The sequence below is a fragment of the Pseudoalteromonas ardens genome, assembly GCF_030125445.1.
Lineage (GTDB): Bacteria > Pseudomonadota > Gammaproteobacteria > Enterobacterales > Alteromonadaceae > Pseudoalteromonas > Pseudoalteromonas ardens.
Map to the genome: position 1 here is coordinate 1,009,540 of NZ_JASJUV010000002.1, position 57,671 is coordinate 1,067,210.

Here is a 57,671-nt window from a genome sequence, read left to right on the forward strand (position 1 = left end):
ACAGGTGGTGCGGCTGTTGCAGCCATTGCAGTCATTGCACTGTCGCCCAAGGTGGCTTTTATCAACGAAGCCATGGTCGCACCGGCTGCCTTTCTGGGCGCCCTGACTATCACTACTTTGTTGTATCGTATTGCCAGTCATCATGGCCAGATCCAGATAACGGTATTATTACTTGCCGGAGTAGCGATCAATGCCGTGGCCATGGCACTGATAGGACTGTTCAGCTTTTTTGCCGATGACACCTCTTTGCGCCTGATGACATACTGGCAGATGGGTGCTCTGGCGGGCGCCAGCTGGCCTGCCATGCAATATGGTGCGCCCCTCATTCTCATTTGTGTCGTGATGCTATTCATACGACGCAAGCAGATCAATGCCCTGATGTTGGGAGAGCGCGATGCAAGACACCTTGGCGTTAATGTCCGTCGGTTAAAAAACGAAGTGATTTTTCTGGTTGCACTGGGCGTTGGTGGTGCCGTTGCCATGTCCGGCATGATTGGCTTCATTGGTTTACTGGTACCTCACCTGGCACGCCTGCTGGTCGGTCCGGATCTGCGCCGTATGCTGCCTTTGAGCATGTTACTGGGCTGCGTAGTATTACTCATCGCAGACTGGCTGGCCCGCCTGGTTGTCGCACCTTCAGAGCTGCCAATTGGCGTGATCACCGCCCTGTTCGGCAGTCCATTTTTTGTGTATTTACTGATACAACAAAAGCGAGGTGCCCATGCTTGAATGTCGTAACCTGACTGTTACCCGTGGCGGCAAGCCGATATTGACTGACTTGTCACTGACGCTTGAAACAGGCCAGCTCATTGTGCTGCTGGGAGAAAATGGCGCCGGAAAATCGACTTTGCTCAGTGCAATTTGTGATGATATTTCTTACCAGGGCACGATCTTATGGCACGGCGAACCGCTCAACAGGCGTGATGCACTCACACTGGCCACTGAGCGCGCAGTCTTATTGCAACATAACCGGGTCAATTTTGCTTTTAATACCACCGAGCTTATCGCCATGGGCCGCTACCCTTATCAGGAAAGCACTGCTGAACAGGCTCGGGTCGTTGATGAACTCATCACACAACTGGCACTAGAAAAGCTCGCCGGACGCGATGTTACTCACTTGTCCGGAGGCGAATTTCAGCGCGCCCAGTTTGCCCGCTGTCTGGCCCAGTTGAATGCGCACGACCCGGCCACCCAAAACAAGCTGATGCTGCTGGATGAACCCACTTCCGCACTCGATTTACACCATCAACACCGGGTGCTGAGTACCGCACAACGCTTTGCCCACCAGGGCAATACCGTGATTGCGGTATTGCATGATTTAAACCTGGCTTCGTTGTATGCTGACCGGATACTCTTATTAGATCAAGGCCAGATCCGCAGTGACGGCACACCACAAGATGTACTCAGGCTGGATGTATTACAACCCATTTACCAAACAGGCATGCAGATTAACCTGCATCCCGGATATAATATACCTATGATATTCTCAGAACCGCTAACAGGAGCTCCCAATGCGTGAACAAGCTGTTTTTGAAGCGCGCCAGCTACTAAGACATTCAACTGTCTGTGTGATGTCCACACTTTCTAAAAACCTGGCGGGCTACCCTTTTGGCTCGGTCACGCCATTTATGAGTGACGATCAGGGCAGGCTGATTTTTTACATTGCTGGCATTGCACAGCATTCTCGAAACCTGACAGAAGACAGCCGAGTCTGCGCGACAATTTTTGATGCTGCACAAAGTGGCGATCAAAATGAACATGCCCGTGTCACTATCGTCGGCGACGCAACCCCGGTTCCGGATGAGGAAGCAGCCGAGCTACTGCTGCGCTATGAGCGCCACTTTCCCGAAGCCATCAGCTACCGACAGGCACACGATTTCAAATTGTGGCGCATGGAAATTAAACGCGTGCGTTATATCGCTGGCTTTGGCCAGATATTCTGGCTGGAGGCAGATGAATGGGCACAGCCTGCTGCCAATTGGGATTTGGCCAGCGAAGCGCATATGGTGGCACATATGAATGACGATCATCAGGATGCCAATCAGTTGATCCTCAAGCTGGTGCATAATGTTGATGCCGCAGAAGTGACTATGACGACATTACTCAATGAAGGCTGCTATTTCAGAGCAAATGACAAGTCTTATTACGTCCCCTTCGAAGCGCGCTGTGAAGACGCGACGGCAGTGCGTAAAGCGCTGGTACGCCTTACCAAAGTCGCCCGCGCACAATTTGATGAAGCCGTAGAAAGCTAATACCAATTTGCTTAATTAAGTGGTCTATTTTGAGGCGAGAAAATAGGGTCGATAACAAGGCAAAAATTTTGCTATTTAGTTGTTCTAAATGAGAAATTTTTAACGCTGTTAGCGTCCTATTTGCTTCTTCAAATAGACCAAGTATTAAGTGAAATTGGTATAAGCATTAAAAAAGGACAGAGTGATTTGAATCAGTCTGTCCTTTTCTCAGTTTGGGTCTGAATTAAAACTTCGGACCGCCACCACCGAACATGCCTGGTGGCATCATGCCTTTCATGTTCTTCATCATTTTCATCATGCCGCCTTTACCCTTCATTTTTTTCATCATTTTCTGCATCTGGGTAAACTGCTTAAGCAACTTGTTGATATCCTGAACCTGAGTACCGGAACCGGCCGCAATCCGCTTCTTACGTGAGCCTTTGATCACTTCCGGACGTGCACGCTCGTGTGGTGTCATCGAGTTAATGATGGCTTCCATCTGGTTAAATGTCTTATCGTTCACCTGACCTTTAACAGCATCCGGCAGATTTGACATGCCAGGCAGCTTATCCAGCATCGACATCATGCCACCCATGTTTTTCATCTGGCGCAGTTGCTCAGCAAAATCTTCGAGCGTAAAGCCATCGCCTTTAAAGACTTTCTCAGCGACTTTAGCCGCTTTGTCTTTATCAACCTTAGACTCAACCTCTTCGATCAGTGACAGTACGTCACCCATGCCGAGAATACGTGAAGCCACACGATCCGGATGGAATGGCTCTAGTGCATCCGTACGTTCACCAACACCGATGAACTTAATAGGTTTGCCCGTGATATGACGAATAGACAAAGCCGCACCACCGCGTGCATCACCATCGGTCTTGGTCAGGATCACACCTGTCAGCGGCAAAGCTTCGTCGAATGCCTTTGCTGTATTTGCGGCATCCTGACCTGTCATGGAATCAACAACGAACAGGGTTTCAATCGGAGAGATAGCGGCGTGCAGATCTTTGATCTCGCCCATCATCTCATTGTCGACGTGCAAACGACCGGCAGTATCCACCAGCACCACGTCAATGAATTTTTTCTTCGCATGCGAAATTGCATTCGTCGCGATGTCCACCGGCTTTTGCGAAATGTCACTGGGGAAAAATTCAACGTCCACTTCCTGGGCCAGCGTTTCAAGCTGTTTGATTGCCGCTGGACGATATACGTCAGCACTGACTACCAACACAGATTTTTTCTTACGCTCTTTTAAGAACTTAGCCAGTTTACCCACACTAGTGGTTTTACCCGCCCCTTGCAGGCCGGCCATCATGACAACCGCAGGCGGCTGCGCAGCCAGGTTCAGCTCCTCGTTGGCCTCACCCATGGCTTTTTCGAGCTCTTCACGAACGATCTTGATGAAAACCTGGCCCGGGCTCAGGCTCTTAGTCACTTCAACACCAACCGCACGCTCTTTGACCTGCTTAACAAAGTCTCTGACCACAGGCAAAGCTACGTCTGCTTCGAGCAGTGCCATACGCACTTCACGGAGCGTTTCTTTAATATTATCTTCGGTTAGTCGGCCACGGCCGCTGATGTTTTTAAGCGTTTTTCCTAAGCGTTCTTGGAGGTTCTCAAACATTTATCGCTTCCAGTATGTCGTAATTGCCCAGCATTATACTGATATGCGCGTCACTAATACAGTATTCAAGTCAGTTAAGAATCTTTTTCCCTGCCCCTATGCAAGAACCCGAGCTTAAAATACAATAGCCTACAAAAGGAGCATGTAAGTAGAAAGCCATTCATGTTGATCATCAGTTTATCGTTGTTTGCCAGTCTGTTTTATGTACTTGCCACAGGGCATGTATTGTCGCGCCTATTCCATAAGGAAGGCCCTAGCCAAAAGCTGACCATTATCTTCAGCACAGTGGCGATCCTCAGCCATATGCTGGTGCTGGTAAACTCCGTGTTTACGCAGGATGGACAAGACCTCAGTACCATCAATGTTGCCCTGCTCACCTGCTGGGTCATTGTGGTATCAGTGACGACTGTTTCCTTAAAGTTCCCAGCTACCTTATTACTGCCCGTTGTCTACGGCTTCGCCGCGATACTCCTCGTTGCCAGTTTGTTTGTGCCTCACCACATAGTAATGAAGTCACTGGAAGTGGATATTGGCTTGGTGGTGCATATTTCTCTGTCGTTACTGGCATATTGTGTGCTTATCATCGCCACACTGTACGCTGTCCAGTTTTATTTCATTGACCGTCGTCTGAAAGAAAAAGATCTGGCTATTATGCATAGCCACTTGCCACCTTTAATGCAGGTTGAATCACAACTTTATCAGCTGCTTACTGTAGGCACAGCACTGTTAACCCTGGCACTGTTATCTGGCTTTGTATTCCTTGAAGGCATGTTTGCCAGAGAGTTTTTGCACAAAACCGTACTGTCACTCATTGCCTGGTGTATGTTCAGTGCAGTCACCATTGGCCACCATCAGTTTGGCTGGCGGGGTAAATCCGTCGTATTCGCTGTACTAGGGGCTTCAGGTATCGTTACGTTAGCCTATTTCGGCAGTCGATTTGTTCAAGAAGTGATCTTAGGTAAGTTTTAATCTAAGTTTTAACTTAAGTTCATGCTTTTTGACTTGACTCTGAATTCTGGCTAACGCTTAATACTCCTTCGTAAGCAAAAAAGGGATCCTCTGTTGGACGACATATCAACCAGCGCCTTGTTTATTATTCTTGGCGTGCTTGTTCTGCTCTCGGGTTATTTTTCCAGTTCGGAAACCGGGATCATGTCTATTAACCGCTACCGACTACGCCACTTGGTTAAAGAAAAACACAAGTCGGCACAGCGCGTAGACGAACTTCTGAAGCGACCAGACCGCTTAATTGGTCTGATCCTGATCGGTAATAACCTTGTTAATATCGCCGCTTCTGCGGTTGCCACTGTGTTAGGTATGCGCCTGCTGGGTGATGCCGGTATTGTCGTCGCCACCTTTGCACTGACCCTGGTTATCCTGATCTTCGCAGAAGTCACGCCTAAAACGCTGGCAGCGCTGTACCCAGAGAAAATCGCATTCCCAAGCTCTGTGATCCTGAAAATACTACTCAAAATACTCTTCCCTGTGGTTGTAACGGTCAACTGGATCACCAATGGCATGTTAAAGCTCATTGGCGTATCACCGGAGCAAATAGAAGAACACAGTCTGAGTAAAGAGGAGCTCAAAACGGTATTAAATGAGTCCGGCGCCATGTTACCCACCAATCACCAGGACATGATGACCTCTATTCTGGACTTAGATCACGTTACGGTTGAAGACATTATGATCCCACGCAGTGAGATCAATGCCATCGACATCAATGACGACTGGAAAGACATTTCTAAACAGCTGACCAATGCGCAACACACTCGGGTTCTGCTATATCGGGATCAAATTGATGATGCCGTTGGTTTTATTCACTCACGCGATGCATTGCGCCTGTTGACCAAAGAGCAGTTTGATAAACCATCACTGTTGCGTGCTGTACGAGAGATCTACTACATCCCGGAAAGTACCTCACTGAATACTCAACTTTTGAAATTCCAGCAAAATAAAGAGCGTATCGGTCTGGTGGTTGACGAGTACGGAGATATCCAGGGTCTGGTGACACTGGAAGACATCCTGGAAGAGGTTGTGGGTGACTTTACCACGACTAAAACACCTGCCCCCAGCGATGAGGTCGATGTACAGAACGATGGCTCGGTTGTGGTCGACGGTGGTGCCAACGTACGTGACCTTAATAAAGAAATGCACTGGCATTTGCCAACAGAAGGGCCTAAAACACTCAGCGGCCTGATTGTTGAGCACCTGGAGGATATTCCTCAAACTCAGCTTGGTCTGAAAATCGCAGGCTACCCCATGGAAGTGGTCGAGGTGAAGGAAAACATGATTAAGGTGGTTAAGGTTTACCCACACAAGAAAAGTAAATCTGCCAACGCTGAATAATAAAAAAAGCCGCAATCGCGGCTTTTTTTATGTCCTACTGTTTGGTTACTAAGAAAACAAACGCTCAAACCAGTTCTTATCTAAGTCTGCTTCGCAGCGTTTGAGCTGAGCGCCATAACGCGAAGCCCGATGCTTCACTTTATTCGCTACTTGCATCAGCCACTTTTTCTTTTTATACGTACCACGGCGATAACCGCCCCAGCCTTCGTGATAGTTGAGATACTGTGCATAGGCATCCCACTTTGAAACGCCATTAATTTTATGCGTTTTATAAACAAACCAGCCCATGAAGTCGATGGCGTCCTCAAAGTCGTCACGATCTGCGCCTGAGTTACCGGTTTCACGAATATAGTCACTCCAGGTGAGTGTTTTTGCCTGAGAGTAGCCATAAGCACTGCTGGCTCGACCAATAGGGATCACCCATAAAAAATACTCCATCGGCGGAGCAGCATCATGTCTGAAAGAACTTTCCTGATACATCATACTCATCAACACATGTTTGGGCGAACCCCACTTTTCTTGTGCGTCTTTTGCATCAAAATACCAGTCGTCTTTTTCCTCAAAAATCTTACAAATATCATTCGGCTGCTTCGGAGGTGCCGTCGCACAGCCGGTTAGTGCAGCCAACAAAGGTAATAAAATTATTTTTTTTCTCATTTTTTTATGAACTCGTTGAACTTTTCTAAATTGTGCCGGTCTTACTCTTTGAATGCAGCAGTTTAGCATTGTTTCATCCCTGAAATTTATTTGCGCAGCCTCTCGGCTGCGTTTTTTTATGCCCGGGAAAAATAATCCCGCAGAAACGCATTAAACGACACGCTATCGGCAGCGACTACGTCTTTTTCATCCAAAAATGACTGCGCACTCATGGCATCCAGCTTCTCAGAATCAAAGGTCTGGTAATCATCCGCTGCCTGATTGTGCTTGTAACGCTCTGCCAGCAACAACGCAAGTTCTCCACTGTCCTGATCCTGCTCTACCAGACTCGCTATGATGCGCCCTGACAAGGTCAACTCTGGCTGGGTAACCCAGGTATGTAACTTAGCAATAACCGGGGCGTAGCGTTGTGAACCTTGCGCTTCATCCATCAAAGCAGCCACTGCACTCAATTGCGCAAAAATATCCTCGCCCCAATGTTGTAGTGAGCGTGCCTCACCATTTTGCTGTAACTTAACCTGCGGATTTCGCCCTTCATTAATCACTTGTTGTAAGTTTGCGTCACAGGTTTGCTGTTCGTCCCAACTCAACTCAGGAGAATCTTTGAGTAAGCAGTAGCTGAGGAAGACATCAAGGAATAAAATTTGGTCAAGGTCTATGCCAGTTTCACTGAATGGGTTCACATCCAGCGCTCGGATCTCAACGTATTCAATACCCCCACGACTTAATGCCTGAGTTGGCGTTTCACCGGAGCGTCCGTTACGCTTTGGTCTGATAGGAGAATAGAACTCGTTCTCAATCTGCAGAATATTCTTGTTGAGCTGCTTAGGAGCCTCATGCTGATAATCCGGAATATGGTCATATAAATCTGAACGACACCGGATTGCTTTTTGCAGGCCAATAATATATTCATCCAGACTATTATAAGTGACACGCAGCGAGGACTGAGCACTGTTGGTATAGCCCAAATCGCCGAGTCTCAACGCAGTGCCATGCTCCAGATACAGTGTACCTTGTCCCAACTCCTTGAAGGGTAATTGACTATTTTTACCCTGTAAAAACGAGTTGCATAAGGCTGGGGACGCGCCAAACAAATAGCTGATAAGCCATAGTTCACGCTTGAAGTTACGGATCAGGCCAAGGTATTGGGCCGAGACGAAATCCTGCAAAGGACGTGTATCATGCTCCAACTGTTGCAAACTCTGCCATAAGCTATCCGGGAAAGAAATATTGAAATGCACACCGGCAATGGCCTGCATCATACTTCCGTAACGGTTTTTAAGGCCTTCCCGGTATAAAGTTTTCATTCGGCCAATATTAGACTGGCCAAACTGAGCCAATACGATGTCGTCTTCTTGTTTGATGTAGCATGGCATGCTCATTGGCCAAAGTAACTCATCGCCCATATGACTCAGGGTATACTTTTGCAGATCTTTTAACTGAGCGAGTGTTTCTTCAGGAGATTCACTCACCGGGGTAATGAACTCTAATAAAGACTCAGAAAAATCAGTTGTGATTGCACCATGAGTCAAAGCGTGACCTGCTCCCTTCGGATGGGGCGTTTTTGCGATCTCTCCGGATGGCTTAATTCTCAGCGCTTCCCGTTCAATCCCGCGCTTAATACCACGCAAAGAGTTCAGATGTGCCGGTGTCGCAAGCGCTTTTAACTTGCCTTGTAAATTTAATTTGTTCAAAAACTAATACCTCGAAGCCCGGTGCCCAGTAATACACAATGCTACTGTCAATTGGGGCAAATTACGAATACTCAAGCGGTGATGATCACTTTGCCACAATGAATACCCTGTTCAACGTACTCATGTGCATGCTGAATGTCATGTAATTCAAAGCGCTGATCAACCATAACCTTTATCTGGCCAGCTTGCTCTGCTTCATACAACTGGGTCAGGTGCGCTTGATTTGCCTCAACCAGTAATCCGCGCCCTGAAACCTGTTGCACCCGAGCAGCTTCTAATACCTGATCTTTGGTAACCGTTGGCACTGTGACTAATTCAGAGCCTACCTTCAGATTTTTAGTCATACTCTGGCCGAACTCTCCCCCTACCAAATCTATCAGGATCCCTTCACAGGGCTGTGCCAAATAATCTGTGGGCGTGATGGCATGTATATCCAACTCAGCAAACAGTGCATGATCAATACGTCGGCTCACCGCAATAACTTCAAAGCCGCGTAATCGTGCCACTTGCAGTACAAGATGACCAACACCACCCGTTGCAGCATTGACATACACAGGCCGACTGTCAGGTTCGAAATCAGCCAAAGCCTGCCAAGCAGTCAGCCCTGCCAAACACAGACCGGCTAAACTCGCATCCGCTTTCTGATTGACCTTAATTAACTCATCGGCTTTGGCATAGGTATACGTTGCATAGCAACCTGGGTGTGCAGCGAAACCAACCATACCTATTACCCTATCACCTGGGTGTAAGCCAGTCACATTGTCGCCAACTTGCACGACTTCACCCAGTACATCGTAGCCTAAGGGTAAAAATGCGTCAGCAGGTTTTTCGTCTGCAACATAGCCCAGACCACTTCGGGTTTTGATATCGATAGGATTAACAGACGTTGAAATAACTTTGAGTAGTACCTGCTGATTATCAGGTGATGTCAGCGGCAGCTCCTGAGCACACAGTTCAGTGCTGCCACCAAATTGAAAGATGCCATACTGGCGAAAGTACTTTTCCATGGAAAATGCAGGTTTAGGTGCTGGTAAGGCACTCTAACATATCGCAGGAAAACCCCCAACCTCAGCAAGTTGAAATTAGGAAACGGACGGGCAGCCGACCGCTGCCCGTAGCATCTTCCTTAACGCGTAAACACGATGTCCTCTGCGTTTACATCCACTTTAATCACATCGCCTGCCTCAAAGTCCCCTTGTAATAACTGCTGTGCAAGCGGATTCTCAATATAGTGCTGTACTGCCCGTTTAAGAGGGCGCGCACCATATACGGGATCAAAGCCACTGGCTGCTATTTTATCCAGCGCGGCGTCGGTCAGTTCAAACCCAAACCCTTTTTCATGCAAACGTTGGCGTAATTTCGCCAGCTGAATATCAGCAATTTGCTTGATATGCTCATTGATCAATGGATGGAACACCACCGTTTCATCAATCCGATTTATAAACTCAGGCCTGAACTGAGTAACCAGCACATCCATCACGCGTTGTTTCAGCGTTGCATAATCATTGCTGCCAGCCTGCTCCTGGATCACATCTGAGCCCAGATTAGAGGTCATAATGATCACCGCATTTTTAAAATCAACGGTGCGACCCTGGCCATCCGTCAAACGCCCATCGTCCAGTACCTGAAGCAAAATGTTAAAGACATCCGGGTGCGCCTTTTCCACTTCATCAAGCAAAATCACAGAGTAAGGGCGACGGCGCACTGCTTCAGTCAGATAACCCCCCTCTTCATACCCAACATATCCCGGGGGTGCCCCCACCAGCCTTGCTACAGAATGTTTTTCCATAAACTCAGACATATCAATGCGCACCATGGCATCTTCAGTATCGAACATAAAGCCTGCCAGCGCTTTGGTCAGCTCGGTCTTACCTACTCCAGTAGGGCCCAGGAATAAGAATGACCCTATCGGTCGATTTGGATCGGCCAGCCCCGCACGAGAACGGCGAATGGCATTAGCCACTGCGCTCACGGCTTCATCCTGACCAATAACCTTTTTATGTAGTTCATCTTCCATCTGCAGTAACTTATCGCGCTCGCCCTGGAGCATCTTAGCCACCGGAATACCGGTCCAGCGCGATAAAATTTCTGCAATTTCATCTTCTCCGACTTGATTTTTCAGCAGGCTCATTTCCTGCATTTCGGCCTGAGATGCCAGGTCAAGTTTGCGTTCTAATTCAGGAATACGACCATATTGGAGCTCTGACATTCGTTGTAAATCACTGGCACGACGTGCGACCTCCAGGTCAAGCCGTGCCTGCTCGAGCTCAGCTTTAATCACCTGTGTGCCCTGCAATGATGCTTTTTCCGCATTCCAGACTTCATCCAGCTCACGGTACTCCGTTTCGAGCTGCTGGATCAGCGCCTGCATTTCACTACGGCGTTTCTGACTGGCTTCGTCTTTTTCTTTTGCCAGCGCATTATCCTCAAGCTTGAGCTGGATAATACGACGTTCCAGTTTATCCAGTTGCTCTGGCTTTGAATCAATCTGCAAGCGAATTGACGAGCCTGCTTCATCAATCAAGTCAATGGCTTTGTCTGGCAATTGCCTGTCACTGATGTAACGATGCGACAACTGAGCGGCAGCCACAATCGCGGGATCGGTAATATCCACAGAGTGATGCAGTTCATAGCGCTCTTTTAGGCCACGCAAAATGGCAATGGTGTCTTCCACGCTGGGCTCTGCGACAAACACTTTCTGGAAACGTCGCTCTAGCGCCGCGTCTTTTTCAATATACTGTCGATACTCGTCCAGCGTTGTGGCACCGACACAGTGCAACTCACCCCGTGCCAGAGCAGGTTTAAGCATATTCCCCGCATCCATGGCACCATCCGTTTTACCGGCTCCCACCATGGTGTGAATTTCATCGATAAACAGAATCACCCGGCCTTCTTCTTTGCCCAGCTCATTAAGGACCGACTTAAGGCGCTCTTCAAATTCGCCACGGTACTTAGCGCCGGCGACCAGTGCACCCAGATCCAGAGATAACACGCGCTTATCTTTGAGCCCCTCTGGCACCTCGCCATTGATAATGCGCTGGGCCAGACCTTCAACGATTGCGGTTTTACCCACACCAGGCTCCCCGATCAACACAGGGTTATTTTTCGTGCGGCGCTGCAATACCTGTACCGTGCGACGGATCTCATCATCACGACCAATCACCGGATCAAGCTTCCCCTGCTCCGCACGTTCAGTCAAATCTATGGTGTACTTTTCCAAAGCTTGGCGGGTATCTTCTGCATTGGGATCGTCGACTTTCTGCCCGCCACGAATGGCCTTGATGGCCTTTTCAATTTTTTCCTGGGTGATGTTCAGTGAGCGAAATATTTCACCCAATGGCCCTTTGTCTTCGCATGCAGCAAACACAAATAACTCACTGGAGATGTACTTGTCCTTGCGTTTCTGGGCATATTTATCACATAGGTTAATTAATGAGATGAGGTTATTCGACAGCTGTACGTCACCACCGACCCCCTCTACCTTGAACAATTTCTCAATGGCCTGAGAGAGTTTAGTGTTGAGTTCATCAGCACTCACGCCGGCCTGCGCAAACAGCGCCCGGACACTGGAGCCCGTTTGTTGCAATAAAGCGTACATTAAATGTACGGGTTCAATGAACTGGTGGTCACGACCTAATGCGAGAGACTGCGCATCAGACAGCGCCGCTTGAAATTTACTGGTAAATCTATCAATTCGCATACACGAAATAACCTTATAAATAACTTAGTTATCTATAAAATGGGTATCGGAGGGAGTTTGATCAAGGTGCAGATGACAAAAGAGCGGGATTTATTTGCGCCAAATCAAACTGGCCATGCGGCCACACTGACCATCGCGACGATAAGAAAAGAAATGCGCTGGGTTGGACACAGTACATTGCGCATGTACAGATACAGATTGCACGCCAAGCTGCGTCAACTGCTGTGTTGCCAGGGCATAAATATCAGCCAGATAGCGACCATTTACTTGTGCTTTAAAGGCATTCAGATGCACCTGATGTCGGGCGACAAACTGCTCACGCACTTCTTCGCCCACTTCAAAAGCCTGAGGGCCAATTGCCGGGCCCAGCCAGGCATGTATTCGGGACCTAGGGGCGCTGAAGAGTGCTATTGTCTCGGCAAGAATATCCGCAACCAAAGGACGCCAGCCGCAATGAACCGCGGCGACCTCCTGACCATCGTCGCTGGCCAGCAGCACAGGCAGACAGTCGGCTGTCATAATTGCTAAAGCAATTTGATCAGAGCGGGTATAGATTGCATCTGCCTGCGGTGTATGAGTGATATCGTATTGCTCTCCTGCCAGGATCACGGTATTGCCGTGTACCTGTTCAAGCCATACGATAGGTACCGGGACCTGAGCCTGCAATTGTGCTCTGTTGTGTGCAACAGCTTGCGGATCGTCTCCAACATGACAAGCCAGATTAAAACCATCAAAAGGGGTCGCCGAAACGCCCCCCTCACGCGTTGTCGACAAAGCGCCGACAACCTCCTTTAATGGCCAATCCGGGCGCAGCATATTAGTAATCTATCTGTGGATTAAGCTTAAAGTCTTCACGCAATGCGGCTGTCAGTTGCTGCATATCTTCCGGGATAGGAGCTTCCCAGGTCATGATTTCGCCACTCACCGGGTGTGCTATGCGCAGTTTGACGGCGTGAAGTGCCTGACGCTTAAAGCCACGCAAGGTGTCGAGGAACTCCGGCGAGGCATTGCGCGGTGGGCAAGGACGACCGCCGTAGAGCTGATCACCTATCAGCGGGTGCTTCAGATACGCCATGTGAACACGGATCTGGTGCGTACGGCCCGTTTCAAGACGTAAACGCAATCGGGTGTGTGCGCGGAACTTTTCGGCCACACGATAATGTGTTATCGCAGGTTTGCCCATTTCATGGATAGCCATGTGCGTACGCTTTGTCGCATGACGACCAATGGGCTTCTCTATCATACCACCGGCAGTCATGGTGCCGTTACAGATGGCTTCATATTCACGGGTAAAGTTTTCACGTGCCTGCAGGTTTTTCACCAAGTGGGTTTGTGCCACAATCGTTTTGGCCACCACCATTAACCCTGTGGTGTCTTTATCAAGACGGTGGACGATACCCGCGCGCGGGACATTGATGATCTCCGGGTGGTGATGTAACAACGCATTCAGCACAGTACCATTTGGATTACCCGCTCCGGGGTGCACCACCAGGCCCATCGGTTTATTAATCACCAGGATGTCATCATCCTCATATACGATATCCAACGCGATGTCCTGCGCTTCGTACTCCCGCTCCGCCTCAATTTGTGTTTCCACCGCAACGACTTCACCGCCCAGCAATTTTTCCTTCGGGATCGCCAGCACGTCACCATTGACGGTGACTTTTTCATCCAGGATCCAGGTTTTTATTCGAGAACGTGAAAAATCGGGGAACAATTGCGCCAAAATCTGGTCTAGACGTTTACCGCCCAGTTCCACTGGCACATCGGCTTGTAGAGAAATTTGCTCAGACATGTGTAACTTTACCTAAAATACCAGTGCAAGCCATGCTCGACTGGGTTAGAATCGCATAAATGCATAGTTTACTCGGTTTTGCCGACTTGGCCTAGCCTGATAACGAAGGTAGTAAAATAAAATGATAAAGACGTTGGGAAAACGCGCTTTTGCAATCGTATTGAGCGCATCTGTATTAGGATTAGCCGCTTGCTCATCCGCCCCAGAACAAGAAGAAATAGAACGCGTACCAAATAAATCTGTGCAGGCATTGTACGAAGACGCCAAGCAAACACTCGACTCCGGCCTGTACGCACGTGCCATCGAGCTCTTAAGCGCCATTAATTCCCGTTACCCGTTTGGTCCATACTCCCACCAAGTACAAATGGACCTGGTCTATGCTTTTTATCAAACTGGCAACACCGAGCAGGCACTCGCGACAGTTGACCGCTTTTTGCGCCTGAACCCCAATCATAAGAACCTCGATTACATGTATTACATGCGGGGCTTAATTAATATTAAAGCGGATGAGAATGGCTTTCAGGAATATTTCGGCATCGATCGCGCAGACCGCGACCCAAACCGTACACGTGTTGCGTTTCAGGACTTATCAACCCTGGTTAAAAACTACCCGCAAAGCGCCTATGTGCCGGAAGCTAAGAAGCGTCTGGCCTGGTTGCTCAACAAAATGGCTCGTTACGAGCTGAAAGTGGCCAACTACTACTTTGAACGTGAAGCCTATCTAGCCGCAGCCAACCGAGGTAAATATGTGGTTGAGCATTTCTCACAAAGCAGCTACCTGGTGCCAGCACTTGAAATGATGGAAAAGAGTTACGCTATGTTGGGACTTGATGAACTAAGCGACAACGCGCGCAAAGCAAAAGAGTTAAATCAACAACGCTAACTGCGAAACATTAATACTGAATACAACAACGCCGGATCGCACCAAGCATCCGGCGTTTTTTGTTCTGCGACTCAGCGAGGGAAGATTAGATAGCTTCTTCGTCTTCTTCTCCGGTACGAATACGGACAACCCTCTCCACTTCAGTGACAAAGATTTTACCGTCACCAATCTTACCGGTTTGCGCGGTTTTTAAAATAACGTCGATAGCCCGATCTACGTCTTCTTCAGCAAGCACAATGTCCAGCTTCACTTTTGGCAAAAAGTCGACCATATACTCTGCGCCACGGTATAGCTCGGTGTGCCCTTTTTGTCGGCCAAACCCCTTAACTTCACACACGGTCATGCCGGTAATACCTATGTCGGACAGCGCCTCGCGAACGTCATCCAGCTTAAATGGTTTAATGATGGCTTCTATCTTTTTCATGGTTGATTGTTATCCCTTTGGTAATGCGTCGATTTTAGACAATCACACAAAACAAGGCAAACAAAGCGATTGAATAAATAAACAAAAAGACGCACTATATTAGATAGTAGTTATTCCTGTCTTTGGCTGTATACCATGAAAAAAAATACAGGCTTTACACTGTTTGAGTTAGTTATCACTATTGCTATTTTAGGTGTACTGGCCACGCTGGCCTTTTCGTTCAGCGGCAGCCTGACTACCTCAACCCGCGCTGAGTCCTACCTGAGAGAATTAAAACGCACTGTAACCTTTGCCCGAGCGCAAGCAACGGCGACGGATGAGATCATCATTCTGTGCCCGGCCACCGCAACCCAGGTTGAAACTAACAGTAGCTTTGTCTGTCAGGACAATTGGCAGGCTAACCGCGTTACCGTTTTCCTCGATAGAAACAATAACGGCACCTACAATACAGGTGTCGATGACCTGCTGCGTGTCATGGAACAAGTTCCCAGCAATGATGGTCTGACCTTCCCGGCAGCCAGCTTACGCTTTGACTCAAGTGGCCGTACAGCCATGCTCCAGGCCAGCAGTTTTATTTATTGCCCTGCCGCAACGGACTTTCCTAATCAACAACTCGAGGTGAGCGTTGTTGGTTCTGCACTATATCGGGGTGATACAACCCTGACTTGCGACTAAGCGTGTTTTCCACCCAAAAGTCGCTCTGGCCTGCCCACTATTGCATCAATAGCGTCCGATAATTAAATCTACGGAACCAAAAATGAGTGAGCCTGCGTAAACAGACAGGCTAATGAGGTGATATTTATTCATACACCTTGCTGTCCAAACTATGACGGCTAGGCTAACACTATGACTCATGCACGGATGCATACTCATGACAAGAAGGAAGCTACAAGGGTTTAACCTGTTTGAATTACTCGTTTGCATGGCGCTTTTTAGCGTGCTTTTGCTACTGGCCGCTCCGGCAGTACACTCTATTACCGAAATCGACAGAGCCAAACAAGCACTGGTTGCGCTCGACAGGCATCTCACCTTAACACGGCTGCACGCAGTGACTCATCAGACGCCAGTCACCATTTGCCCCCTGGTCAATAACCGATGTACGCACCTTTGGCATCAAGAGTTAACCGTTTTCACAGACCGTGATGAGCGCGCGGCCTCGGACAAAAAAGATGTGAAACTTATGGTGCTCTCAGGGATCCGTAACAGCGATACCCTGGATTATCCCAGATCGGCTATCACCTTTAAGCACACTGGCACACTGAAAGGATTTGGCAACGGGACCTTTGTGTATTGCACACAACGACTCACTGGTGCACCTATCGGGCTGGCATTGTCGGTCAGTGTGGTTGGGAGAAGTCGACTCAGAGAGACCAAAAAATGTGTCTGAACGACTCTGCTCACACAGGACGCATTAATACGTCCTGAAGGCGCCGGGGTCTAACGGCCCCAGCAACGATCGGCAGCGAAGCTGCCTGTACTGCCGCGAATATTGAGATTATTTATGGTCAATGTAGTGCACTCAGTGTCATCCTCTAACGGTCCACCAGAAGCTGATGCTCTGATAACAAAGGTATTTAAATCATTGCCTAGCTCAATTTCCAGCGAAAAGTAGTCATTTTCCGTAGTTGTTGGTAATCCGAGCGCAGCCAGAGAACTGGCATACTCCCGGTTATCGACAAAATATTGCTCTTGCTTATTAGCAGCATCCAGCAAGGTTGCCGCAGCCTCCGCTCTGGCCGCTCGCCTCACATATTCCGAGTAACTGGGATAAGCGATGCTTGCCAGGATCCCCAGGATCGCTATGGTGATCATCATCTCAACCAGGGTAAACCCCAGCACAGTGTTACTAGTTCTTTTCATCATGCTCTTCTTTTTTGTATATGTACAATAACCGCGTTTGCATTTTGATTTCTACTTCGTTCTCAGCTTTTACGCCCCCGGTAGAGCCATCTGCCTTCTCGTAAGGCGCAGCAGCAGGTGGTTCTTTTAATATCACTTGACCATCAACCACGTCTCCACCAGAACCTCCATCAATAACAATAGGGCTGATCAGCTGCGCTTTAATCGTGGTGCTTCCATCTTCATTGGTGTGTTCACTGTAATGAACTCTCGGTGTATCCGGCACTTCAGCGGTGGTTTGATAGCTGCGCTGATCTAACATCTGCATACCATAATTTAAGTGCAAGACGTACAGCCTGCCCTTACCAGCAGTGATTGAACACTCATTCACCTCCACACTGGCCGGTGTAAAGGTCGTGTAATAGGCTACACCCGCAACAACTGTCGCGGCAGCCATCGACTTCTCTCCGCTACCCAGCTTTAACTTCCAGCCTTTCGCCGCGCCAAGCTCTACCTCTTTTTCAACAAAACTGTCGAAGTCGTCAAGACGAGAGTAAAACGGATCGCTTGTGACATTCAGTAGATCGGACGAGCGAATAACAGCCGGTGCCGTCTCACTATCAAAAGAACGGGTTTTGGTGTTCTCATCCCGAACCATATACAGAAAATCCTGAACAGACGTTGATGTAGGCTTAGCCCGGTTACCACTGCCAATTAACAGGCCCTCGTAGGGAATATCCCGACGTATGGTGATGGTCTGCCCATTCACTGTTTTGGTTGACACCTTAGAAAAGTAGGTACGCGCTACCACGGGACGGTAGAAAAACCGCCGTTTGTTGTTATCCGTGCCGCCACTCAGATTAGCCAGCTGGAAATGCGTCCAAGGATTCTCTCTGTCATTCGGGTTGGTGCCTGGCAGATCAAACCGCCACACACCGCCTCCGGTATCCGTGGCATAAATACGATCCACATACCCATCATAGTCAGAGTCAACCGTGCTCAGATCGGAAGCGATACTGTGTTTACCCTTAAAGCCATTCTCTGCTGTTAAACTCCAAAACGGCTTTCCGGTTTCAATATCAACGATGTATATGCCACGACCTATATTGTCGTTTGAAAATAAAGCATTGTCTTTATTGGTGTCATAACCGGCACCGAATACCAAAACTGGCATATCAGGTTTGGCCTTAATAAAGGTGACCTGAGGCTTAGACCAGCTCTGTGCTAATTGCTCATAAGGTGCCACACCACCGCGAATAGGGCCGCCCCATAGCAACTGGGGGCTATCCGGCGAGGTAATATCGAAACCGTAATACTCGTTGCCGCCACGACGCAAACCCACAATCAGCCAAACGCGCTCTCCACTGCCAACCTTACCGTCATCATCTTTATCCCAAAAATAAACGGTAATGGGGCCATCGACGCCGTAGAGCTTAGTGTCATCCAGTCGATCCATTTGCGGTTTAAGGATATCCAATAAGGACCCGGGCACAAATGCCCAGCTTTCACTCACTGTGTCGCCATTGTCTTTAAACATGTGTAAAAAGCCAGCATTGGTCCCCACAATCACGCGAAGGTCGCCATTGCCATAATCTAGGGTTACAGGTCTGGAGTGCAACGGATCGCCGAAAATGGTTTCACGTCTATCCTGCCTCGAGTTATTGTTATTTTCATCGTTAACATCAATACCTCTGGCCCAGCTAATCACATTAGGTACTACACTCGCATTATCCACAGAAAATAAGGTGCTGAGTTTCGACAAATCCCCACCTGCAGCGATTAGCGCAGTGGCATAGTCAAACGACATTAAGGTGCCTTTGCCATAATCTGAGTAGATTTTGCGAGTTGTCTGTCTGGAAAGCTGATAATTAACACCGCCAACGCCAACCTTAGAGCCGTCTTTTGAGCCAGGCTGAGACCAATACGTCGTCACATTGTCAGCGATGGTGCCTTCTTCGCTGATAGCATGGCTGCTGCTGCCCATACCATGGATCACGGACCCTTTAACTTTGAGTTTTTTCAGATTGCCGCGCCAACGGGTGTGGGTTTCCGGGTAAAACATCGTGTAATAGATTGAATCACCACTGCGGCTCAGATCTGAGCTACTAGTCGATACGGACGGCGACGAAAAGCTGTCGCTTTTCTCGCGGATATTGGTGATTGTGGCTTTCAGCGCCTCTGACAACTGAGAAGCTGTATTTGCATGCTTGTATTCCCCCCCACCATCCAGTGCGGTTTGCTCCAGTAAGGCTTTACCCGCATTCGACATCCCGGTGCCAAACCCAATGGTATAGGTACGGGCAAAATCTTGTTCCTGGGGCGTGTTGGGATACAGGTCAACCTGAGTTTCAGGCGTGCCTCTCATCACCTTAGCCAGTGAATTCAGGTAATTATTAGATACCCGGCTGGGTGCAGAGCCGAATGTAGACACATATTTATTATAGATATCTGTGTTACGTGCAGAGTCACTCGTGGGGTCTCCGTCCGTCATCAAGATAATATTGGTGGAAGTATCGCAGCGTTTAGGAGCAAGCGGGTCCGGCTTAAACGGCGAAATATATACTCCATTACTTTCAATGCTGCGGTCCCGATCACTCTTGTTCTGACCATATAGCACTTTTTTCCCAGTCAGATAGAGGTATGCCTCCCATAAAGTCTCTGACAGAGGTGTATTACCACTGGCAGGCAGGTTGGCAATTTTACTCATCAATGTTGTCTTGCTGGCTCCCAGGCCATTCAGTACATATCCACCTGAGCTGGAATAGAGCCGCATCAGGCCAATATCAAAGTCGTCGTTATCTTCCACTAGCTTGGTAATGGCATCCTGTGCAACTTTTAGTCTGCTATCGCCACAATTTGATTCCCGATACCAGCCATTTCGCACCTTATAACAGCGTTTGCTGGTCTGTGATGAATCAAAGCAGTTGATACTGCGAAACCGGCCACTACGATACTCGTAGCATCGCTGGCCGTCTTTAACATCCCACGCCATGCTGCCCGAGGTATCAAAAACCACTAAAACCCGGGATTTTTCTGAATTCGAAATATCGTGCTTTACAAATAGCTCTATGTCTTCGGCCTGTGTGCTAAATACCAGTAAACTACTCAGGGCCAGTATGATTCTATACCACATTATTGATTCCCCAGGTTACCAATGACTTCCTGCGCAACGCCAATCACAACAGTCACCTGATGTCGGGACTGGTCGCCATACTGGACACTGCTTTCCACTTCGGTGATGACACAGCTAAGCCCCTCGGTAAAATTAAAAACACGGGGACATTCAAGTAATAACTGACCATTGTTGAGGTTTGCCTGCAGACTCTCAAGCTCAAGCTCTTCATCAATATGGATGGTCCTTCGCACCAACTCACCGTTATCGTTTGTGAACTCACCATTGCGTGACTGAAACACACTTTCATTCACGCGCGCCTTCTCCTGAGAGATGATCCGCTGCACTTCCCCCATGAGTAATGCCTCCGCCGCTTCTCGTTCCTGCGCCGCGTTAGTCACCTTTATGTCTATGGTGCTGCTGCTCATTAGTGTCACGGCAACGCTCATTACTGCCACGATCAGTACCATAGAGACGATCAACACCATGCCGCGCTGTTTGTGTGCCATTACCATGTCGAGATCCCCATGTTGTAAAGCTGAATGGTGGTCGAAAACACCGTGCGCCGATAGTTATCATTAAAGGTCAGAGTACGCCTGTCCGGGTCGTTACCAAGGGTATAAGTTTGACTCTTTAACTCCAGACCCGCATCGGCTTCCAGTACCCGAACCAGTGCAATGATTTGCACCGTCAATATCCCTCCTGAGCGTTCCCAATCACCAGCTGTCATATCCTGCGTACTACGATAAGTATCCACGCGACTGTCACCGTTGGTATCTAAGCCAAACAGATAGCGGATATCTTCAACCCCTTCTATTACTGCCTCGGTCGTCATGCCACCGCCCACAGTCAACCGCCTGCGCATTAAAATTGGGGTAGTGATGGTTTGACTATTAATCCTGATTGGTTGCTCTTCGATGTAATAAGCATGGTGACTATAAGGCCACAGAGTCGAGTTATTAGTCGGTTGCCCGCCATAACTATTCCCTGCCACAAACGTGCCCTGCTCCTGCTGGGCGATAAAGTAGTACCGATTATTTTCTACATCGTTATCGTCTGTGATCTGCCGTCCTTCAAGAAACTTAAGTTGTAATACTTCTGTGTTGTTTTTAGCACCTGAGATGCAACTCAAAGCAGCACCACTGGTCCTTTCGGCGTAAATAGAACGAAAATTGGTTTGCACCGCATTCGGGAAACTACCATTGTTCAGACCACCAAAGCAGTCATTGCTTGGGTTTGCTGGGCTCACTGAATTGGCTGTCGTCAGGCCTTTGTCATAAAATGTGCCCCAGAACCCCACCTGCTCAAGATCGCGCCGCAGTAAAGTGAGCGTTAAACGCCCAACTTCCTGAAGCTCGCCAATAGCCATAGTGTCTCGGGTGGTGACTTTCATGCTAACGTACGCCGTGACGACTCCGCCGAGCAACAGCGCGCCAATAAACATGGAGATCAGTAACTCGACTAAGGTGAAACCAGAGCGTATCATTTCAATTCCTCACCAGAATATAGCTATTGATGCTCACTACACGGCGATAATCGTTATTCTCGCCACAATTGATGGCCTGATTCGTCGCATTCATTTCGAAAGCCTGGCGACCAGCCCATGCCACACTCACGGTCACGTTGAAGCCCCGGCCCTGAGTACCTGCAACCGAAGCCGTGGTGATGCATACCGTCGTGTCATCGAGCGAGCCGGTATTTTCTTTGGCCTGGATGGCCATGACCCATTGCTCCAGATCCATAGCCGCAATGTCAGCATTGCTACATATATTACTAAAACAGCTGTTATTACCGTTCACCGTTGCTGTGCTGCTAAACACTTGTTGGTACTGGTCATCCAGATTCAGGGTATCATTACTGCGGATCCGCTGCATGATATCGCCAGCCAGGGCGACTGCTGCTGCGCGTTGCATAGAATCGAAACTGGCTTGCTTGGCTTTTGCCTGAAGTGCCACAGCACCGAGCAGGCCAAAGCTCAGCACCATAAACGCGATGAGCGATTCTAAAAGAGTAAATCCACGATTGGTGTTAATACACACAGTGTTTGCCATCATTTTTCAAAGTCAGTTTGCTCCACTACATAATATAATGAATCACTTCGTCATGAACCTGGTCGTGGGCTCAACGGTCAATCAGTCGGGTTTAATGGTCAGAACAGTGATTTGAAGTTAGCTGCAGCACGTCGGCTGACAGTAATGGGCTCAGCAAAGCCATCCAGCCTGACCCTGTGGGCTCCTTCGACAGACTCCAGGCTAAGTACAGCCTGTTTCTTTACCAGAGTGTTTCTGTGCACCTGCACAAAATGCCGCGGATAAGTGGCCATGAGCTTCTTCAATGGAATATCGATCAGCGCTTCACCATCCTTAAAATAAATGTGTGTGTAGCGATCGTCACTCCTGGCAACCAAAATATCTGATACGGCTACCCAACGAGTGTCATGACCAACCTGATATTGTAAGCGCTGCATCTGATCGCCGTATATATGCTCTAGTAAGGCAACCAAACGTTCTTTATCTATGGGTTTGACCAGGTAACCTTCGGCCAGCAAATCAAATGCCTGCAAAGCATGCTCTGCAAAGGCAGTCACAAACACAATTTTGCATTCAGGCATTTGCTGCCTCAGCACACCAGCAACCTCAAGCCCATCGATACCAGGCATCGCAATATCTAAAAACACCAATTCTGGTGCAGTGCGTTCGCATAGCTCAATTGCCTGTGTACCGTCAGCGGCTTCCGCCACGCAATTGAAATGATCAAACTCCGACATCAAGCGCCGTAATCGCCGTCTGGCGATCGGCTCATCATCCAAAATCAGATAATTCATAAGCTCCGGTGTCAGGTAAAAGGATGGTTGCTACGAATTTATCATTATCTCGCGCAATCCTCAAACTAGCCCGGCGCTGATAATACAGAGACAGTCGTTTATCTATGTTTTTAGTTGCAATCCCATTGCCGTTAGATTGATGTGTAGAGAGAGGCAAAGGATTGGTGACACATAATGATATGGTATCGCCGGTCTGTTCAATTTGGATAGTAATTGTTCCACCCTGGACGCGTTTTTCTATACCATGCAATACCGCATTTTCGACCAGTGGCTGAAGCGTTAATGTTGGGATCGGCACGGCCAATAAAGCATCGTCAATTATCCATTGTGCCTGTAATCTTTGTTCAAAACGAAAACGCTCCAGGTTCAGATAATCTTTTGTCAAAGCCACTTCATCCGCAATGGTGTGCCACTTTTTCTCGGCCAGTGTCACGCGCATCAGACGTGCCAACAACAATGCTGCCTGCTCCGCATCTTGTGGATTCTCGTGTGTCAACTCGGCGAGGGTGTTGAGTGTGTTGTGCAAAAAGTGTGGCCGGATCCTGGCGTGTAATGCGTCGATTTCTGCTCGCGCGGCCAGTTCAAGTGCATTCACATTATCAATATAGATAGACATAAAATACAGCAGGATAACCACAACAAAGCAACAAATTGCGCTATGACTAAACACCGGCCCCCAGTCTACCGGGACGTGAGAAGTGAGAGGAGTAAACTGGATCCCGATACTCAAGCCTATACACACGCTAATGAAAACCACAAAGACAATGCTCAGCTCAAGCACCCCATTGTGCTGCGGTTTAGACACGTTTAACACACTGATAAGGGAGATAATAGCCAAAGACAATAAAGCATTGCTGTGGGTAAATAAACTCACCAAACCCAGGGTCAGCCAGAAGTCATCATAATCAGCGAGGGTATAAATAAAAGAAAGGGACTGCGAGGCGATCAGCATGGCCAATACACCTCGCTCAGACACCATGGCTTTTAACAGTCCCAGGCCTATTGCCTCTGACTTATCCATGGTGAGGAAGTACTACCTAAGCTCAACAGGAACAGCGAAAACCACGTTTTCTTCCTGACCAGGGTTTTCTACAACGGTTTCCCCACCCAATGCTTTAAGCCGATCGATCACTTGCTGCACTAGCACTTCAGGCGCTGATGCGCCAGCAGTCACACCTACTTTACCAACCTCTTCAAACCAACTTGCTTCCAGACACTGGTCATCGTCAATCAAAAAGGCGCGAGTACCCATTTTATCTGCAAGCTCCCGCAAGCGATTTGAATTGGAGCTGTTCTTTGCCCCGACGACAAGCAGCAAATCGACCTTGTTAGCCAAATCTCTGACTGCATCCTGACGATTTTGCGTGGCATAGCAAATATCATCTTTACGGGGGCCGTGGATCTGAGGAAATTTCTCACGCAATGCTTCAATCACGTCTGAAGTATCATCCACTGACAGTGTCGTCTGACTGCAGTAAAACAGGTTACTGGGATCTTTCACTTCAAGCGTTGCGACATCTTCCGGTGTTTCAACCAGATAAATTCCGCCCGCCGAGTTATTGTACTGACCCATAGTGCCTTCAACTTCCGGGTGCCCATGATGTCCGATAAGGATACACTCAGTGCCTTTTCGGCTCGCACGTGTTACTTCCATATGTACCTTGGTCACCAAAGGACACGTGGCATCAAACACTTTCAACTCACGACGCTTGGCTTCCTGGCGCACTTGTTGTGACACGCCATGCGCACTAAAGATCACGATACTGTCATCAGGCACCTGATCCAGCTCTTCGACAAATACCGCCCCACGAGCACGCAATCCGTCAACCACATACTTGTTGTGTACAACTTCATGACGAACATAAATCGGTTTTTCAAAGATATCGAGTGCGCGCTCAACGATACTAATAGCGCGATCAACCCCGGCGCAAAAGCCACGCGGATTGGCGAGTAAGATCTCCATTAGTTTTTTACCTCTAAAATGTCGACTTCAAAGGTCACTTTTTGCCCGGCCAATGGATGGTTAAAGTCAACAGTCACTGAATCACCGGCAACCTCACGTACCAGACCTGGAAGCTCAGTGCCATCAGGTTGAGTAAACGCGATAATACTGCCCACTTCAGCTGGTGTATTAGCACCAAACTTGCTGCGATCAACATAATAAATATTGTCCGGATTTGGCATCCCAAAGGCATCTTGTGGCTCAAGTTCGAATGATTTGCTGTCACCCGCTTGCAGCCCTAATAAACACTTTTCAAAGTTCTCAGTCAGGCTGCCGTCGCCCATAAAGAGCTTTGCGGGCTTGTCGTGCACTTTCGTTGAGTCCGCTGCAGATCCGTCAGCCAGTTTTATCGAAAAATGAAATAAAACTTCAGATTGTGGGCCTATTAGCTGCTCACTCATGCCTTTTTCTCCTGCGTATCCACGTTGTCACCAAAAATGGCGTCAAATAACAATAAACCGGCACCGCCAACAATGGCCATGTCTGCGACATTAAATGCCGGGTAATGCCAGTCCTGATAGTAAAAGTGTAAGAAATCCACCACATAGCCTAGTGTAACCCGATCATACAGGTTCCCTAAGGCACCAGACAGGACAAGCGCATACGCACTACACAACAACCAATTTTTAGCAGGTAACTTCTTCAACCAATAAACTAGTAAGCCACTGATAGCCACGGCAATGGCACTCAAAAACCAACGTTGCCAACCGCCCGCTTCACTTAAAAAGCTAAACGCCGCGCCATAGTTGTGCATATAGGTAAAGTTAAAAAATGGCAGTAATTCAATAGACTCATAGAGCCGCATGTTTTCGACTACCAGTGCTTTCGTGCCGAAGTCTACTGCAAAAAGCAGTAGACTCAGCCACAACCACACCAGACCACTTCTCTCGGTCGATTTGGTCATGTAATACTCCTAGATTAAGCGAACTGACGCTGTTCACCAGCGCCATCAACATTGGTCACACAACGGCCGCACAACTCAGGATGCGCATCATGCTGACCTACATCTTCACAATGGTGCCAACAGCGGTCACACTTAGGTGCCTGTGTTGCTTTCACTGAGATAAACAAGCCGTCAATCTCCGTAGAAACAGCGCCTTCTGGCTTAGCGTTCACCACTTCCACCTGAGCTTTAGATGTCAATAATACAAACCGCAGCTCATCTTTCAGGGTTTGTAGTTTCTCTGCCAGGTCGCCGCCTGTGTACAGCGTCACTTCTGCCTGTAAAGTTGCACCAATGATCTCTTCTTTACGCGCACTTTCCAGCACCTTGTTTACTTCGTCACGCACAGCTAACAGCTCTTGCCAGAAATCATTACTCAGTTGGCCTTCGCTCACTTGTGTCAGTCCATCGTACCAGACATCTGTAAAGACAAACTCACCACGCTCACCTGGCAACACTTCCCAAATTTCTTGCGCAGTAAAGCTCATGATAGGTGCCATCCAGCGTGTCATCGCTTCTGCAATATGATATAGCGCACTTTGACATGAACGACGCGCATGGCTGTCACTCTTAGCGGTGTACTGACGGTCTTTAATAACGTCAAGATAGAACGAGCCGAGTTCACCGGTACAGAAATTCATGAGCTTCTGTGTCACAACCAGCATTTGGTAGTTATCGTACGCTTCTACAATCTCTTGCTGTAGTTGCGCTGCACGGCTGACAATCCAGCGATCCAGTTCAATCATATCTTCAACAGCAACCAGATCCGTCGCCGGGTTAAAGCCACTAAGGTTCGACAACAGGTAACGGCTGGTATTACGGATACGACGATAACGATCTGCGGCACGTTTGAAAATCTGATCTGAGACGGTCATTTCAGCCGTGTAATCAGTTGAAGCGACCCACAGGCGAAGAATATCGGCACCCAGCTTATTCATGATGTCCTGAGGCGAAATCACGTTACCCAGCGACTTTGACATTTTGTGGCCTTTCTCATCCACCGTGAAGCCATGTGTCAGAACCTGACGGTAAGGTGCATGGCCGTTGATGGCTACTGATGTCATCATCGATGACATAAACCAACCACGGTGCTGATCCGAGCCTTCCAGATAAAGGTCAGCAGGACCGCTCAGCTCTTCGCGCGCGTCAACAACACAGGCGTGTGTCACGCCTGAATCGAACCATACGTCCAGCGTATCCTGTACTTTGACATACTGTTGCGCATCAGCCTCATTCAGCAAAGTCGCAGGCTCGAGATCATACCAGGCTTGAATGCCTTTTTGCTCAACCAGCTTAGCGACTTCTTCAATCAAAGTCTCAGTTTGCGGATGCAGTGCGCCTGTATCTTTGTCAACGAACAGCGCGATTGGAACACCCCAGGTACGCTGACGTGAGATACACCAGTCCGGACGCCCTTCAACCATGTTTGCGATACGGTTTTCACCCCACTCAGGGATCCACTGAGTTTTGCCAATTTCTGCCATAGAATCCTGACGCAGGTTTGCCTGATCCATACTCACGAACCATTGTGGTGTCGCGCGGAAGATAATCGGCGTTTTGTGACGCCAGCAGTGTGGGTAGCTGTGAGTCATCGCATGATGATGAACCAAAGCGCCCTTTTCTTTTAAGTGTTCAATGATGGCATCGTTTGCCTTAAACACATGCTGACCGGCAAACACAGGCGTGTCTGGCAGGAATACACCATTTGCACCCACCGGATTTGCCACTTCCAGATCATAAGCCTGACCTGCTGCGAAATCCTCCGGGCCGTGGCCAGGTGCTGTGTGAACAATACCAGTACCTGAATCAGTTGTGACATGCTCACCCAGGATCACAGGTACATCAAAGTCATAGAAAGGATGCGCAACACGCAAGTTTTCCAGTACCGCGCCTTTGGCATAACCCAGCACGTGATAACGATTAAAACCAAACCGGTCCATCGCATCTTTGACTAGCTCGGAGCCCAATACCATACGTTGTTCATGGCCTTCATCTTCGATTTGTACCAGCGCGTACTCCAGCCCGCCATGCACAGCAACCGCGCGGTTGGCAGGCAGGGTCCAAGGTGTCGTTGTCCAGATCACAGTGCTGACAGCACCGCTACCCTGATGTTCATCAGCCAATGCAAACGCGCTTACCAACGCCTGTTCATCAACAAAGTCGAACTTAACATCAATCGCAGGAGATTGTTTGTCCTGATACTCTACTTCCGCTTCCGCCAAAGCCGAGCCACAGTCTGTACACCAATGAACCGGCTTAGCCCCTTTATGTAGATGACCATTTTTAATGATGCGACCTAATACACGTAGCGCATTGGCTTCAAAGTCGAAGTTCATTGTCAGATACGGGCGATCCCAGTCACCCAAAACGCCCAGGCGTTTAAAGTCTGTCTTCTGTCCGTCAACCTGTTTGCGCGCGTAGTCACGACACTTTTCACGAAATTCAGCAACAGATACTTTTTTACCTGGCTTGCCAACTTTCTTCTCAACCTGTAGCTCAATTGGCAATCCATGACAATCCCAGCCTGGCACGTACGGTGCGTCGAAGTCGGAAAGTGTCTTTGACTTAATAATAATATCTTTAAGGATTTTATTTACAGAGTGACCTAAGTGAATATTACCGTTGGCATAAGGAGGACCATCGTGCAAAATAAATGGCTTTTTACCTTTTTTGGCATTGCGGATCTGACCATACAGATCTTGTTCGTACCATTTTTTAAGCATTTTGGGCTCGCGTTGTGCCAAATTGCCACGCATTGGAAACTCAGTTTCCGGTAGATTTAACGTATGCTTGTAGTCGCTCATTTACTTTACTTTCCGTATCGGCTACTTAAAATTATTGAAAAAAGTGTTTTGCAGCAATGACGTCCTGAGCGATTTGCTCAGTTAACTGCTGCAATGACTCAAATTTTTGTTCATCACGGAGCTTATGAAGCAGCTCCACTTTTATAAATTGACCATAGATTTCCTGGTCAAAATCGAAAATATGTACCTCTAGTAAGGCTCGCTTACCATTCAAGGTGGGCTTTGTACCAACGTTTGCAACACCGCAATAGTCAGTGTCGTGTACTCTGGCACGCACTGCAAATACGCCCTGAACGGGGCTGACCTGGCGTTTAAGCGCAACATTGGCAGTTTTAAACCCCAACTCACGACCTTTTTTCCAACCATGGATCACCCGTCCTGAAATCGCATAGGTGTGGCCAAGCATTTCATGAGCCAGCCCAACATCGCCTTCGGCCAGTGCAGCACGGATCAGTGTACTACTGACCCGACTATTCCGTTGTCTGAAGCTTTGCGTATCCGTCACTTTCATGTTCAACTCGCGCCCCAGTCGCTGCAACATCGAGAAGTCCCCGACCCGGCCTTTACCAAAGCGGAAATCATCACCAACGGTCAGGGCTCTGGCACCCAGTTTTGCACTCAGTACTTCACGAACAAAGTCTTCGGCCTGAAAGTTGGCAAATCGCGCGTTAAAACTGACACAGATCACACGCTCAATACCAATATCAGCCAACAGCGCAAGTTTATCTCGAAGTCGGGTCAATCGAGCTGGCGCTTGTTGTTTGGCAAAAAACTCTTGTGGTTGTGGCTCAAACAACATAACTGTACTTGGCAAGTTATGCACCCGAGCATCTTCCACTAAGCCCTTCAGTACTTCGGTGTGCCCCAGATGTACGCCATCAAAGTTCCCTATCGTCAACACACAGCCATAGTGGTGGGGTCGAATATTATGGATCCCTCTGATCAATTGCATACAACTAACACCTGTGATTACTAAAGCAGTATAAAAGCCCGATTATACCCAAGTTCCCGGCAAATGCGAATAATGCCTATGCAGTGCTTGCAGGAACCGCTGAACTGTCCCTAATCGTACTCAGCCTAACCCCTGTAAGGTACATCACAACGAAGTACGTCAGTATTGCGGCCACCAATTGCAGGCCCAATATGCCGACTTGCTCCAGAAACGCTAGTCCCTGCCACGGCAACATCCGATCAAGCCACATCAGCACGCCCGACATCACCAAACTTGCAAGCAAACATTTGGCAGCAAATGCCAGAGTAAAGCCTGACACTCGATATACACCTGCCTGATTGAGGTACCGGTATAATAAGGCAGCATTGCAGGTGGCTGATAATGCCGTTGCCAGTGCTAGTCCAAGATAGCCAATAAACGGCGCAAGCATCAGGTTAAAAAGCATGTTGAGCGACATCGCTATAATACCGATTTTAACGGGGGTTTTGGTGTCCTGGCGGGCAAAAAAGCCGGGGGCCAATACTTTTATTAGCATGAAGCTGACCAGACCGACAGAATAGGCAGTAACGGCGCCACTTACAGCACCAACGTTGTCCTGCCCGCTCTCAACAAAGGCACCATGACCAAACAGAACAGAAATAATGATCGGGCTGATAAGTATCAAGCCGGCCATTGCGGGGATCCCTAAAAAGAGCACAAACCGGACACCCCAGTCTAGCGTTTGCTGAAACTCCTGAATGCTATCTTTTGCGTGGAGCTTAGACAATGCGGGTAAAATCACTGTGGCAATGCCAATGCCAAACAACCCGAGTGGAAACTCAATTAGTCTGTCTGCATAATACAACCAGGCAATAGAGCCGGTTGCCAGTGCCGCAGCAATAATAGTGTCAAGCAATAAATTGATCTGACTGACCGATACCCCAAACATTGCCGGAAGCATCAGTTTACGAACTTTCACTACCTCGGGTGCATGCCAGGCAAATGTAGGCCTCGACAACATACCGAGCCTAGCCAGGAAAGGCAGTTGAAATAAAAACTGTATCAGTCCACCCAGAAATACGCCGATAGCCAAAGCATATGCGCCCTGTTCAAACTGGTCGTGGAGCAACAGTGCACTGGCAATGATAGAGATATTCAATAACACAGGTGTAAATGCAGCCACCGAAAAGCGATTATACACATTCAGTACTGCGCCACTCAGTGCAACCAAAGAAATAAAGAACAAATATGGAAAGGTCAGCTTTAACAGTGCACTGGCTAATACAAACTTCTCTGCATTCTCGCCACCCTGCCACCAGTCAATAAACCAGCTCGTGCCAAACAGCCCAGCTATTACAGGAGAGCCAATGACGCCAATTAAGGTCACCAGCATGAGAATGGTACCCAAAGTGCCTGCGGCTTGCGCAACAAACAACCGGACCTTGTCATCCCCATGCTGCTCTTTTATCTCGGCGAGCACAGGCACAAATGCCTGAGCAAAAGCGCCTTCGGCAAAAAGGCGACGCATAAAATTCGGAATACGATTAGCAAACAAAAACACATCGGCAGCAAGCCCAGCCCCCAACAAATTTGCTACTACAGCGTCTCTGACCAGTCCCATCACCCGGGATATCATGGTCATGGCACTCACGATCATGCCCGATTTAAACAACCCCTTCGCCACTCGATTTCCTCACAGTATTATTTGCGCGGAATTATGCCATAAGCCAGTCCAGATAAATACTCATACACCTGTTAGACATAGCTCACGTTAATGCTCGAAGATAAGCACAGATATAGGTCTAAAGAGATACCATCAAAGTAAGCCAGTCTGAAGGAACAACACAAACACTCTAGTAGAGCGGTAGGGGATTTGCTACAATGACGGCAGTGTGCCAAGTGGTGTGCCCTAACAGGCGCTAACTTGGTATAAGATCTGAGATTGCGGTTGCCCCAATCATTTCAGACTCGCTGTCGTGCAACCCAACTAGCCGCTTATGGCTGCGAGGGGCTAGGGACAAGCACGATATGCAAACAAATTGACCAGCCGAGGGGAATTTTTATTGACTTTAAAGAATAAAAAGGGCATATTCCTCGGCCTTTAAACTAAGCTTATTTTAAGATTGTTAGGAGCATACCTTGGCTAACATCAAGTCTGCAAAAAAACGCGCTATCACTAGCGAAAAACGTCGTCAGCACAACGCAAGCCGTCGTTCAATGATGCGTACTTACTTCAAAAAAGTAATCGCTGCAATTGAAGCTGGTGACAAAGAAGCTGCACAGCAAGCTTTCGCTGTTGCTACACCTATCCTGGACCGTTACGCAACTAAAGGTCTTATCCACAAAAACAAAGCTGCTCGTCATAAGAGCCGCCTAGCTGCTAAAATCAAAGCACTATAATTGTGGTATTGGATATGAAAAAGCCGACGTAAGTCGGTTTTTTTATGCCTGCGTATTAACGCCATAGTGTGAAACGCACAAACACGTCTGTAGAAATTGCCTATCGGCAGCGTCACAGGGTGAATGATATACACCACCCTGTTATCAACATAGGCTAAGCTAATTCAAGTTTGGGATAGAACTTTTTCAACATTGCGGCAATTTTCTTGGGTGAAAATGGTTTAACCACAAATCCTTTAGCTCCGCGCTCTATCGCATCTTTCACGTTATCGACCGTTGAATGTGCCGACACCATAACCACATTAATATCCGGATTAATTTCTGCCAGTTCTGCGATCAGCTCTTTACCATCTCCATCAGGAAGTTCGATATCCAAAAACACGATATCGAAGTGCTGCTCTTCACATGCAGCAATACATTGTTTTGCCGTTGACGCTTCTTTTACGTTATCGATGCCCAAGTGCATCAGAGTCTGATGCAAGAAACTGCGAACAGTGCCTACGTCATCAACAATTAATATAGAGATTTGTTGTTCCATATCCTTTCCCGTGGGCTAGTCAATTGAAATGCGCTATTATTAGCATAGAACTATTATAGAGTCCTGCAAACAAAAGGCTATAGCAAAGCATGGCACAAAGACCAAAAAAACAGGCATTGCTCAATCAGGTAGATGCCAGGTCCAAGAGCAAGCGACCGAAACAAAAAAAACGCTTATCACCTCAACAACAAAGAGCATTACAACAACAGCAACTTCAACAACAAGCACAACTTGCCGCTGCACAACAAGAAGAGGCCAAACCAAACAAAACCCGCTGGATTATCACCGCTGTGGTCTTACTCCTAATGATTGTTTTCCCCAAGCCTAAACTTATTACCTATGAAAAGCTCGGGCTGGTCGCGCAAAGTGTCTATTGGCCCGGTTTACCGGGGGTAGATCCTGTTTTGTTTGACTCAAACCTACACATCCGACCGGCCCTGGAACGAAACACACTTTATTTGTGTCAGGATGAGCGCGACCCGGATTCTTGTCAGAAATACCAAATCATCGAACAACAAGGTTTTATCTCTGCCCTCATGAAGCTGATTTTTGATTAGAAAAACTAATCCGAAAAATATAAAAATACTCGTTTGAAGAGACTGAGGTTGGGGCGCATAATGGCGCCCCTTTATTGAACAACCTGGAGTACTTTGACGATCATGCCGAACGAATTTGACTGGCTACTTAATTTATTACTGCTAGTGCTAGGATTTGGTGCCTTTTTTATTAACCATAAAACCTTGCTGCGTGGCGCGGCATTGGCGACCTGCAGCATCCTGTTTATTTTGTTCAGCCTCGATCTGATGAACACGTCAGTGATCTCCAACTTGGGCTTGATTTTGATTAACTCATTTTATCTGTTTAAGCTCTTTACTCACGAGCAGTATAATACGCCCTAGTGTGAGCAGTCCTGTCACACCACTTTAGTGACAGGACGTAAACTGCGCAACGAGACTTAAAGATATTTTCTAATTTCTGAGCCTGCGCTACAATCTGGCCACACCCATTGGTTTTGGAGACGTAGTATGGCCATGACAGATGAAGAACTTTTTCTCGCCTCAATGGGGGACGTGGTCCCCTTAGCACAAGACAAAAAAGCAGAGCTCAGACGTCAACAAAACGAGCCTACACTGGCGCAGCTTGCACGCCGGGAAGCCGCTGAGCAGGAACAAGACTTCGATCCAAATTTTCTCTCCACCGAGTATGTAGACTTGCTCGACCCACACGACCTGCTTAGTTACAAGAAAGATGGCGTGCAACAAGGGGTATTTAAAAACCTCAGGCTCGGCAAGTATCAAATTGACGCAACCCTGGATTTGCATGGCAAGCCTTTCCGTGAAGCCAGAAAGTCTCTCTTTGATTTCATCATCGACTGTCACCAACGCAGTATTCGAGTCTTATTGATACGTCATGGCATTGGTCTGAAGAGCAAACCCTTTCCAGCTATACTGAAAAGCTACTGCAATAAATGGCTACAGGAAATGCCGCAAACACTCGCCTTTCATTCGGCGCTGAGTTGTCATGGAGGAAACGGTGCGACCTATGTGCTGCTGAAAAAAAGTGATGAAAAGAAAGTAGAAAACCGAGAACGACATGCAAAACGATGATAGCAGCCAGCGCTGCTATCTTTTATTAGTTTTCTGAGGACGTGATGACTGCTTCTTCATTATTTTGGTGAGTCGCCTCAGGAGACTCTGCATTGGCCTGATTAAACCACGCCATTACACCTAATATAATAACCGTAAACAGAACAACGGAGAGCTTGACGCCACCTTGATTACCATTCATGAAAAGCGACTCTTTATTATTTTTTTTCATAACTTACTGAATGTAATCAGATGTCACAAGATGTTTTTTTATACAGTGTTTTGTATCACGCCAATCCCGCACTCAGTAAACCCGGAAAATGAAGCGCGTCATGCTCCGGGTTACATAATAATTGATGCCACACGACTGGCCTCAGAGTAGCACTCACTTGCATTTGTAAGTAGTAGCAAGTGTGAATCAATAACCCAGGCTAATATCCACACAATGCGACAAAGGCTCACCTTTTTGCATCGCCTGCATGTTCGACACTATCTGGGCCATAGCCGTTCTCAGGCTTGTCAGCGCAGCCACATGGGGTGTCATCGTAATTTTGGGGTGCTGCCAAAACGCATGCTCGGGTTCGACCGGCTCTGATGCAAAAACATCCAGCGTAGCCGCTGCAATTTGCTCAGTATCCAGCGCATGGAGCAGATCGGCCTCATTGAGATGCGCGCCTCTGGCCACATTTATCAGTACTCCCTGCGTTGGCATCGCCTCAAACAACGAACCATCTAAAATGCCGCGAGTTTGAGCCGTCAGCGGTAACAAACAGATGAGATAATCACATTGCGAGGCAAATCGAGTCAGCTGCGCCTGCCCCCAAAACGTGTTGATACCCGGTATCTTTTTTTCACTCCTTGACCAACCCAGTACCTCAAAGCCATTTTGCCTCAGCTTTGTGGCAGCCACTTGTCCAAGCTGGCCAAGCCCCAGTATACCCACACGACGACCACTGCAGGCCCGCTTAGGACGCCAAACCTGATGCTGCTGTTGCTGATAATACAGACTCAAACGTAGCTTATGCGCGAGCACATGCCCCAATACATACTCAGCCATATCATCCGCAAGCGCAGGGTCCACAATTCGACACACCTGGACGCCTGATGGCAATGCAGCTAAAGGTATGCCATCTACACCTGCGCCAAACGATTGAACCACTTTCAGATTGGGCAGTTGTTGCCATAAAGACTCAGGCGCATTCCAGGCCAACACAAACTCAATCTCAGCCAGATCACCCGTTTGTGGCCACTCTCTGATATCTGTATCAGGCAGGCTTTCTCGTAATCCAGCAATCAGTTTACTGTTGTCTCTGCCCGTTACACAGACTAATAATGCCATGCGATCCCCTTTGTTCTGTTTTTATCTGACGCCACTGTATCAAAATTCTCGCCTATACGTGTACTTACGCGATGGCCATCAAACTGACATACAGTTGCAACTTGCTTGTCATAGAGAGTTTTTAATCTTGACGGAAGCGGTTATAGAACTTGAGAATGAATATATGATCAGTGTTGATAAGGTCATTGAAGCAAACCTGCCTCAATTAGAGAACTCACCTAAAGTAAAAGGCCTGGTAAAGAAAGGCCTGGGCTACCTGCTCCATGAACAAGAATTTGTGGCATTTGCTGATACCTACCCACACCTGCAAGGGATTGAATTTGTCGAGCAGGTGCTGGAAGAGCTGGATTTCGATGCCCGTTTTAAGCCCAAACAAATAGAGCATATCCCCAGCGAAGGCAGTGTGGTGATAGTCGCCAATCATCCCATCGGCTCATTGGATGCACTTGCACTGATTAAGGTACTGGCTCAGGTACGCCCTGATCTCAAAGTCGTTGCCAACAGAATGTTGATGTCCCTCACGCCCATGCACTCCTTGCTGTTGCCGGTGGATAACCTGTCTGGCGCGAGTCGCAAGCAGGAGCTGGCCAATATTCATCATCACCTCAAACAAGAGGGTGCCTTGCTGATCTTTCCTGCCGGAGAGGTGTCCAGACTTGGACCAACCGGTATCAAAGATTGTAAGTGGAATTCAGGCTTTTTGCGCATGGCCAAGAAAGCGAATTGCCCTATTCTGCCTATTTTCATTAAAGCGAAAAACAGCCCGCTGTTTTACGGTACGTCAATGATCTACAAACCCTTAGCCAGTCTGTTGCTGGTCAAGGAAATGTTTAAACAACGCCAAAAATCGCTGGAATTTGAGATTGGTGCCAGTATTCCACCGGCTTCCTATTTGCTGGAAAACCTCAAAGATAAAGAAATCGTCGCGCTGATCCGAAAACAGCTTTATCGTCTGGCTTCGAAAAAGTCTTTACCACTGAAAACTCAGTCTCCCATTGCCGTGCCTGAATGTAAAAAAGAGCTGAAACAAGCGATTGAAACGTGTGAGCGACTCGGTGAAACTCAGGATGGTATGCAAATCTACCTCTATCAATATCAGGGCAGTTCACCTATTTTTCGCGAACTAGGTCGGCTCAGAGAAATTGCCTTTCGCGCGGTAGGAGAAGGCAGCGGCAAGCGCCGTGATATTGACAAGTACGACATGTACTACCAACATCTGGTGTTGTGGGATGCAAAACACCTTGAACTGGTCGGTGCTTATCGACTGGCCAGTGCGCAATCAGTTATTAATGAACAGGGTACAGACGGTTTATACACCACCAGTTTGTTCAATTATGCTGAGCATATGCAACCCTACTTCGAGCATGGTCTTGAGCTGGGCCGAAGCTTTGTACAGCCAAAATACTGGGGACGCAAGAGCCTGGATTACCTCTGGTATGGGATTGGTGCTTTTGTGAAACGCTACCCACAGCATCGCTACCTTTTTGGCGCTGTCAGTTTATCTAATGCATTGCCAGATAAAGCCAAAGCCATGCTCATTTACCACTATCAGCATTACTTCTCAAACCTGGCATCTCTGGCAACCCCAAAAAACGAATTTAAATTTACGCCATCGCAGCAACAAGACTTTGCCCAGCTTTTTTGTGGTAATGATATTAAAGAAGACTTTGCGGAGCTCAAGCATATCATGGCCAATATGGGTGCCCAGGTCCCAACTTTGTTTAAACAATACACTGAGTTATGCGAACCTGATGGGGTTAACTTCCTGAGTTTCAGCATCGATCCGGACTTCAACAACTGTATCGATGGTTTGGTATTGGTTGATCTGACCCGGATCAAGCCACAAAAAGCCAAACGATATCTGGGAGAGAATATCTACGACTGATTGTGTTGTTGCTATTTTTTTATTTATACTCGCGCTCGGAGATCAAAATTTGCGAGCGCGCATGATAAAAACTATTCTACAACTCATTATTTTTGCCATTGTTTTTTTGGCTATCACTGCCTACCAGGAACTGGGCATGCTGGCTGACGATGGCAAAGCCCCTGCTCCTTATTTCTCTTTGCCTCTACTCGAACAACCCACGCAACGAGTCACCATCAAGTCTCTGCAAGGACAGCAATCTGTGGTGTACTTTTTCGCCCCCTGGTGCAGTATTTGCCGCTACAGTATGCCGAACCTCAACAAATTACATGAGCAAGGCAAAGTGAACGCCGTCGCCATTGCACTGGATTTTGACAGTGCAGATGCAGTCAGCAGCTTTGTTGAAGATTTATCACTGAGCATGCCTGTACTGCTCGGCAACAGTCATACCGCTTCAGATTATAAGGTCAAGGCTTACCCCACCTACTATGTGTTATCTGATGATCTGAAAGTAGTCGAACGCTCTGTCGGTTACTCCAGTGAACTGGGAATACGTGCCAGACTTTAACATCCACTAACTGCGAAGCTAAGTGTAAGAAAATGTAGGGGTAATCGACAATTTCTTACCCTTAGGTAAAACAAAGGTACGATTTATTTTCATACACTAGTCCCCATTCTTATTCAGCTTAGATTCAATAAGGGACTACCATGACGCGCTCGTCATTCAACAAATCGTTTGCACTGTCGCCTATCATGCTATGCATCGCACTGCAGGCACACGCAAACACCAGCACAGACATGGAACACATCGAAGTGCATTATAAACGCAGTTCAATCACCTCTGAGATCACAGAAGACACAGAAAAGCTCATCGAAATGCCAGGTGCTATGGGCGACCCGCTACGGGCTGTGTATGCACTACCGGGGGTGGTTGCGGCTGGCGGCTCAATGAGTGAACCGGCCGTACGTGGCTCAAGCCCCAGTGATAATATGTTCGAAGTGGACTTTATGCCTGCGGGCTATATTTTCCATGATTTTGGCAGCTCGATATTTAACCGCTATATCATTCAGGATTTCCAGCTTTACTCTGCGGGCTACGGCAGCAGCTACAGTAATGCAACGGGCGCAGTCTTTGACGTAACGCTGCGTAACCCCAAATATCAGCCGATCACCACGACACTGGACCTGACCATGTTCAACGCTGGCGTGTTTGTGGAAGGCCAGCTCAGCGACAGTACGGCTTTTTATGTATCGGGCAGAAAAAGTACCCTCCCCCTGTTCTTTGAAGAAGGCGAAGAACTCGAAGATGAAGATGGCGAGCCTACGGGCGTCACCATCAATGATGCCCCGGATGACCATGATTATCAGGGTAAATTCCTGTGGGACATCAATGCCAACAATACGCTAACTTTTAACTTTACGGGTGCGGAAGACTCAGCCGCCGCAGGTTTCAATGAACGTTCTGAATTAGCGCAAAAAACACCTGAGTTCCAGGGCGATGCACGTTTTATCAGGGAGTTCAATAGCCAGAACGTATTGTGGGACCATTACAATGACAAGTTTCATCTTCGTGTTGGCGTTGGCGCGCTCGACCATTCAGGCCGACTAGAGTATGGCCGCCGTGCGACCATTTCCAACGGTTATTTTGAAGAAGAATCGGAAAAACAGTACACCTACAAGACTCGTCTGAACTATCGTATTAATCCAGCCCACCAACTGGTTATGGATGCGGCCTATTTTGACAACGAAACGCAATACAGTTACGACACCTTCCAATACTTATGTACTGAGCTGGACCCCGATTGCGATCTTAAAAAAGGTGAACGGATCAGCGGCAAACGGACGATTGATATCGACAGCGGCTTTGTCGGCCTGGCACACATCTGGCAACTGAACAATGACTGGCAAACAGAGCTGGGCGTGCAGAGCCAACACAACAAATACACGGATGAAACCTTCACCTCACCTCGTCTGGCGGTGAGCTACTTTGTAACTGAAAACAGTATCATTTCAGTCAAGGCAGGACGCTACAATCGCATGCAAAATGTAGAATATATCCTGCCAGAAATAGGTAATCCTAAACTAAAATCTCAGGTTGCGGACCACTTTACACTTGGTTTTAGTCAGGAGCTGGATGACGAATGGAGCTGGTCAGTCGAAGGCTATTACAAAACCATGGACGACCTTCCTCTGGCCATAGATGACGGACCTAATGCGGAAGATTTGTATAATAATGACGTTGAAGGGCGCGCCTACGGCGTGGATCTGCTGATCAACAAGAATAAGACCGATAACTGGTATGGCTGGGTGGCTTTAAGCTATGCCAAGAGTGAACGCACCGACCTTAGTCGCAATATCACCCGAGATTATTACGCTGATACGCCTTTGGTATTTAATGCAGTATTTCACTACGAAATCAATGAAAAATGGCAAGGTGGCTTTAACTTTACAGCGCGCAGTGGTCAGGCCTACACCCCGATTGTCGGGGTCAGAGAAAACCCCGACCACGATGGTCGTTTCTTACCTGTGTATGGCGAACCCTTCTCAGAGCGGTTCAAAGTCTACCACCGTCTGGATATTCGTTTCGAGCGAAAAACCAAAATATTTGGCAACGATGGCCAGTTAATTTTCGAATTGATGAATGCTTATGGCCAGAAGAACATTGCCTATATCGACCTGGATTACGACAGAGTCAAATCTGTTAACGACCTCTACATAGAAGAAGAGGAAGACGATTTCTCTATCCGCCCTTCTATTGGTTTTAGCGTGACTTTCTAAACTATTCCCCTGAAAGGCCGGACGCAGACAAATGAGACTTGCGTTTTCGGCCTTCTCCTTGCATGATCTGCGCCTTTGATTGTCCGGAGATCCTATCCATGCCAAAAGCCTGCGCTTACCACATTTTAGTTAAAACCGAAAAAGAGTGCCTGGCTATTAAAGCCAAACTTGCCAAAGGCGGCGATTTTAACAAGCTGGCCAAACAACACTCATTATGTCCTTCGAAAAAACGGGGCGGTGATTTAGGCGAGTTCAATAAAGGCGACATGGTGAAAGCATTCGATGACGTGGTCTTTAAAAAACCTCTGTATGAGGTGCACGGTCCGGTCAAGACCAAGTTTGGTTACCACCTAATTAAAACCGTGTATCGCTCCTGAGGCATCATCGGTTTTCTCAATCACTGCCATCGGTTTTTGGCGGTTTCATTTTGTACACAGGCCGATATACTGATTATCAAACAAAATGATTTGGAGAAACCGATGTTTACTGTAATTTTTGGCCGTGAAGGCTGCCCATACTGTGTCCGTGCTAAAGACCTGGCCGAACGCCTGACGAATGAGCGTGACGATTTTAAATTTCGCTATATTGACATCATTAAAGAAGGCGTAAGCAAGGCCGATCTGGAAAAGTCCGCTGGCAAGCCTTGCCCGACGGTACCACAAATTTTTGTTGACCAAAGCCATATTGGTGGATTTACCGAGTTTGAAGCGTATGCCAAAGAAAACCTGGGTCTGTATCAGTAACACAGCCCCTTTTCCTGTGCCTGAATCACCTTTAAGCCGCCATTCAGGCATGATTTCCTCCTAAAAATAGCCACTTACCAGCCAATTTAACGAGCAAAAAAATAAATAAGTTTATTTTTTGACCAATATCAAACACCTACAAAATTAGTGCCAATTTATGCAAGCAATTGTTTTTTCTTTGCTGTACAATGCCGCCTCTTTTAACTTGTTGAGGCGCATTAATGTCAGAACCAGTCACGTTTGAATCTTTAGATCTTTCTCCTGCAATTTTGAAGGCAGTCGAAGAGCTGGGATATCAATCACCTTCTGAGATCCAGGCTCAATGTATACCGTTATTGCTAGAAAGAAAGGACGTGCTGGGACTAGCGCAGACGGGTACGGGCAAAACGGCGGCGTTCGCGTTGCCGCTATTAAACAATGTTGACGCATCCGTTAAGCAACCACAGATATTAGTATTGACTCCAACACGCGAACTGGCTTTACAGGTCGCGGAAGCCTTCAACCAATACGCTAAATACACCAAAGGTGTTGAAGTATTGGCTCTGTATGGCGGACAAAGCTATGGCGTGCAGCTAAGCGCACTACGTCGTGGCGCACAAATCATTGTGGCAACACCGGGTCGTTTGATTGACCATATTAACCGTAAGACCATTGATTTGTCGGATCTGAAAGCCTTAGTGCTGGACGAAGCCGATGAGATGCTACGCATGGGCTTTATCGATGATGTTGAAAGCATCATGGAAAAAACACCAGTAGAGAAACAAACCTGTTTGTTCTCAGCAACCATGCCAAAGCAGATCCAATCTATTTGTTCTAAGTATTTAGATAACGCTGAGCAAGTAAAAATCACACCACGTAACTCAACGGTTGACACCATTGAGCAAGTTTACTGGCGTGCAACGACACATAAAAACAAAGCCATCGTACGTTTCTTAGAAGCGGAAGATTACGATGCGTCTATCGTGTTTGTTCGTACTCGTAACGATACTGTTCAGCTGGCTGAGCTACTTGAGCGCGAAGGTTTCTCTGCGGCACCACTTAATGGTGACATGAACCAGCAAGCCCGTGAGCGCACGGTAGAGCGTCTGAAAAGCGGTCTGTTAGACATCGTTATCGCAACTGACGTTGCGGCACGTGGTCTGGACGTAGATCGTCTGAGCCTGGTTATCAACTATGATATCCCGCAAGACAGCGAAGCCTATGTTCACCGCATCGGCCGTACAGGTCGTGCTGGTCGTAAAGGTAAAGCTATCCTGTTTGTTAAAGGTAATGAGCGTTACCTGCTACGTAACATCATGCGTCATACTCGCTCTGATATCGAGCAGGTTGAACTGCCTAACGCGAAAGTTGTTGAGCAAAAGCGCATTGAAGCACTACAAAGCAAACTAAGCCTGGCGCTGGATCACAAAGACATTGAGTTCTTCAGTGAAGTGGCACAAGGCATGGCTGAAAAGCTAGAACTAACTCAGACAGAGCTGTCCGCTGCACTACTGTGCCTGGCACAGCAGCAGTCTCCGCTGAAAGTTCAAGAGATCCAGATACAACGTGAACGTCGCGAGCGCGATGGTAATCGTGACGGTAACCGCGAACGTCGTGGTGAGCGTGGCGAACGTAAAGGCAATGCACGTCGCAACACCGGTCCTATGGATACCTATCGTATCGAAGTAGGTCGTGAGCACGGCGTTCAGGTCAAGAACATCGTTGGTGCGATTGCTAACGAAGCGGATATCTCAAGCAAGTTTATCGGTGAAATCCGTTTGTTTGATGAGCACAGCACAGTGCAGCTGCCTCAGGATATGCCTGCAGATACTCTGTCTCACTTCCAGAGCGTTTACATTTGTCAGCGCCCAATGAAGATGACCAAGAGCACACACCCAGCCGATCAGGGCAATGGTGGTGAGCGTCGTGGTGGCGAACGTCGTTCGGGCGGTCGTGATGAGCGTCGCTTTGAAGGCCGCAACGAAGGCCGTGGCGATCGCAAGCGCAGCTTCAAAGACCCGCGTGGTGACAAGCGTGATAACAGACGCAAAGAGCGTGGTGAGATTAGCTTTTCCTAATCTGATTTAGATGAAAAACCGCTTCATTTGAAGCGGTTTTTTTATGCCTGAGCTTTGGTGCATTTCAGCCAGATGACACACACCACTATTTGATCCAATCACGCGGGTCAAAGCGGTAGTAATCGCTTAGCAAATAGAATAACTCCGGATTTTCCTGCTTAAGTTGCAATGGCTTCTCAATAAACGTCTCAGTTATCACCGCAAAGAACTCAGCTTCATTAGTTGCTCCATATTCGTGTACGACATGTGGCATGTGATAAGCCAATTGCGTTTTTAACTGCTGATACGCCCGCGATAATACCTCTCCCCACTTTTTGTAACTCATTCCTTTTGGTAACCGGGGTGTGCCATTTGTTTGGCCTGTCTGTTGATCGAGTTGATGCGCAAATTCATGAAATACCAGATTATGACCATCTTCAGGTAATCGATTACCCTCAAGGACATCATGCCAGCTCAAGACCAGCGTGCCACCAGGCCAGGACTCGCCCTGACGCACTACCGTGTGAAAACTCACCAGCCCCGCACTATCACGATTATTCTGTCCGGCATAATAACTGCTGGGGTACAGCAAGATCTCTTTGACATTGGGATACAGCGGCCAGCGTTGATTAAGCACCAGCAGGCACGCATCTGCCGCGATGATCAGTGCCATAGCCCGGTTGGTTTTCAATCCATCACGACCGAGCAGTCGCTTTTCACCTAAAAACCACACGATGTGCCGCTCCAGACGAGCCCGATCATCATCGGTCATATTGCGATAAATCGGCATATATCGCAGCAGCACCTGCCTGTCCAGCTCATTCAAAGTTTGCGTGCTATATTTACGCTGCCAGTAAGCGCGCCTGATATCGTCGAGTCGCCAGTAAATGATACAAAATACCACCAAAGCGACGAGTAAACTGATTTCTGTCATTGATTATTACGCGTTGATATTTTATTCAGAGATGCGCACCACAGGCAGTCTTTTCAAGCAAGATTTGTTAAAATCCTCAACACTTTAAAAAATATCTAACAGTATCAAGCCCGTATGTCCTTGCCCATCGAACAGATTAAAACCCAATTTTGTGATCATTTAGCCGCTGGCAACGTGATTGTTGCTGCTGCCACCGGCTCGGGAAAATCAACCCAGCTTCCCGTCTGGGCCGCTCAGCAAGGTCGGGTCCTGGTGATCCAACCGCGACGTATTGCCTGCACTTCACTGGCCGAATACGTCGCCCGGCAACAAGGCTGTAAACTCGGTGAGCAAGTTGGATATGCCATTCGTTTCGAAGGCGTGTTTAGTGATAACTCGCAAATCGTATTTGCCACACCCGGTGTGGCGTTACGCTGGTACTTCGAAAATAAGTTAACCGACTTTGATACGGTCATGTTGGATGAATTCCATGAGCGACGCTGGGATATGGACCTGCTACTTGCCATGTTGAAACAACAAGAGACGCATCACCTGATTGTGACCTCTGCCACTTTGTCAACGCAGCGGCTGGTGCGCTACCTGGATGCCCCCTTGCTGACTTCCGAAGGCAAGATGTTCGACGTGCAAGAGCAGTTTCTTGCCAAAGATATGCGCACTATGCCAAGTAAAGACAATCTCAGTGAAAGAGTTACGGCTGCATGCGATTATGCCCTGCAACATACCAGTGGCGACATCCTGGTGTTCTTGCCCGGCAAAGGAGAAATAATACAGTGTGCTGCGCAGTGTAAATCGCTTGATGCGCTGGTAGTCCCGTTATTTAGTGGCTGTGCGCCGGACGATCAGCAACGCGCTTTGCAACAACAACCCCGGCAAAGGATCATTCTGGCAACCAATGTGGCAGAAACCTCACTGACCATACCCAATATTACCTGCGTGATTGACTCGGGCCTGGAACGACGCACCCACTTAAGAAATGGCAAAACAGTACTCGGCCTGGATGCAATCGGTAAAGATTCGGCTAAACAACGCCTGGGTCGGGCCGGACGCACTCAGGAAGGCCTCTGCCTGCGCCTGTATGGGCAATATGCGCCACTAATAGACAGTACCCCACCAGAAATACACAGAGAGGCCCTCACAGAGCTGGTATTGGCAGCAGGCTGTGCCACCAAGGGGATAGACACACTCAGTTTTATCGACCCCCTGCCTGCCACCTCCGGGCAACGTGCGCTCGACCTGCTCAGAAAAATAGGTGCTCTTGACGAATCTAGCCGTGCAACCGACCTTGGCAGACAACTTTACCCCCTACCCATCGATGTCGAGCTGGGCCACCTCATAACCTGTATGCCGGATAACCGTCTGCGCCAGGCGATGATCGATGCTGTGGCCGTTATGTCGGTGCCGGCGCGCGTATATCGGTTGCCGGGGTCAACGGAGCAACTTGAGGCACTCAGTAAAGCACTGCCCCACAACTGCGACCTGGAGCTGGTCATTGCATTACTGCGCGGAAAAGCCCCTGGCGTGCCGACTGAAGACGAAGCCATTCGTGAAGCCAGACAATTCAGTCAGCAACTCAGAGAAGCCTTTGCGTTACCACCACTGGATAAAGCCGCCAGTTATGACCGGGATGCGTTACTTAGCGCCATTGCATCTGTGCGCCCGGACTGGTTGTTCATTAAAAAGGACAACCGTCGCGGTGGCTTTGGTAATGGTCACAGTGAAGTGGTACCTGCAAAAGAATCCCGCATTTGTGACGCAAGTGACGCCATCCTGGTGCTGGATACCTATGCACTGGCCGGCAAAGGCGTTAAACAGGCAACCACCTTGGCCACGTTAGCCGCCCCCGTCACGCGCTCGTTACTGATACAGCATGCGCAAACAGACACCATGCTGGAGCGGGCTTACCTGGAAGGAGACACCATCTGGGTTGAGCTTATTCGTCACTATGCTGGCGTTGCTTTAGAGCGACAAAATCACATCGCATCAGGCCCCCAGCTGATCCCGGCTTGTGTCAAGTTAATTGAACAAAACCAACTGTTTGATGGTCTCTGGCAGCAGAACAATCGCATGCTGGAATATCAAAAGCTATATCATCAACACGAGCAAAGTGAAATGCCAGCAGTGCTGAGTGCAGCTCAGTGGTTAGCACATGCGCTCGAGGATTTGGGTGTTGAAGCACAGGAAGATCTGATGCTGATAGAGGCACAGGATCTTTTTTATCTACCCATAGAGGACTGGGTGATCGCACCCTTTATAGAAAAGTTTCCACTTGAGATTGTCTTACCTGAATTAACCATGAGTGTGGCTTATAGCTTTACCGCCAAACGCATTACCCTAGAATATTTACAAGGCAATCGCAAAGATGCGCCAAAACGCTGGGAACTCCCTGCCTGGGGGGGATTTAAAATACGCTATAAAAAGGCCAGTAAAGTGGTAGATGTTAAATAGCTGGGACAAGCCGTACAAGGTGCCTATGCCAATTAAAATACGATATGGCAGCGAGTTGCATTGTGCCTCAAAATTATATAGGCAGGTCAATACCTGCCTATATATGGGAAGTGTTTAATTATCAACGGTCGTTATTTGTTAGACCCCGTTGATTCTCTCGCAATGCATCTTGCGCATTTTTACGGGCTTCTTTTCTTTGCTTTGACGTAGAGCAACTTGTTTTGGGAATATTTGACCCAAGAGAACGAACTTGCTTACAACGATACCCGTTATTTGCTTGGCTACCATCGTCTTTCGAACTGCTGGTGCTATTACATCCAGTCAAAAGTAAACCCAATGTAGAAACGAGAATTAGTGCTTTAGTTTTCATGACTTCTCCTTGCTTTAAGCAATCTTTTATAATTTCATAACAAGGTATATAACAAGTACCCAAAAAAGTCAAACCGTATAAAGGTTATTAATATATTAATGTTTTTTGATGACTTTCATTACATGATAAGCTATTTTTTCGCAACCCCCCATATGTATAACATTAAACCAAGCATTAACTCTCAGCATTGAGGGTTTTAAAAAATAGAATTTATAATATTTAATATCATTATAAATATAATAACTTTATAGGATTAAAAAGCCATAAAATGGCCAAAGCCAAGTTATAAAAACCAGGAAAACAAAAATAAAATATTAAAAATAGTCTAAATATTAGAAGCGTTAAAAGCTAGAAATGTTTCCTTATTATTAGAGATAAAAGCTATCAAACATAAGTACATTCAAAGAAATAACCCGGTAAATGGTCACTATCCTCGCAAGCAGAGGATAAGAACTAGCAATAAAAAAGGCCGCAAAAGCGGCCTTTTTTAATCTCTATGCTACTTAGAAGCTGTAATCTACGCTCAGGTAGTATGTACGTAGTAGCTGGTCATAGTAGCGGCCTTCGTAGCCAACTAAGTGACCTTCTGGATCACCCAGTGAGAAAGGCGGCTCTTTGTCGAACAGGTTGTTGATACCGAATGTGATGACAGTATTCTCGAAACCAAAGTAATCAACTTTGTAGTCCGTCTTAACATATGAAGGGATCTTCAACTGAACATGCTCTGTAACAAATGCCTGTGAGGCTACACCTTCGTCGTTGTACACAGTTTCCATAACTGGATTAGCAATCGTGCCACGAACTACTTCTACACGGTCATCCGAGTAGCTAGACTTGTAGCTGAAACGAAGCGTGTGCGAGAAGTCACCATGCGTCAGAGTGTTCTGAATTTGGGCAACATTACGGAATACAACTTCTTCGTCAGTACCGAACTTACCTAGGCTAGATTCCCACTCAAATGGTACAACACCCGGCGCAGTATACTGCGAGTCAATGATATGGGTACCCTGAAGTGTTGTCTTCAACTGACCGAAGCTCAGCTCATTATTGAAAGAGAATTTCCAGTCAATACCTGATGTTTCGGTTTTACCCAAGTTCATGTACTCACGCTCAACAGACAGAAGTCTCTGAGTGTCATCCGCACGACTTGTGTGGACCTGGAAGCTGTCATTGAACAGGTTGACATTATCGAACATGTAGTCGAAGTCTGGTGCTTCTACTTTACCTTCGATTTCGATGCTCCAGTAGTCAAGTTGAATCGTTGTATCTGTTGTAGGTGAGTAAACAAAACCTGCTGACATTTGCTCTGACTCTTCCGGCGCCAGTGTTGGGCTACCTTTCAGGAACGCCTGGTACTGAATGCTACCCGGAGGACAGAATGCTTCACGATTTGCATCGCCCAAATCTGGACAAGTGTAGGCAGAACCAGTTACACCGTTATTAGCCAATGGCTGAGCGTAGCTACGTAGAGAAGCAACTTTGAAGCCCGTTCCGTATGAAGCACGCAGAACCAGGTTGTCTGTCGCGTTATAACGTAAGCTCAGCTTGTAAGTGGTGTCGCTGTTTGACTCATAGTTTTGAGTATCAGAAGGATCGCTGTTTTTAACTTTACCGATGTTATCGTAACGTAACGCCAGGTTTGCACTCAGATCTTCCAGAATTGGTACCTGGAATTCAGTAAACACACCGTATTGACTACGTTCAAGGTCATACCCAGTATCGTTAGCTGGCGCATTTGCTTCACGATTTTTCTGTGCGTCAGTCAGGATAAGTGCGTAGCTGTTCTCACGGTAATCAACACCGTAACCTACGTATACTTCACCCGCTGGTAATTCAAACAGCGGCTGAGACGCGCGGATATCAAAAGACAACATTTCTGTTTCTACTGTATCCCAAAGGCCACGCCATTGTACACTTTCAATTGCATCTTGTGACGCTTGGTCACCAGCAAACTCGTCTGCCGTAGCAAAAACGTCGATTGCGCCCGATGCAATGGTTGGTGCGAAAGTAGCACGGTTGTAGTAACCATTTTTGATGTTGTCTTTACGCTCATTCTTTGAGTAAACAACAGCGGTGTTGAAATCGATATCGTTCAATACCGTACCTTCAAGACCTAAAATAACGTTAATAGCGGTGTTGTCATACTGGTTAGTACGGTTACCACCAGGTAGTGCACGCCATGCAGCACGGAACTCTGTTGCATTAGCTTTCTCTTCTTCTGTCAGGTGTTGCTCAACGTACTTAGTATAAAGAACACTGTTTGCAGAATCACCGTTAACCGCACCCAGGTTCAGCTGACCAGTTGGGTTTGGAGCAATACGAGAAGTCAAAGTGAAATCGGTATATGACAGCGTTGAGAATGCCTGAATATCGTCAGTGATTGCAAAATCACCCTGAAGAAGAAGTGCTGTTCGTTCATTTTCAGGATAAATTTCTAGTGTACTGGTGAAGTCAAATACACAGTCCTCACCACCGGCGTTAGCAAATGGAGATACCGCTGTATTTGGTGCACAAGAACCGTTTTGTGCATAGTATGGGCTGAAGCTCTTCGTGTAAGCACCTTCGAGTGGACGACCTTCTTCATCACGCTCACCAATGAATACGTGTGCGATTGCAGGAATTGCGTTACCTGAACCATTTAACTGAAAGTAAGAGTTACCATCAACTTCAAACTCAAGGAAACCTGTTTTTGCAAAATCGCGATTTTTCGAACGAAGTGTTTCAGTTTTTTCATGGCTAAGAGATGCAACAATGCTAAAGCCGTCTCGGTCGAAGTCACCAAAACCAGTTGTAATTCCAAGGCTGTAAGACTCAGCACCGTCTTTCGGACGGTCCATACGTGCAGACACAGTAGTCTCATCAGCTTGGTCTTTCAGGATGAAGTTGATTACACCAGCGATCGCGTCAGAACCGTAAAGCGCTGATGCACCATCAGTTAGTACTTCAACACGCTCGATTGCAGCAAGCGGAATAGAGTTTAGGTCAACCGCGTTACCTGAGTCAAGAGGCGCAAGACGACGACCATTCAATAGTACCAGTGTATAGTCTTCACCGATACCACGAAGTGATGCAGTCGCCTGACCAGTACCGCCACCACCGACAGAAGATACAGGTGTTGTGAAACCCTGCATCGAAGGAATTTGAGCTACCAGATCACCAACGTTGGTAACACCAGTATTTTTGATATCTTCTGCTGAGATAATGTTCACAGGAAGTGCACCCGCAAGGTCTGTACCTTTGATGCTTGAACCTGTTACTTCAATTTTTTCGATATTCTCTTCTGATTCTTCTGCGTTTACTGCAAAAGCTGTAGCAGATACTGCACCATACATCAGTGCTAAGCGGACCGCTTTCGAGATCTTGCTATTTAACATTTGTTTTCTCCCTGGCTTTAAATAAATCTTTTAAAGCATTGTTTTTATGTATTTTCTTGATTTTATATGGGTAACAAGTGCGTACACTTTTAGCCATATTGGTGAAACATACTAATCGCATGAAAAACAAAAGGTCAACAACCTTTTTTAAAACAGAAACAAAAAACCCAAAAAAGAAACAAAAAAACACCTTAAAAACAAAGGGTTACAACAATTAAATTATCTGACTCATATGCGTAGCCGTTTCAGGGCCTTTTTTTACGTAAATTTGATGGATATTTAATCACTTTGATAACATCAAGGTGACCCATTCAGAGAGTGAATAACAATATTTGATTAAGGTAGGATTTAGACGAGTGTAAGCATTTTGTAAAAAGCTAATTGATGCACAAAACACAATAATTGAGATTGTGAATTTTTGCAACAAAAAAGCCCCTGCTTGTTGCAGGGGCTCGTTAGAAGATTCTACTTAGTCAGGCAGAATTAGAATGTGTAATCTGCTTGTAGGTAGAAAGTACGACCATACGGGTCAGCGTAGCGCGGGTCGTAACCAACCTGGTGACCAGCTGCTGCGTTCAGAGTGAACGGAGGCTCTTTGTCGAACAGGTTCTTAATACCGAATGCAAAGTTTGCATTGTCGCCCCAAGCGTAAGCAAGACGATAGTCGAACGTCATGTAAACAGGGATGTGTTTCTGGATAACACTACCGTCTACTGCTGAATCCCAATCGTCTGCCTGAGCAACATAGAAGCTAACGTCTGCGCTTGCATCTGTGTAACCGCTACGCGCCTTAAGGTTCAGGCTGTGCGTGAAGTCACCATGTGTAAACGTGTTGTTGAAGTTAATGATGTTGCGGAAAGCAACTTCTTCATCTGTACCTACTTTACCAAGGCTAGTATCCCAAACATCTGTAGTACCTACACGCAGACTCTCATCTTCGATTAGGTATGTACCCATCAGGCTAGACTTCAGTTCACCAAACGAGAAGTTAGTTGTGAAATCAACATGCCAGTCGATACCTGAAGTGCGAGACTCACCAACGTTACGCGCAGGCTGGATGATAGCAAGTACTGTATCGCCTGTACCTCTGTCAACTTTAGTTGTGAACAGATCATCGTAAGTTACCGGGTCACCGAAGATTTGGTTCTGAGTCAGACGGCGAACTTCGTTCTCCATCTTGATGTTCCAATAGTCGATACCAAAGCTTGTACCTGTGTCACCAGCCCATACGAAACCGAAGGTGTACTGCTTAGATGTTTCAGGTTGAAGGTCTTTTTCACCTTCACGGAATACATCATATTGCAGTTTATCCTGGTGACAGTATTGTGCCTTTTCAGGAGCTAAGCCAGCCGGACAATCATATGGAGATGAAGTTACACCAAACTCAAGACGAGGTGCTGCGATTTGACGCATGGTCGCAGCCTTAAAGCCTGTACCGTAGCTTGCACGTAGCAACAATTCGTCAGTAGGACGGTATGAAAGACTGATCTTGTAAGTAGTATCGTCAACGCTGTCGTTAACAGTCTGGTTACCTGTACGTTTCGAATCAGTGATTTCACCGATTTCGTCATAACGTAGTGAACCAGTTACTTCCAAGTTTTCCAATACTGGCACGATAACTTCTGCAAACGCACCGTAGCTGTCACGCTCAAGGTCGAACTCAGTACCTGCAGATTCAAACAGAACGATCTCTGCATTTTGACCTGCACCATTGGTTAGTGAGTAGCTTGACTGGCGATAGTCGAAACCAACACCCAGGTATACAGTACCTGCATCCAGTTCAGCGATTGCGCCTGAAGTCTTACCTTCAATAGCAAGCAAATCAGTGTCTGTGGTATCCCAAAGGCCGTTAAACATAGTGTTTGCAACCATTTGGTTTTGCTCGTCAGACAGGTTTTCCGGTGCGTCAAAGATGTTAACTTGACCAGAAGTTACCAGTTCCATGAACTCTTTCTCTAACGGGTAACCAGTAAGGCGAACTTGTTCACGCTCTGCACCTGAGCTGGTGATGGCGAAGTCATAAGACCACTCGTTTAATTCACCACGCAGACCAGCAACGATGTGAGACGTCGTTGCAGTCCACTCATCAGTACGGTTACCACCTGGAAGTACACGCCAGCGTGCTGACACGCCACCTTCAACCATATCAGCTTTAACAGCATCAGGTAGGTGCGTAATTACGTTGTCTTGTACAAACTGGCTGTTTTCATCAAGAGAGAAACCACCAGTTGGGTACGGAGCAATACGTGTAATCATTTCGAACTTAGACGCAGACGCAGTTACATATGCTTCCATGTCGTCGTTAATTGCCGCAGTAGCTTGCAGGAACAAGTTATCACGCGTACTTTCTGGCTGAATTTCTAGCGTGCTGGTGTAGTCAAATTGACACGCATTACCAGAAGGCGCACTTGTTGTGTGACATGAACCGTTTACTTCTTTGTACGGGTTCAGAGAGTACGTTGATGTTTTACGGTTGCCGTTGTCATCCAGTACAAACTCACCAGCATCATCGCGCTGGTAGTATTTAACATATGCGTTACCTGGGATCGCGTTTGAAGAACCCGCGATTGCAACTAGGTTTTGGCCTGCGTGCTCAAACTCAACGAAGCCTGTTTTTGCGAAATCACGGTCAATTGAACGCAGGTTATCCTGCTCATCACGGCTATAGCTCACCATGACATTGAAGCCATCACTGTCCAGGTCACCGAAACCTGTTGTGATAGAGAAGTTTGAGCTAGATGTATCTGAAGGCTTATCGTAACGTGCACTTACAGTTGTAGATTGAACGTCATCTTTCAGAATGAAGTTAACAACACCCGCGATAGCGTCTGAACCGTACAATGCAGAAGCACCATCTTTCAGAATTTCTACGCGCTTAATCGCAGATAGAGGAATTGAGTTAATGTCGATGCTCGAACCTGAATCTGAAGAAGCCATACGACGACCGTTAACCAGAACCAGCGTGTATTCAGCACCAAGGTTACGAAGTGACGCAGTTTGAATACCGGCACCGCCACCACCTACTGACTCACCAGCAGCAGTGAAACCCTGCATCGCAGGCAGGTTAGCAATTAGGTCTGGTACACTTGTCACACCAGATTTTGCGATATCAGAAGCGTCGATTACATCGATAGGCAAAGCACCTTCCAGGTCTGTACGCTTGATAGCAGAACCGGTTACTTCAATCTTCTCGATTTTCTCTTCGCCTTGTTCAGCATTGGCTGCGAACGCAGTTGCTGACACAGCACCAAACGCGATCGCTAAGCGAACCGCTTTTGTTACTTTGTTATTTAACATTGGATTCTCCCTGGACCATACAAGATGGTTATATTTATTTTTTGCGTTAACAAACGCTTTGTATTTTTACCAAAACGGTAACTTAGTGATGCATCTTAAACAACAACTAGACACTAGGTCAACATAGTCTGATGTGTTTTTTGCAATTACCCTTATGAGGAACGATAAATATTAACAGTTTTTATATTATTTGATGATCTTTAGTACACAGACAACCACATATTAAACATGAGGTTGTGAACAAAATGTATGAAATGGGTACAATTTTTCCAACCCATCACACCGGACTTAGAAACGATAGATTTCAGGGCAACAATGGGACTTATTGGTCGGCCAGAGGTCACTTTATAGTCAGAAGAGATACGAACGAGAAATGTTCAAAGAAGGTAAGGCTTGAATATCAGACCCGCAATGGGCTTAGGAATGAGGCCAAAAAAAAGCCCCTAACGGGGCTTTTTACTGAATTAGTTCATCTGCAAATTAGAAGCTGATGTTATAACCTGCAAAGATTTCACGACCAATGTGGCCTGTGTTATAGATTGCATAGTCTTCATAGAAACCTTGGCTATCGTACACCACACCTTTGTCAAACAGGTTACGTGCACCCAGCGTGAATGTACCATAGCCATCGCTGTAGTACTTCATGTTCAGGTTATGGGTTACGTAGGTCGGAAGCGAGCCATCGTATACATTGAACGGTTCTTTACCATCTACTTTAACAACAGACTGCGTCTCGTAAGTATCAGCAATGATGTCTGTAGTCCAGTTCACAGTATAGTTATCAACTGCGTAGTTAATAGTGAACTGAGAACGCCACTCAGGTGTTTCCGGCGCACCCTTCTCATCTTCACGAGGACCAGTGAAGTAGACATCTTCACCTACTTCTGTCAGCAATGTGGTTACATTTCTGAACTTAAAGTCACCAAACGAAGTTTCTAGCTTGTAAGACAAGTCAATGTCAAACCCTTTACGAGACATAGAAGCGCCGTTAGCATACTGAGTATATGCCTTCGAGATAACCCCATCAGCGTCGCGCTCGATGCCAACATATGAGTATCTTGCCTTAACTTCGTCAAGCTTGCCGGCGTTTTCAATATGAACCAGATCCTGAGCAGTAATGATTGAAATGACATTGTCAATTTCAAGCTCAAAGTAATCAACTTTGATTGAGACATCTTCAAAGCCAGAGTAAACCACGCCCAGGTTCATATAGGTCGACTCTTCCGGACCAAGCTGGTCATTACCCTTACGCACCTCACTGACTGCAACCGTGCTACATTCGATAGCTGGTGTACCTTGCGCAGCGCAGTTTACATAGTCAGTAACACGCGGGCTACCTTTAGAATCTTTAGCATTCAGCTCTTTTAGAGATGGTGCACGGAAACCTTCTGAGTATGATGCACGAAGTAACAGATCATCCATTGGACGATAGTCCAGTTTCACACTTGGGTTACCTTCACCACCGAAGTCACTGTAATCGTCGTAGCGATATGCAGCGCTTAGTGTCAGATTATCAAGTAGAGGGAAAGCCACCTCATAGAATACCGCCGTTACATCACGCTCACCAGCACCTGAGCCGCCAGCGTCACCGCCTATCAGGCCAGCTTCGTTTTGCGCGTCGTAACGCTGATCCAAAGTCATATCGAAATATTCTGCGCCCACATAATGTGAAATCGCACCGGCTTCTAGTTCACCCAACTCAAAGCCCAGGCCAGCAAATAGGTGATCCAGCTCACTCTGGCTTTCAGTGTAAGTGGTGGCACGCATATTCGCTTTACCCTCTTCAGAGTCAAGTGAAATGTCGTTCAGAATATTGTGCGACAAACCAGCCACACTCAGGTAGTAACGACCAGCTGTACGGTAATCAAGCTTGGCTTTGTGGTAAGAAACTTCCCACTCAGCGGTATCACCAAACATACCCTTCAGGCCAAGTGTATAGTCTTGTTGATAATCCGTAACCTCACCATCGCGATTACCAGTCTGGTACCAGCGGAAATAACCGTTTGCAACTTCACCAGTTGGGTTTAACGGAGAGTCCGCAGCCATATCTTCAAAATAGTCAGCAGGCGGTGCATAACGGCCAAATGAGTCGTTACGACTGAACATTGCTCGTGCATACAACTCTAACTCATCAGTCAGTTCATAGTTAACACTGGCCATCGCAGAATCGCGCTTGGTCGATGCCATGTTGGCTGAAACATCTGCATGAGCATACGCACAGACTTCACCGCCACCAACACCACCTAGGTTGCTGCCCTGGTCAAGCACACCAACAAAGCCTGGTACGGTTTTTGTTAGCTCATCACATTTAGGTGAGGCGATATAACCACCACCTGATTTCTTTTTAAATGTTTCACCAAAGTAGCTAATACCCACAGTCTCGTCGTAAATAGAGATTAGGCCGTCACCATTTTTATCTTCCATAGATGCTGCTGTGTAGCTGCGGTCACGAGAGAAGATTGGGTTACGCTGCTGGTGATCATATACAAACGTAATGTTACCCTTATCAGAGCTTACACCAAATGCCATTGACATTTGCTTTGTGTCAGCACCTTCTGCTTCAGGGCGTCCGACTTGAATATCGAACGACACACCTTCAAAATCTTTTTTCAGGATAACGTTGATAACACCGGCAATGGCGTCAGAACCATAGATAGCTGAAGCGCCATCTTTTAAAATTTCAATACGCTCTACCGCCGCCATCGGGATTGAGCTCAGGTTAGCACCACCACCATTCAGTGAAGGTGAGCTACCCATACGCTTACCGTCAATCAATACCAGAGTACGACCTGCGCCAGCACCCAGCAGGCTCACAGTTGACTGTGACTGACCACTGTTACCAGAGCTTGGGATAACAGAACCAAAGCTGTTAGACGTCACACTTTGTAGTGCTTCGGCCACAGAGACACGACCCTGACCTTCGAATTCAGCGGTTGAGATTACTTCAACCGGGCTTGCACCTTCCATGTCGACACGCTTGATACGCGAGCCTGTGATTTCAATGCGTTCTACTTTTTCAGCACCTTCCTGAGCAGTTGCAGACTGTGCTATCACAGCCGTAGACGCAGCACCAAATGCCAGTGCTAAACGCACGGCCTTAGTTACTTTAGTGTTCAACATGTGTTTTCTCCCTGGGCTTACACGTGGCGGTAAGCATGAGTATTGTTGGTATTTATAACGAGCTTGCCGAGTATATTTCTGCAGTCTCTGAATTTTCGCGACGGATACTAATCGCGACCTGTGTTAAGCGTCAAACCGACCAGACTTAACAGACAAGCACACCAATAAAACAATGAAAACCCAAGCTTTTAACAGGGCTTTAAAGTTAATTACCACTCACTTCAAAATAAATGTATTTTTTAATTGAATTCACATGGTGATTGTTCATAAAGAACACAGGAACCAATATAGGGAATGAAATGCAAGTCGCATTTAAGTTAAAAAAAATATTTTTAAATTTGGTTTGTTTGCTGCTTTTTTATGCGAAAAATAGTACCCAAACAAACCGTTACCAATTTTGTTAGTATGTATTTACATTCAAATAAAGCTTTGTTTCACTTGATTTTCTGTGATGAGCGCCAAATAAACGGAAAATAAATTTTGCTTACAAGCAGCTAAAAAACCGCTTGCACGCTATTACAAATCTGAGGACCAATCCAGCGTTCGTTGACCATTTAAGGTAATGGCATCCAGGTCAACATCCGGTAGCATCTGGTAAATAGGTAAAATCTGTTTTTCTATATAGTGGCTGTAATCTGGGCTAGATAACACGCCCTGAACCAGCTTCGGACCTGTTGTACTTATATAGTAGGCAACCTGGCTCCCCTTACCCAGATTTCTCGCAGACCCACGACTGTGTGCTTCTTTCGCAGCCCTGACATGAGGTGGGATATTCTTAACATAGGCATTCAGCGGTTTGCCCAGGCGTTTCTTGTAGACCAACTTATCATCAATCTGACCGCTGTTAATCAACGCAATGTATTGCTCCGTTACCGCAACCACATCTTTGTTATCAAATAAAGCCCGGATCACTGCCTGCTGATACTCTTTGGCAATCTCGGTCCAGTCACTACGCACCGTTTCCAACCCTTTAAACACTAATTCGACCCCCTGCTCCGTTTGGACCTGACCGACATAACGCTTTTTTGATCCCGTTTC

49 protein-coding genes (2 of these 49 only partly in view) are annotated in these 57,671 nt (G+C 47.2%); 19 read left to right on the forward strand and 30 right to left on the reverse strand.

Annotated elements, in window-relative coordinates; all coding sequences use genetic code 11:
• The 3 genes in view from QNM19_RS09515 to QNM19_RS09525 are tightly spaced (each overlapping or abutting the next) and all read left to right on the forward strand, a layout consistent with a single transcriptional unit that may run on beyond the window.
• Positions 1-729: the 3' portion of a FecCD family ABC transporter permease gene (locus tag QNM19_RS09515; RefSeq protein WP_049865900.1), read on the forward strand. Its footprint begins 318 nt before the window's first position; 729 of the gene's 1,047 nt are visible here — the last part of the coding sequence; the start codon falls outside the window, past its left edge; its stop codon occupies positions 727-729.
• Entirely contained in the window at positions 722-1,519 is a 798-nt protein-coding gene (locus QNM19_RS09520) for a heme ABC transporter ATP-binding protein (RefSeq protein ID WP_049865901.1), read from the forward strand. The genes QNM19_RS09515 and QNM19_RS09520 overlap by 8 nt, the downstream gene beginning before the upstream one ends.
• On the forward strand, positions 1,512-2,252 hold the full coding sequence (locus tag QNM19_RS09525; protein ID WP_049865902.1) for a HugZ family pyridoxamine 5'-phosphate oxidase: 741 nt from the start codon (positions 1,512-1,514) through the stop codon (positions 2,250-2,252). The genes QNM19_RS09520 and QNM19_RS09525 overlap by 8 nt, the downstream gene beginning before the upstream one ends.
• Positions 2,253-2,475: 223 nt before the next feature.
• Here the strand turns inward: QNM19_RS09525 and ffh are convergent, their stop codons facing one another.
• Positions 2,476-3,855, reverse strand: coding sequence for a signal recognition particle protein (gene ffh, locus QNM19_RS09530; RefSeq protein WP_010382429.1), 1,380 nt, complete (start codon positions 3,853-3,855; stop codon positions 2,476-2,478).
• Between the two features lie 162 nt (positions 3,856-4,017).
• On the opposite strand from ffh, the gene QNM19_RS09535 reads away from it, so the two are divergent.
• Together QNM19_RS09535 and QNM19_RS09540 are read left to right on the forward strand one after the other, a co-directional pair.
• A complete protein-coding gene (locus tag QNM19_RS09535; RefSeq protein WP_049865903.1) occupies positions 4,018-4,824 on the forward strand; it encodes a cytochrome C assembly family protein in 807 nt (268 codons plus the stop codon).
• Between the two features lie 93 nt (positions 4,825-4,917).
• Positions 4,918-6,201 carry an HlyC/CorC family transporter gene (locus QNM19_RS09540; protein WP_284026630.1) on the forward strand — a complete coding sequence of 428 codons (1,284 nt, stop codon included), beginning with the start codon at positions 4,918-4,920 and terminating at the stop codon, positions 6,199-6,201.
• Positions 6,202-6,249: 48 nt separating this feature from the next.
• Here the strand turns inward: QNM19_RS09540 and QNM19_RS09545 are convergent, their stop codons facing one another.
• The 6 genes from QNM19_RS09545 to rluD form a co-directional block, all read right to left on the reverse strand.
• On the reverse strand, positions 6,250-6,858 hold the full coding sequence (locus tag QNM19_RS09545) for a transglycosylase SLT domain-containing protein (RefSeq protein ID WP_010382435.1): 609 nt from the start codon (positions 6,856-6,858) through the stop codon (positions 6,250-6,252).
• 116 nt (positions 6,859-6,974) lie between these two features.
• Positions 6,975-8,552, reverse strand: coding sequence for a glutamate--cysteine ligase (gshA, locus tag QNM19_RS09550; RefSeq protein WP_049866362.1), 1,578 nt, complete (start codon positions 8,550-8,552; stop codon positions 6,975-6,977).
• Positions 8,553-8,623: 71 nt separating this feature from the next.
• On the reverse strand, positions 8,624-9,559 hold the full coding sequence (locus QNM19_RS09555; RefSeq protein ID WP_049866361.1) for an NADP-dependent oxidoreductase: 936 nt from the start codon (positions 9,557-9,559) through the stop codon (positions 8,624-8,626).
• A gap of 119 nt (positions 9,560-9,678) precedes the next feature.
• On the reverse strand, positions 9,679-12,252 hold the full coding sequence (gene clpB / locus QNM19_RS09560; protein WP_049866360.1) for an ATP-dependent chaperone ClpB: 2,574 nt from the start codon (positions 12,250-12,252) through the stop codon (positions 9,679-9,681).
• A gap of 90 nt (positions 12,253-12,342) precedes the next feature.
• A complete protein-coding gene (pgeF, locus tag QNM19_RS09565) occupies positions 12,343-13,068 on the reverse strand; it encodes a peptidoglycan editing factor PgeF (protein WP_284026631.1) in 726 nt (241 codons plus the stop codon).
• Between the two features lies 1 nt (position 13,069).
• Positions 13,070-14,047, reverse strand: a complete 978-nt coding sequence (rluD, locus tag QNM19_RS09570) for a 23S rRNA pseudouridine(1911/1915/1917) synthase RluD (RefSeq protein WP_010382447.1) — start codon at positions 14,045-14,047, stop codon at positions 13,070-13,072.
• Between the two features lie 121 nt (positions 14,048-14,168).
• Here rluD and QNM19_RS09575 point away from each other — a divergent pair, with 121 nt between their 5' ends.
• Positions 14,169-14,930 carry an outer membrane protein assembly factor BamD gene (locus tag QNM19_RS09575; protein WP_010382449.1) on the forward strand — a complete coding sequence of 254 codons (762 nt, stop codon included), beginning with the start codon at positions 14,169-14,171 and terminating at the stop codon, positions 14,928-14,930.
• An 85-nt stretch (positions 14,931-15,015) separates the two neighbouring features.
• Here the strand turns inward: QNM19_RS09575 and glnB are convergent, their stop codons facing one another.
• The gene (glnB, locus tag QNM19_RS09580; protein WP_010382451.1) at positions 15,016-15,354 is read right to left on the reverse strand and encodes a nitrogen regulatory protein P-II; all 339 of its coding nucleotides are present in this window, start codon (positions 15,352-15,354) and stop codon (positions 15,016-15,018) included.
• A 135-nt stretch (positions 15,355-15,489) separates the two neighbouring features.
• Here glnB and QNM19_RS09585 point away from each other — a divergent pair, with 135 nt between their 5' ends.
• Together QNM19_RS09585 and QNM19_RS09590 are read left to right on the forward strand one after the other, a co-directional pair.
• The gene (locus QNM19_RS09585; RefSeq protein WP_049864028.1) at positions 15,490-16,029 is read left to right on the forward strand and encodes a GspH/FimT family pseudopilin; all 540 of its coding nucleotides are present in this window, start codon (positions 15,490-15,492) and stop codon (positions 16,027-16,029) included.
• 196 nt (positions 16,030-16,225) lie between these two features.
• Positions 16,226-16,741 (forward strand): GspH/FimT family pseudopilin, encoded by a 516-nt coding sequence (locus QNM19_RS09590; protein WP_197094266.1) that lies wholly within the window; start codon positions 16,226-16,228, stop codon positions 16,739-16,741.
• A gap of 50 nt (positions 16,742-16,791) precedes the next feature.
• Here the strand turns inward: QNM19_RS09590 and QNM19_RS09595 are convergent, their stop codons facing one another.
• The 13 genes from QNM19_RS09595 to murJ all read right to left on the reverse strand — a co-directional run bounded on the left by QNM19_RS09595 (position 16,792) and on the right by murJ (position 31,493).
• Positions 16,792-17,214: a type IV pilin protein gene (locus QNM19_RS09595; RefSeq protein ID WP_049864026.1), complete on the reverse strand. Its 423-nt coding sequence runs from the start codon at positions 17,212-17,214 to the stop codon at positions 16,792-16,794.
• Positions 17,201-20,326, reverse strand: coding sequence for a pilus assembly protein (locus tag QNM19_RS09600; RefSeq protein ID WP_049864025.1), 3,126 nt, complete (start codon positions 20,324-20,326; stop codon positions 17,201-17,203). Before QNM19_RS09600 ends, QNM19_RS09595 begins: the two co-directional genes overlap by 14 nt.
• Positions 20,326-20,820 (reverse strand): pilus assembly PilX family protein, encoded by a 495-nt coding sequence (locus QNM19_RS09605; RefSeq protein WP_049864024.1) that lies wholly within the window; start codon positions 20,818-20,820, stop codon positions 20,326-20,328. Before QNM19_RS09605 ends, QNM19_RS09600 begins: the two co-directional genes overlap by 1 nt.
• A complete protein-coding gene (locus tag QNM19_RS09610) occupies positions 20,814-21,791 on the reverse strand; it encodes a PilW family protein (RefSeq protein ID WP_049864023.1) in 978 nt (325 codons plus the stop codon). The genes QNM19_RS09605 and QNM19_RS09610 overlap by 7 nt, the downstream gene beginning before the upstream one ends.
• A gap of 1 nt (position 21,792) precedes the next feature.
• Positions 21,793-22,359, reverse strand: coding sequence for a type IV pilus modification protein PilV (pilV, locus tag QNM19_RS09615; protein ID WP_049864022.1), 567 nt, complete (start codon positions 22,357-22,359; stop codon positions 21,793-21,795).
• Between the two features lie 95 nt (positions 22,360-22,454).
• Positions 22,455-23,129 carry a LytR/AlgR family response regulator transcription factor gene (locus tag QNM19_RS09620; RefSeq protein ID WP_049864021.1) on the reverse strand — a complete coding sequence of 225 codons (675 nt, stop codon included), beginning with the start codon at positions 23,127-23,129 and terminating at the stop codon, positions 22,455-22,457.
• A complete protein-coding gene (locus tag QNM19_RS09625; RefSeq protein ID WP_049864020.1) occupies positions 23,107-24,150 on the reverse strand; it encodes a sensor histidine kinase in 1,044 nt (347 codons plus the stop codon). The genes QNM19_RS09620 and QNM19_RS09625 overlap by 23 nt, the downstream gene beginning before the upstream one ends.
• Before the next feature lie 12 nt (positions 24,151-24,162).
• Entirely contained in the window at positions 24,163-25,092 is a 930-nt protein-coding gene (gene ispH, locus QNM19_RS09630; protein WP_049864019.1) for a 4-hydroxy-3-methylbut-2-enyl diphosphate reductase, read from the reverse strand.
• Positions 25,092-25,532, reverse strand: coding sequence for an FKBP-type peptidyl-prolyl cis-trans isomerase (gene fkpB / locus QNM19_RS09635; RefSeq protein WP_049864018.1), 441 nt, complete (start codon positions 25,530-25,532; stop codon positions 25,092-25,094). Before fkpB ends, ispH begins: the two co-directional genes overlap by 1 nt.
• Positions 25,529-26,035, reverse strand: a complete 507-nt coding sequence (lspA, locus tag QNM19_RS09640) for a signal peptidase II (RefSeq protein ID WP_049864017.1) — start codon at positions 26,033-26,035, stop codon at positions 25,529-25,531. The genes fkpB and lspA overlap by 4 nt, the downstream gene beginning before the upstream one ends.
• Positions 26,036-26,049: 14 nt before the next feature.
• Positions 26,050-28,878 carry an isoleucine--tRNA ligase gene (ileS, locus tag QNM19_RS09645; protein ID WP_049864016.1) on the reverse strand — a complete coding sequence of 943 codons (2,829 nt, stop codon included), beginning with the start codon at positions 28,876-28,878 and terminating at the stop codon, positions 26,050-26,052.
• Positions 28,879-28,909: 31 nt separating this feature from the next.
• A complete protein-coding gene (gene ribF / locus QNM19_RS09650; protein ID WP_049864015.1) occupies positions 28,910-29,830 on the reverse strand; it encodes a bifunctional riboflavin kinase/FAD synthetase in 921 nt (306 codons plus the stop codon).
• A gap of 76 nt (positions 29,831-29,906) precedes the next feature.
• Positions 29,907-31,493, reverse strand: coding sequence for a murein biosynthesis integral membrane protein MurJ (murJ, locus tag QNM19_RS09655; RefSeq protein WP_284026632.1), 1,587 nt, complete (start codon positions 31,491-31,493; stop codon positions 29,907-29,909).
• Positions 31,494-31,948: 455 nt separating this feature from the next.
• Between murJ and rpsT the strand changes: the two genes are divergently transcribed.
• On the forward strand, positions 31,949-32,209 hold the full coding sequence (gene rpsT / locus QNM19_RS09660) for a 30S ribosomal protein S20 (RefSeq protein ID WP_010382487.1): 261 nt from the start codon (positions 31,949-31,951) through the stop codon (positions 32,207-32,209).
• Between the two features lie 154 nt (positions 32,210-32,363).
• Here rpsT and QNM19_RS09665 read toward each other — a convergent pair whose 3' ends face one another.
• Positions 32,364-32,747 carry a response regulator gene (locus QNM19_RS09665; RefSeq protein WP_049864014.1) on the reverse strand — a complete coding sequence of 128 codons (384 nt, stop codon included), beginning with the start codon at positions 32,745-32,747 and terminating at the stop codon, positions 32,364-32,366.
• Positions 32,748-32,836: 89 nt separating this feature from the next.
• On the opposite strand from QNM19_RS09665, the gene QNM19_RS09670 reads away from it, so the two are divergent.
• The 3 genes from QNM19_RS09670 (at position 32,837) to smrA (ending at position 34,354) form a co-directional block, all read left to right on the forward strand.
• Entirely contained in the window at positions 32,837-33,304 is a 468-nt protein-coding gene (locus QNM19_RS09670) for a hypothetical protein (protein WP_284026633.1), read from the forward strand.
• 102 nt (positions 33,305-33,406) lie between these two features.
• Positions 33,407-33,646, forward strand: coding sequence for a hypothetical protein (locus QNM19_RS09675; RefSeq protein ID WP_010382493.1), 240 nt, complete (start codon positions 33,407-33,409; stop codon positions 33,644-33,646).
• A gap of 126 nt (positions 33,647-33,772) precedes the next feature.
• Positions 33,773-34,354: a DNA endonuclease SmrA gene (smrA, locus tag QNM19_RS09680; protein WP_058795953.1), complete on the forward strand. Its 582-nt coding sequence runs from the start codon at positions 33,773-33,775 to the stop codon at positions 34,352-34,354.
• Between the two features lie 25 nt (positions 34,355-34,379).
• Here smrA and QNM19_RS09685 read toward each other — a convergent pair whose 3' ends face one another.
• Positions 34,380-34,565, reverse strand: a complete 186-nt coding sequence (locus tag QNM19_RS09685; protein WP_284026634.1) for a hypothetical protein — start codon at positions 34,563-34,565, stop codon at positions 34,380-34,382.
• A 186-nt stretch (positions 34,566-34,751) separates the two neighbouring features.
• The gene (locus tag QNM19_RS09690) at positions 34,752-35,672 is read right to left on the reverse strand and encodes a 2-hydroxyacid dehydrogenase (RefSeq protein ID WP_049864012.1); all 921 of its coding nucleotides are present in this window, start codon (positions 35,670-35,672) and stop codon (positions 34,752-34,754) included.
• A gap of 163 nt (positions 35,673-35,835) precedes the next feature.
• Here QNM19_RS09690 and olsF point away from each other — a divergent pair, with 163 nt between their 5' ends.
• From olsF to QNM19_RS09720, 6 genes are all read left to right on the forward strand, one after another.
• Complete coding sequence (olsF, locus tag QNM19_RS09695; RefSeq protein WP_049864030.1) at positions 35,836-37,557, forward strand: bifunctional ornithine lipid synthase OlsF; 1,722 nt, start codon at positions 35,836-35,838, stop codon at positions 37,555-37,557.
• Between the two features lie 61 nt (positions 37,558-37,618).
• Positions 37,619-38,104 (forward strand): TlpA family protein disulfide reductase, encoded by a 486-nt coding sequence (locus QNM19_RS09700; protein WP_049864011.1) that lies wholly within the window; start codon positions 37,619-37,621, stop codon positions 38,102-38,104.
• 140 nt (positions 38,105-38,244) lie between these two features.
• The gene (locus QNM19_RS09705) at positions 38,245-40,314 is read left to right on the forward strand and encodes a TonB-dependent receptor plug domain-containing protein (RefSeq protein ID WP_284026635.1); all 2,070 of its coding nucleotides are present in this window, start codon (positions 38,245-38,247) and stop codon (positions 40,312-40,314) included.
• A gap of 98 nt (positions 40,315-40,412) precedes the next feature.
• The gene (locus QNM19_RS09710; protein ID WP_010382504.1) at positions 40,413-40,691 is read left to right on the forward strand and encodes a peptidylprolyl isomerase; all 279 of its coding nucleotides are present in this window, start codon (positions 40,413-40,415) and stop codon (positions 40,689-40,691) included.
• A gap of 102 nt (positions 40,692-40,793) precedes the next feature.
• Positions 40,794-41,057: a GrxA family glutaredoxin gene (locus QNM19_RS09715; protein WP_049866370.1), complete on the forward strand. Its 264-nt coding sequence runs from the start codon at positions 40,794-40,796 to the stop codon at positions 41,055-41,057.
• A 221-nt stretch (positions 41,058-41,278) separates the two neighbouring features.
• Entirely contained in the window at positions 41,279-43,114 is a 1,836-nt protein-coding gene (locus tag QNM19_RS09720; protein ID WP_049866369.1) for a DEAD/DEAH box helicase, read from the forward strand.
• 85 nt (positions 43,115-43,199) lie between these two features.
• On the opposite strand, the gene QNM19_RS09725 is transcribed toward QNM19_RS09720, so the two are convergent.
• Complete coding sequence (locus QNM19_RS09725; protein WP_049866368.1) at positions 43,200-44,027, reverse strand: M90 family metallopeptidase; 828 nt, start codon at positions 44,025-44,027, stop codon at positions 43,200-43,202.
• Positions 44,028-44,141: 114 nt separating this feature from the next.
• Here QNM19_RS09725 and QNM19_RS09730 point away from each other — a divergent pair, with 114 nt between their 5' ends.
• Positions 44,142-46,472 (forward strand): helicase-related protein, encoded by a 2,331-nt coding sequence (locus QNM19_RS09730; RefSeq protein ID WP_284026636.1) that lies wholly within the window; start codon positions 44,142-44,144, stop codon positions 46,470-46,472.
• Positions 46,473-46,593: 121 nt separating this feature from the next.
• Here QNM19_RS09730 and QNM19_RS09735 read toward each other — a convergent pair whose 3' ends face one another.
• The 5 genes from QNM19_RS09735 to QNM19_RS09755 all read right to left on the reverse strand — a co-directional run.
• Complete coding sequence (locus QNM19_RS09735; RefSeq protein ID WP_156202311.1) at positions 46,594-46,842, reverse strand: hypothetical protein; 249 nt, start codon at positions 46,840-46,842, stop codon at positions 46,594-46,596.
• Positions 46,843-47,345: 503 nt separating this feature from the next.
• Positions 47,346-50,216 carry a TonB-dependent receptor gene (locus QNM19_RS09740; RefSeq protein ID WP_049864825.1) on the reverse strand — a complete coding sequence of 957 codons (2,871 nt, stop codon included), beginning with the start codon at positions 50,214-50,216 and terminating at the stop codon, positions 47,346-47,348.
• A 483-nt stretch (positions 50,217-50,699) separates the two neighbouring features.
• The gene (locus tag QNM19_RS09745; RefSeq protein WP_049864826.1) at positions 50,700-53,513 is read right to left on the reverse strand and encodes a TonB-dependent receptor; all 2,814 of its coding nucleotides are present in this window, start codon (positions 53,511-53,513) and stop codon (positions 50,700-50,702) included.
• Positions 53,514-53,993: 480 nt separating this feature from the next.
• Positions 53,994-56,633 (reverse strand): TonB-dependent receptor plug domain-containing protein, encoded by a 2,640-nt coding sequence (locus tag QNM19_RS09750; RefSeq protein WP_284026637.1) that lies wholly within the window; start codon positions 56,631-56,633, stop codon positions 53,994-53,996.
• Between the two features lie 516 nt (positions 56,634-57,149).
• On the reverse strand, positions 57,150-57,671 hold the final stretch of the coding sequence (locus QNM19_RS09755; RefSeq protein ID WP_049864830.1) for a DNA polymerase II. It continues 1,821 nt past the right edge of the window; only the last 522 of its 2,343 coding nucleotides appear in the window; the start codon falls outside the window, past its right edge; it ends in the stop codon at positions 57,150-57,152.

Coding starts and splice junctions, on each gene's coding strand:
- QNM19_RS09520 (WP_049865901.1), top strand. CDS start 722: ATGCTTGAATGTCGTAACCTGACTGTTACCCGTGGCGGCAAGCCGATA.
- QNM19_RS09525 (WP_049865902.1), top strand. CDS start 1,512: ATGCGTGAACAAGCTGTTTTTGAAGCGCGCCAGCTACTAAGACATTCA.
- ffh (WP_010382429.1), bottom strand. CDS start 3,855: ATGTTTGAGAACCTCCAAGAACGCTTAGGAAAAACGCTTAAAAACATC.
- QNM19_RS09535 (WP_049865903.1), top strand. CDS start 4,018: ATGTTGATCATCAGTTTATCGTTGTTTGCCAGTCTGTTTTATGTACTT.
- QNM19_RS09545 (WP_010382435.1), bottom strand. CDS start 6,858: ATGAGAAAAAAAATAATTTTATTACCTTTGTTGGCTGCACTAACCGGC.
- QNM19_RS09555 (WP_049866361.1), bottom strand. CDS start 9,559: ATGGAAAAGTACTTTCGCCAGTATGGCATCTTTCAATTTGGTGGCAGC.
- clpB (WP_049866360.1), bottom strand. CDS start 12,252: ATGCGAATTGATAGATTTACCAGTAAATTTCAAGCGGCGCTGTCTGAT.
- pgeF (WP_284026631.1), bottom strand. CDS start 13,068: ATGCTGCGCCCGGATTGGCCATTAAAGGAGGTTGTCGGCGCTTTGTCG.
- rluD (WP_010382447.1), bottom strand. CDS start 14,047: ATGTCTGAGCAAATTTCTCTACAAGCCGATGTGCCAGTGGAACTGGGC.
- QNM19_RS09575 (WP_010382449.1), top strand. CDS start 14,169: ATGATAAAGACGTTGGGAAAACGCGCTTTTGCAATCGTATTGAGCGCA.
- glnB (WP_010382451.1), bottom strand. CDS start 15,354: ATGAAAAAGATAGAAGCCATCATTAAACCATTTAAGCTGGATGACGTT.
- QNM19_RS09585 (WP_049864028.1), top strand. CDS start 15,490: ATGAAAAAAAATACAGGCTTTACACTGTTTGAGTTAGTTATCACTATT.
- QNM19_RS09590 (WP_197094266.1), top strand. CDS start 16,226: ATGACAAGAAGGAAGCTACAAGGGTTTAACCTGTTTGAATTACTCGTT.
- QNM19_RS09595 (WP_049864026.1), bottom strand. CDS start 17,214: ATGAAAAGAACTAGTAACACTGTGCTGGGGTTTACCCTGGTTGAGATG.
- QNM19_RS09600 (WP_049864025.1), bottom strand. CDS start 20,326: ATGTGGTATAGAATCATACTGGCCCTGAGTAGTTTACTGGTATTTAGC.
- QNM19_RS09605 (WP_049864024.1), bottom strand. CDS start 20,820: ATGGTAATGGCACACAAACAGCGCGGCATGGTGTTGATCGTCTCTATG.
- QNM19_RS09610 (WP_049864023.1), bottom strand. CDS start 21,791: ATGATACGCTCTGGTTTCACCTTAGTCGAGTTACTGATCTCCATGTTT.
- pilV (WP_049864022.1), bottom strand. CDS start 22,359: ATGATGGCAAACACTGTGTGTATTAACACCAATCGTGGATTTACTCTT.
- QNM19_RS09620 (WP_049864021.1), bottom strand. CDS start 23,129: ATGAATTATCTGATTTTGGATGATGAGCCGATCGCCAGACGGCGATTA.
- QNM19_RS09625 (WP_049864020.1), bottom strand. CDS start 24,150: ATGGATAAGTCAGAGGCAATAGGCCTGGGACTGTTAAAAGCCATGGTG.
- ispH (WP_049864019.1), bottom strand. CDS start 25,092: ATGGAGATCTTACTCGCCAATCCGCGTGGCTTTTGCGCCGGGGTTGAT.
- fkpB (WP_049864018.1), bottom strand. CDS start 25,532: ATGAGTGAGCAGCTAATAGGCCCACAATCTGAAGTTTTATTTCATTTT.
- lspA (WP_049864017.1), bottom strand. CDS start 26,035: ATGACCAAATCGACCGAGAGAAGTGGTCTGGTGTGGTTGTGGCTGAGT.
- ileS (WP_049864016.1), bottom strand. CDS start 28,878: ATGAGCGACTACAAGCATACGTTAAATCTACCGGAAACTGAGTTTCCA.
- ribF (WP_049864015.1), bottom strand. CDS start 29,830: ATGCAATTGATCAGAGGGATCCATAATATTCGACCCCACCACTATGGC.
- QNM19_RS09665 (WP_049864014.1), bottom strand. CDS start 32,747: ATGGAACAACAAATCTCTATATTAATTGTTGATGACGTAGGCACTGTT.
- QNM19_RS09670 (WP_284026633.1), top strand. CDS start 32,837: ATGGCACAAAGACCAAAAAAACAGGCATTGCTCAATCAGGTAGATGCC.
- QNM19_RS09675 (WP_010382493.1), top strand. CDS start 33,407: ATGCCGAACGAATTTGACTGGCTACTTAATTTATTACTGCTAGTGCTA.
- smrA (WP_058795953.1), top strand. CDS start 33,773: ATGGCCATGACAGATGAAGAACTTTTTCTCGCCTCAATGGGGGACGTG.
- QNM19_RS09685 (WP_284026634.1), bottom strand. CDS start 34,565: ATGAAAAAAAATAATAAAGAGTCGCTTTTCATGAATGGTAATCAAGGT.
- QNM19_RS09690 (WP_049864012.1), bottom strand. CDS start 35,672: ATGGCATTATTAGTCTGTGTAACGGGCAGAGACAACAGTAAACTGATT.
- olsF (WP_049864030.1), top strand. CDS start 35,836: ATGATCAGTGTTGATAAGGTCATTGAAGCAAACCTGCCTCAATTAGAG.
- QNM19_RS09700 (WP_049864011.1), top strand. CDS start 37,619: ATGATAAAAACTATTCTACAACTCATTATTTTTGCCATTGTTTTTTTG.
- QNM19_RS09705 (WP_284026635.1), top strand. CDS start 38,245: ATGACGCGCTCGTCATTCAACAAATCGTTTGCACTGTCGCCTATCATG.
- QNM19_RS09710 (WP_010382504.1), top strand. CDS start 40,413: ATGCCAAAAGCCTGCGCTTACCACATTTTAGTTAAAACCGAAAAAGAG.
- QNM19_RS09715 (WP_049866370.1), top strand. CDS start 40,794: ATGTTTACTGTAATTTTTGGCCGTGAAGGCTGCCCATACTGTGTCCGT.
- QNM19_RS09720 (WP_049866369.1), top strand. CDS start 41,279: ATGTCAGAACCAGTCACGTTTGAATCTTTAGATCTTTCTCCTGCAATT.
- QNM19_RS09725 (WP_049866368.1), bottom strand. CDS start 44,027: ATGACAGAAATCAGTTTACTCGTCGCTTTGGTGGTATTTTGTATCATT.
- QNM19_RS09730 (WP_284026636.1), top strand. CDS start 44,142: ATGTCCTTGCCCATCGAACAGATTAAAACCCAATTTTGTGATCATTTA.
- QNM19_RS09735 (WP_156202311.1), bottom strand. CDS start 46,842: ATGAAAACTAAAGCACTAATTCTCGTTTCTACATTGGGTTTACTTTTG.
- QNM19_RS09740 (WP_049864825.1), bottom strand. CDS start 50,216: ATGTTAAATAGCAAGATCTCGAAAGCGGTCCGCTTAGCACTGATGTAT.
- QNM19_RS09745 (WP_049864826.1), bottom strand. CDS start 53,513: ATGTTAAATAACAAAGTAACAAAAGCGGTTCGCTTAGCGATCGCGTTT.
- QNM19_RS09750 (WP_284026637.1), bottom strand. CDS start 56,633: ATGTTGAACACTAAAGTAACTAAGGCCGTGCGTTTAGCACTGGCATTT.